Origin of the sequence: Microcoleus sp. S13_B4, from assembly GCF_036700885.1 — a bacterium.
GTDB lineage: Bacteria > Cyanobacteriota > Cyanobacteriia > Cyanobacteriales > Microcoleaceae > Microcoleus.
The window spans coordinates 1-57671 of sequence record NZ_JAUBPU010000031.1 but is presented as its reverse complement, the minus strand read 5'-3'; the positions used below and the strand labels follow the sequence as shown (position 1 = coordinate 57671).

General features: G+C 45.9%; 44 protein-coding genes and 1 pseudogene (1 of these 45 running past the window's edge). 25 read left to right on the top strand and 20 right to left on the bottom strand.

Translation table 11 applies throughout. The features are described from left to right. Positions 1–1949, top strand: partial view of a glycosyltransferase gene (locus QT994_RS17105; protein ID WP_333176380.1) — the 3' portion only. Its footprint begins 1270 nt before the window's first position; only the last 1949 of its 3219 coding nucleotides appear in the window; its start codon lies beyond the left edge, outside the window; its stop codon occupies positions 1947–1949. A gap of 73 nt (positions 1950–2022) precedes the next feature. On the opposite strand, the gene QT994_RS17100 is transcribed toward QT994_RS17105, so the two are convergent. The 4 genes from QT994_RS17100 to QT994_RS17085 are packed head-to-tail and all read right to left on the bottom strand — an operon-like array spanning position 2023 to position 14032. Continuing rightward, positions 2023–11808, bottom strand: a complete 9786-nt coding sequence (locus tag QT994_RS17100) for a tetratricopeptide repeat protein (RefSeq protein WP_333176378.1) — start codon at positions 11806–11808, stop codon at positions 2023–2025. 50 nt (positions 11809–11858) lie between these two features. Beyond that, the gene (locus QT994_RS17095) at positions 11859–11999 is read right to left on the bottom strand and encodes a hypothetical protein (protein WP_333176376.1); all 141 of its coding nucleotides are present in this window, start codon (positions 11997–11999) and stop codon (positions 11859–11861) included. Further along, entirely contained in the window at positions 11984–13042 is a 1059-nt protein-coding gene (locus QT994_RS17090; protein WP_333176374.1) for a homogentisate phytyltransferase, read from the bottom strand. Before QT994_RS17090 ends, QT994_RS17095 begins: the two co-directional genes overlap by 16 nt. A 36-nt stretch (positions 13043–13078) precedes the next feature. Continuing rightward, positions 13079–14032 carry a methyltransferase domain-containing protein gene (locus QT994_RS17085; protein WP_333045781.1) on the bottom strand — a complete coding sequence of 318 codons (954 nt, stop codon included), beginning with the start codon at positions 14030–14032 and terminating at the stop codon, positions 13079–13081. 298 nt (positions 14033–14330) lie between these two features. On the opposite strand from QT994_RS17085, the gene QT994_RS17080 reads away from it, so the two are divergent. Both QT994_RS17080 and QT994_RS17075 read left to right on the top strand, forming a co-directional pair. Beyond that, positions 14331–15665: a TrkH family potassium uptake protein gene (locus tag QT994_RS17080; protein ID WP_333176372.1), complete on the top strand. Its 1335-nt coding sequence runs from the start codon at positions 14331–14333 to the stop codon at positions 15663–15665. Positions 15666–15805: 140 nt separating this feature from the next. Beyond that, the gene (locus tag QT994_RS17075) at positions 15806–16501 is read left to right on the top strand and encodes a TrkA family potassium uptake protein (RefSeq protein ID WP_333047398.1); all 696 of its coding nucleotides are present in this window, start codon (positions 15806–15808) and stop codon (positions 16499–16501) included. Between the two features lie 337 nt (positions 16502–16838). Here the strand turns inward: QT994_RS17075 and QT994_RS17070 are convergent, their stop codons facing one another. Further along, on the bottom strand, positions 16839–17108 hold the full coding sequence (locus QT994_RS17070; RefSeq protein ID WP_333047396.1) for a hypothetical protein: 270 nt from the start codon (positions 17106–17108) through the stop codon (positions 16839–16841). Between the two features lie 402 nt (positions 17109–17510). On the opposite strand from QT994_RS17070, the gene QT994_RS17065 reads away from it, so the two are divergent. Together QT994_RS17065 and QT994_RS17060 are read left to right on the top strand one after the other, a co-directional pair. After that, entirely contained in the window at positions 17511–18110 is a 600-nt protein-coding gene (locus tag QT994_RS17065) for a sulfite oxidase-like oxidoreductase (protein WP_333176370.1), read from the top strand. Between the two features lie 624 nt (positions 18111–18734). Next, positions 18735–19433 (top strand): PEP-CTERM sorting domain-containing protein, encoded by a 699-nt coding sequence (locus QT994_RS17060; RefSeq protein WP_333047394.1) that lies wholly within the window; start codon positions 18735–18737, stop codon positions 19431–19433. A gap of 394 nt (positions 19434–19827) precedes the next feature. On the opposite strand, the gene QT994_RS17055 is transcribed toward QT994_RS17060, so the two are convergent. From QT994_RS17055 to QT994_RS17045, 3 genes are all read right to left on the bottom strand, one after another. Beyond that, complete coding sequence (locus QT994_RS17055) at positions 19828–20043, bottom strand: hypothetical protein (RefSeq protein ID WP_333176368.1); 216 nt, start codon at positions 20041–20043, stop codon at positions 19828–19830. A 135-nt stretch (positions 20044–20178) separates the two neighbouring features. Continuing rightward, the gene (locus QT994_RS17050) at positions 20179–20367 is read right to left on the bottom strand and encodes a mechanosensitive ion channel domain-containing protein (protein ID WP_333176393.1); all 189 of its coding nucleotides are present in this window, start codon (positions 20365–20367) and stop codon (positions 20179–20181) included. A gap of 155 nt (positions 20368–20522) precedes the next feature. Then, the gene (locus tag QT994_RS17045) at positions 20523–20807 is read right to left on the bottom strand and encodes a hypothetical protein (protein WP_333176366.1); all 285 of its coding nucleotides are present in this window, start codon (positions 20805–20807) and stop codon (positions 20523–20525) included. A 48-nt stretch (positions 20808–20855) separates the two neighbouring features. Between QT994_RS17045 and QT994_RS17040 the strand changes: the two genes are divergently transcribed. From QT994_RS17040 to QT994_RS17020, 5 genes are all read left to right on the top strand, one after another. Then, positions 20856–21467 (top strand): VTT domain-containing protein, encoded by a 612-nt coding sequence (locus tag QT994_RS17040; protein WP_333176364.1) that lies wholly within the window; start codon positions 20856–20858, stop codon positions 21465–21467. Between the two features lie 199 nt (positions 21468–21666). Continuing rightward, complete coding sequence (gene ahcY, locus QT994_RS17035; protein WP_333047387.1) at positions 21667–22944, top strand: adenosylhomocysteinase; 1278 nt, start codon at positions 21667–21669, stop codon at positions 22942–22944. 169 nt (positions 22945–23113) lie between these two features. Next, entirely contained in the window at positions 23114–23719 is a 606-nt protein-coding gene (locus QT994_RS17030) for a DedA family protein (protein WP_333176362.1), read from the top strand. Between the two features lie 166 nt (positions 23720–23885). Continuing rightward, a complete protein-coding gene (locus tag QT994_RS17025) occupies positions 23886–25310 on the top strand; it encodes an NADP-dependent isocitrate dehydrogenase (RefSeq protein ID WP_333047385.1) in 1425 nt (474 codons plus the stop codon). 246 nt (positions 25311–25556) lie between these two features. Beyond that, on the top strand, positions 25557–26891 hold the full coding sequence (locus tag QT994_RS17020) for a glycosyltransferase family 4 protein (protein ID WP_333176361.1): 1335 nt from the start codon (positions 25557–25559) through the stop codon (positions 26889–26891). Between the two features lie 20 nt (positions 26892–26911). Here QT994_RS17020 and QT994_RS17015 read toward each other — a convergent pair whose 3' ends face one another. Then, the gene (locus QT994_RS17015; RefSeq protein WP_333047382.1) at positions 26912–27526 is read right to left on the bottom strand and encodes a glutathione S-transferase N-terminal domain-containing protein; all 615 of its coding nucleotides are present in this window, start codon (positions 27524–27526) and stop codon (positions 26912–26914) included. 69 nt (positions 27527–27595) lie between these two features. On the opposite strand from QT994_RS17015, the gene QT994_RS17010 reads away from it, so the two are divergent. Together QT994_RS17010 and QT994_RS17005 are read left to right on the top strand one after the other, a co-directional pair. Further along, on the top strand, positions 27596–27988 hold the full coding sequence (locus QT994_RS17010) for a DUF2358 domain-containing protein (protein WP_333176359.1): 393 nt from the start codon (positions 27596–27598) through the stop codon (positions 27986–27988). Between the two features lie 289 nt (positions 27989–28277). Continuing rightward, positions 28278–29450 carry a TRC40/GET3/ArsA family transport-energizing ATPase gene (locus QT994_RS17005; protein WP_172188640.1) on the top strand — a complete coding sequence of 391 codons (1173 nt, stop codon included), beginning with the start codon at positions 28278–28280 and terminating at the stop codon, positions 29448–29450. A gap of 330 nt (positions 29451–29780) precedes the next feature. Here QT994_RS17005 and QT994_RS17000 read toward each other — a convergent pair whose 3' ends face one another. The 5 genes from QT994_RS17000 to QT994_RS16980 all read right to left on the bottom strand — a co-directional run bounded on the left by QT994_RS17000 (position 29781) and on the right by QT994_RS16980 (position 38379). Next, a complete protein-coding gene (locus tag QT994_RS17000; RefSeq protein ID WP_333176357.1) occupies positions 29781–31361 on the bottom strand; it encodes a sodium:solute symporter family transporter in 1581 nt (526 codons plus the stop codon). Then, positions 31358–31639, bottom strand: coding sequence for a DUF485 domain-containing protein (locus tag QT994_RS16995; RefSeq protein WP_333176355.1), 282 nt, complete (start codon positions 31637–31639; stop codon positions 31358–31360). The genes QT994_RS17000 and QT994_RS16995 overlap by 4 nt, the downstream gene beginning before the upstream one ends. 256 nt (positions 31640–31895) lie before the next feature. Further along, the gene (locus QT994_RS16990) at positions 31896–34202 is read right to left on the bottom strand and encodes a DNA phosphorothioation-associated putative methyltransferase (protein ID WP_333176353.1); all 2307 of its coding nucleotides are present in this window, start codon (positions 34200–34202) and stop codon (positions 31896–31898) included. Between the two features lie 207 nt (positions 34203–34409). After that, positions 34410–37823, bottom strand: coding sequence for a response regulator (locus QT994_RS16985; RefSeq protein WP_333176351.1), 3414 nt, complete (start codon positions 37821–37823; stop codon positions 34410–34412). A 124-nt stretch (positions 37824–37947) separates the two neighbouring features. After that, positions 37948–38379, bottom strand: a complete 432-nt coding sequence (locus QT994_RS16980) for a response regulator (protein ID WP_006631782.1) — start codon at positions 38377–38379, stop codon at positions 37948–37950. 257 nt (positions 38380–38636) lie between these two features. Between QT994_RS16980 and purC the strand changes: the two genes are divergently transcribed. The 10 genes from purC to QT994_RS16930 all read left to right on the top strand — a co-directional run bounded on the left by purC (position 38637) and on the right by QT994_RS16930 (position 49361). Then, on the top strand, positions 38637–39365 hold the full coding sequence (gene purC / locus QT994_RS16975) for a phosphoribosylaminoimidazolesuccinocarboxamide synthase (RefSeq protein ID WP_333047376.1): 729 nt from the start codon (positions 38637–38639) through the stop codon (positions 39363–39365). A 174-nt stretch (positions 39366–39539) separates the two neighbouring features. Then, on the top strand, positions 39540–41936 hold the full coding sequence (locus QT994_RS16970; protein ID WP_333176349.1) for a BamA/TamA family outer membrane protein: 2397 nt from the start codon (positions 39540–39542) through the stop codon (positions 41934–41936). A gap of 253 nt (positions 41937–42189) precedes the next feature. After that, entirely contained in the window at positions 42190–43044 is an 855-nt protein-coding gene (lpxC, locus tag QT994_RS16965) for a UDP-3-O-acyl-N-acetylglucosamine deacetylase (protein ID WP_333176347.1), read from the top strand. Positions 43045–43119: 75 nt separating this feature from the next. Then, complete coding sequence (gene fabZ / locus QT994_RS16960; protein ID WP_333176345.1) at positions 43120–43641, top strand: 3-hydroxyacyl-ACP dehydratase FabZ; 522 nt, start codon at positions 43120–43122, stop codon at positions 43639–43641. Between the two features lie 156 nt (positions 43642–43797). Beyond that, positions 43798–44592, top strand: a complete 795-nt coding sequence (lpxA, locus tag QT994_RS16955; protein ID WP_333176343.1) for an acyl-ACP--UDP-N-acetylglucosamine O-acyltransferase — start codon at positions 43798–43800, stop codon at positions 44590–44592. Positions 44593–44633: 41 nt separating this feature from the next. Further along, the gene (locus QT994_RS16950; RefSeq protein WP_333176341.1) at positions 44634–45236 is read left to right on the top strand and encodes a Uma2 family endonuclease; all 603 of its coding nucleotides are present in this window, start codon (positions 44634–44636) and stop codon (positions 45234–45236) included. 9 nt (positions 45237–45245) lie between these two features. Next, positions 45246–46418, top strand: coding sequence for a lipid-A-disaccharide synthase (gene lpxB, locus QT994_RS16945; RefSeq protein WP_333176340.1), 1173 nt, complete (start codon positions 45246–45248; stop codon positions 46416–46418). Positions 46419–46554: 136 nt separating this feature from the next. Continuing rightward, complete coding sequence (locus QT994_RS16940; protein ID WP_333176338.1) at positions 46555–47817, top strand: DNA cytosine methyltransferase; 1263 nt, start codon at positions 46555–46557, stop codon at positions 47815–47817. 585 nt (positions 47818–48402) lie between these two features. Beyond that, positions 48403–48747, top strand: a complete 345-nt coding sequence (locus QT994_RS16935) for a BON domain-containing protein (protein WP_333156610.1) — start codon at positions 48403–48405, stop codon at positions 48745–48747. 242 nt (positions 48748–48989) lie between these two features. Beyond that, complete coding sequence (locus QT994_RS16930; RefSeq protein ID WP_333176335.1) at positions 48990–49361, top strand: DUF4278 domain-containing protein; 372 nt, start codon at positions 48990–48992, stop codon at positions 49359–49361. Positions 49362–49481: 120 nt separating this feature from the next. On the opposite strand, the gene QT994_RS16925 is transcribed toward QT994_RS16930, so the two are convergent. From QT994_RS16925 to QT994_RS16915, 3 genes and pseudogenes are all read right to left on the bottom strand, one after another. After that, positions 49482–50579, bottom strand: a complete 1098-nt coding sequence (locus QT994_RS16925; protein ID WP_445243917.1) for an RtcB family protein — start codon at positions 50577–50579, stop codon at positions 49482–49484. Between the two features lie 571 nt (positions 50580–51150). Next, positions 51151–52041: pseudogene (locus QT994_RS16920) on the bottom strand (efflux RND transporter permease subunit); the annotation flags it as partial. A 148-nt stretch (positions 52042–52189) separates the two neighbouring features. Beyond that, a complete protein-coding gene (locus QT994_RS16915) occupies positions 52190–52792 on the bottom strand; it encodes a thioredoxin family protein (RefSeq protein ID WP_333047363.1) in 603 nt (200 codons plus the stop codon). 174 nt (positions 52793–52966) lie between these two features. Between QT994_RS16915 and QT994_RS16910 the strand changes: the two genes are divergently transcribed. Both QT994_RS16910 and QT994_RS16905 read left to right on the top strand, forming a co-directional pair. Next, complete coding sequence (locus tag QT994_RS16910) at positions 52967–53371, top strand: NIL domain-containing protein (protein WP_333123118.1); 405 nt, start codon at positions 52967–52969, stop codon at positions 53369–53371. A gap of 239 nt (positions 53372–53610) precedes the next feature. After that, on the top strand, positions 53611–53880 hold the full coding sequence (locus QT994_RS16905; RefSeq protein WP_333176331.1) for a hypothetical protein: 270 nt from the start codon (positions 53611–53613) through the stop codon (positions 53878–53880). Positions 53881–54852: 972 nt separating this feature from the next. On the opposite strand, the gene QT994_RS16900 is transcribed toward QT994_RS16905, so the two are convergent. From QT994_RS16900 to QT994_RS16890, 3 genes are all read right to left on the bottom strand, one after another. Continuing rightward, positions 54853–55404: a shikimate kinase gene (locus QT994_RS16900; protein ID WP_333047358.1), complete on the bottom strand. Its 552-nt coding sequence runs from the start codon at positions 55402–55404 to the stop codon at positions 54853–54855. 22 nt (positions 55405–55426) lie between these two features. Continuing rightward, a complete protein-coding gene (locus QT994_RS16895) occupies positions 55427–56311 on the bottom strand; it encodes a LapA family protein (protein ID WP_333176329.1) in 885 nt (294 codons plus the stop codon). 94 nt (positions 56312–56405) lie between these two features. Next, entirely contained in the window at positions 56406–57044 is a 639-nt protein-coding gene (locus QT994_RS16890) for a flavin prenyltransferase UbiX (protein WP_333176327.1), read from the bottom strand. A 98-nt stretch (positions 57045–57142) separates the two neighbouring features. On the opposite strand from QT994_RS16890, the gene QT994_RS16885 reads away from it, so the two are divergent. Beyond that, positions 57143–57671 (top strand): tetratricopeptide repeat protein (locus QT994_RS16885; protein ID WP_333176325.1); only part of this gene is annotated, 529 nt, incomplete at its 3' end.

Here is a 57671-nt window from a genome sequence, read left to right as displayed (position 1 = left end):
TAATCGATTCAATTCAAGGTGCTCTAAATGCGTCGGGCGTTCAAACATCAGTCGAGCTAATACCCGGCTATAGCCCCCAAAGAGTAGAAGAATTTTCCGCTCAATTCAACCGCAAATGGTCGTTAATTTTTATTGACGGAGAACACGGAGGTGATGGGCCGTTAAATGATGCCATTGCGTGTGAAAAATTGGCTGAGGAAGATGCAATAATTTTATTTCACGATTTAACCGCTCCCGATGTTGGTAAAGGTTTAGATTACTTGAAGCAAAGGGGATGGCAAACAGTAGTATATCAAACAATGCAAATTATGGGGGCTGCTTGGCGGGGCAATGTCGAGCCAGTAAAACATCAACCAGATCCCAAGATTTCCTGGCAGTTGCCAGCACATTTACACGGCTACAATATTAGCAGTTTAGAGGCAATTAATTCTCAAAAAGCCAGCCAAACCAATCAAAACCAACAGTCATCTTATACAAGAGATTTTTACCAATTAATCGGAGAAGGAACTCGCACTTCGGCTAGAGAAATTATTCCCCTGCTATTAGACTTGCTGCAACCCATTTTACCTAAAAGTGTGGTAGATGTGGGCTGCGGTACGGGAAGTTGGTTAGCTGCGTTTCACCAGTTGGGAATTGCTGATTGTTTGGGAATAGATGGCGATTATGTCGATCGCACTATTTTGCAAATTCCTTTAAATCAGTTCCAATCCGCCGATTTAAAGCAACCGCTGCAAATAAACAGAAAGTTTGACTTAGCAATTTCTCTAGAAGTTGCCGAACATTTGCCGACTACCTGTGCCGAAAACTTTGTTAATTCTCTCACTCAACTAGCACCGGTGATTCTTTTTTCTGCTGCGATACCATTTCAAGGAGGCGTCGAACACGTTAACGAACAGTGGCCACAATATTGGGTGTATTACTTTCAGAAAAACGGCTATGCAGTTATTGACTGCTTGAGAAAAAAAATATGGAACAATGACAAAGTAGAGCCTTGGTACGCTCAGAATATCGTGATTTTTGTTAAACAAGAATACTTGTCGAGATATCCGAGGTTAGTAAATGAATATCAAAATACCGATCTGAATCAATTAGCCATCGTCCATCCCAAAATTTATTTTTACAGCTTGCAAGCTGCTAGAAATTCGGCACATAATTTACAATCAGAAAGTGTCAAACAAGTTTCAGCCTCGCCACAATTGGCAGATCGACCTTTGGTATCTGTGATTATTCCCTGCTACAATCAATCTCATTTTTTGGTGGAAGCAGTAACTAGCGTCATTAACCAAACTTACAAAAATTGGGAAATTATCATTGTCAATGATGGCAGCTTAGATACTACTAGCACAGCAGCCAAAAATTTGATAGCAGCAAATCCCCAGCATCAAATTAGGCTAATAGAACAAGCTAATCAAGGGATATCAATGGCTAGAAATACTGGCATATCGGCAGCAAACGGCGAATACATAATGCCCTTAGATGCCGATGATATTTTAGCTCCAAATGCCTTGATTTGTCTTTTAGAAATATGTCTAAAATCCAAAGTACCTTGCATAGCATTTGGTTCTTATCAACTTTTTGGTGGCAATAAAAATCACACAATACCCAGTTATGATTTATATTCACCAAACAAGATCAAACAATCTAATATGATTTGCACGTCTTCATTGTATCACAAATCAGTTTGGAATTTGGTCAAGGGTTACAAAGCAGAGATGAAAGAAGGTTATGAGGATTGGGAATTTTGGGTTAATTGTCACAAACATAGCATTCCTTTTTTGGGAACGAGAGAAATAGTTCTTAATTATCGCCAGAATCATGGTTCTAGGAATGAAAATGCTCAAAGTTACTATGATAAATTGGTAGCACAAATTGTTTCTTACAATCCAGAACTATACGATATTGAAAGTGTAAACAGTGCTAACAAACTATTGAAATTAATCGCAAATTAATCTTTTTTATAATGACTAAAGTCTTTTCTAAGAACAATTTTCCAAAAGTTTGTAGTCAGCACTTTAGTGTTATCTACATATCGGCAATCACCTCCAAAAAACGCTTAACCTGTTTTTCCCAAGTCCAATCGAGCATAAATTTAGCCGCAGCTAAACCGCGACGTTTTGATTCTTCGCGATTAGTATAAACTTGTTCCAAAGCCTCAACAACTTCTGCAACCTCAGACTCTCCCCAACCTTCTACACCGGGAAAAAGAGCAGTAGGTTTAACTCGTCCTTGACTCCATAAAGGATAGCAAATGTGGCTGTAAATTAAGTCTAAATGACCAGTATTTGCTGATAAAATAGTTGGAATTCCGCAGGCCATACTTTCCATGGCGACTAAATTAGTACCGCCTTCGCAGCGGTTGGTAAAAACAGCGCAGTCGGCTTCTCGCAAAATTTGTCCGGCGAGGTGATTGGGAATTAAGCCGATATCTATAAAAGAGTCAATCGGCAAACCGTTAGCCACTAACCATTGGGAAATTGCTAAACTTCCGTCGCGGTTGATATTGGGAAGTCCCGCAACGTTTCCGGTTTGTTCGATTCCTAACATATACTGAGGCCAAAAATTGTGCCATGTTGTTAGTAACAAAGCCTCTGGATGTTTGGCGCGAAATCGTTTGAAAGCGGCAATTACAATATCTTGACCTTTGCGATATTCCAGTTTGCCGCCGGAGAAAATGACGAAGCGATCGCCAAATAGATTAGATTTGGGTGCCGGATGGAAAATTGTTGGGTCAATTCCTTGATTTACCATCGCCACATTAGTCAAGCCGTGGCTTCTCAAAACATCGGCATTCCAGTTGGAACCGGCGACAATCACGCTATATTTTTTGGCTGTTTCTAGTGCTTCTGCTGTGATTAGTGTGTCTTCAAAAAATATGACTCCTATTTGACAACCGCTGGTAATTTGATTGTCAACCCCAGACGATGCTAAATTATTCCCCAAAGCGTAAAGTACGGGAAAATTACAACTGATTTGTTTGTCGGAATTTGCTGCTACTAATTCCTGAAAACTTTTTTGCTTTTCTATTACAGGTAATAACAGCGATTTATGCAGCGGATTGAGCGATTCTGAGGTGATTGAGGGCGGTGCTAAAAGTGCAACTTCCCAGGCGGGATTTTGCAGCAGTTGTAGTGCTAAATTCATGCCGTAAATTCCCCAGCCACTGGTGATGCTGACCGGCCAACTAATGCCGATTCCTGTAATTTGGGGGGGTATTTGTGGGGGGGAGTTTCGAGGCGGATCATAAGAATCTGTGTTACCAGGCTGAGCCTGGGAACGAGTAGAGATTAAGTGTTCTAAGGCTGCTTTTATACGATCGCACACTCCATCCCAATCACCGGCTTTTTGCTGCCTAAACAACCGCGCAGTGGGATACCAAGGGCTATCTTCGCGATCGAGCATCCAGCGCCAATCGGGTACAAAGGACAGCAAAATCCAGACCGGTTTGCCTAAAGCACCCGCTAAATGCGCCACAGCAGTGTCTACGCAAATTACTAAATCGAGTTGCGAAATAATGGCTGCGGTGTCAGCAAAATCGACGCAATGTTCGCTCAAATCTTCAATTTGCTGTTGATTTAATAAAGTAATATCGCCCGCTGACAAATCTTTCTGAAGACTGTAAAAACTCACTCCCGGAACATCTACAAATTTCACAAAATCGCTCAATTTACACGATCGCCGATGATTGTGGCGGTGCAGCGCCCCGCCCGCCCACACAATACCTACTTTTAGTTTATTGTTCGGCTCTAGGGAATATTTAAAATCCTGTGGCGGAGCTAAATAAGGAATATTCGCTGGTATATTTTCCAAAGTTGTTCCCAGAATTCGCGGCAAACTTAGCAGCGGGGCTTGCACTTGAAAATCTACCAAATCGCTCGGTCTGACTCCTACTCGATCGACTCCTGCAATTCCTTCAAATAAACGCTTCAGCAAGACATGACAAGCAACAATAACTTTGCCACCTTTTTGCTTGACTAAAGGTGCGTAGCGGATAAATTGTATCGTATCGCCAAAACCTTGTTCAGGGTGCAATAAAATTGTTTTTCCCTGCAAATCAGAGCCGTCCCAAAGTGGTTGATCAAAAGAGCGCTGATCCAATTGTTGAGTTTCCCAGCGCGATTCGTACTCTGCAAAACCAGCATCAAAATTCCCAGTTAAGAGTAAAGCTAAGGCTAGTCTCAAGCGCCAATTTGGCGAGTTGGGACGTAGTTGAATTGCTTTATTGTAGAAGTCGATCGCCTCTACGACTTGTCCCTGCTCTTCGAGGGCAGAACCCAAATATAAGTTAGTTTCAGGCTGGTTGGGATTGATTTTTAGCGATTTTTGGTAGTGAGCAATAGCCTCGGCTATTTGCCCGTTTTCCTGTTTGATATCACCTAAACAACTGTGGGCTTCGGCGTGGCTGGGTGAGGCAGCAATTACTTGTTCGTAACGAGCGGCAGCGTCTGCTTTTTTACCTTGTTTTTGTAAAGCAGTGGCTATGTGAAATTGTACCTGTGCGGGCGATAAGGAAAATCGAGGCGAAGCCTGGGGATATCCGTTACCAGGGACAGCCTGGGAACGAGTAGAAATTAGGTGTTTTAACGCTGTTTTTACGCGAGAGAACACTCCCACCCAATCACCCGGTGTTTGCTGCCGAAACAGCCGCGCCGTCGGATACCAAGGGCTGTCCTCGCGTTCCAACATCCACCGCCAATCCGGCATAAAACACAGCAAAATCCATACGGGTTTACCCAAGGCACCGGCTAAGTGCGCGACAGCAGTATCAACAGAAATTACTAAATCTAGTTGCGATATCACCGCCGCAGTATCGGCAAAATCGTTCAAATTGTCGCTCAAATCTATCACGGGAATTTGAGTTAACAAACTACGATTGTCAGGCGACATTTCTTTCTGAAGACTGTAAAAAGTTACACCGCGAATATCTAACAATGTCAGGAAATAGCTTAAATCGCTCGATCGCTGAAAATCCTTCAAATGTTCCGCACTTCCCGCCCACGCAATTCCAATTTTGAAATTGCAATCGAAATTTAGGGAAAACTGCCAATTCGGCGGCGCATCTAAATAAGGAACATTTGCCGGTATATTTTCTAAATTTGTTCCCAGAATATACGGTAAACTCATCAGCGGTGCTTGCACTTGGAAATCGGGCAATTCATCCATCCTAACCGCCACTTGTTGGATGCCAGGAATCTGCTTAAATAAACGCTTCAGTTCTTGATAGCAAGAAATGATTACTTTGCCGCCTTTTTGCTGTACAATTGCCGCGTATCGCACAAATTGAATGGCATCGCCCAAACCTTGTTCGGATCGGAGTAAAATAGTTTGTCCGTTCAAATCGGAACCGTCCCAAACTGGTTGGTCAAAATTCAACCGTGGTATTTTTTTCGCCTGTTCTGTTTGCCAGCGCCACTCGTACTCTGCTAAACCGCGTGGCAATTCTCCAGTCAACAGCAAGACTAAGCTTAAATTGAAGTGAGCTTTAACACATTCTGCATCAATTTCGAGAACCTTATTGTAACAAAAAGTTGCTCTATTTACCTCTCCTAATTGTTCCTTTGCACTTCCTAAATTAGTGAGTGCTTCTATATAATTCGGATTCAAAGATATTGCTCGTTCCAAGCTACAAATTGCCTGTTCTATTTTGCCAGCCCCCAAGCATAACGTTCCGAGGTGATAGTGTCCTTTAGGATTGTTCGGTTCTGCTTCAATTGCACGCTCGTAAAGCCGTTCAGCCTCAGCTAGCTGACTTTTTGCTTGCATCGCCACACCCAAATTTACCAGCGCTGGCACGTAATTGGAATTGACAGAAAGTGCTTGATGAAAACACGCGATCGCAGTCGGCAACTCGCCCTGCTGCTGGAGTGCCGCGCCGAGATTATTGAGAGCTTTGACATAAATGGGATTCAGAGCGATCGCCTTTTGAAAACAAGATACAGCCGCCGCTATATTGCCTTGATATTGCAGCAAAATACCCAAGTTATTCTGCGCTTGAGCGCAGTTCGGATCGATTTCTATCGCGCGCTGATAATAGGTGGCAGCTTCGGCTAAATCCCCTGTTTGGTGCAGCGTCACTGCCAAATTAGTGGCGGCTTCTATCGAATTTGGCTGCAAAACTAAAGCATTTTTAAAATAAGCGATTGCCTCCGCCAATCTTCCTTGCGACTTGAGAATATTTCCCTGATTGAACTGTTTTTGATATAATTGAATATTGGTCTGAGTTTCTATTGGCGGTAGAGCTTCTTGATGCTGAAAAATTCTTTCTCTCAGCGCCAAAGCAGCTTCTTCTAAAACTCCTTCCCAATCTCCCGCTGTTGACTGGCGAAACAGGCGCGCCGTGGGATACCAAGGACTATCTTCGCGTTGCAACATCCACCGCCAATCCGGCACAAAACAGAGCAAAATCCACACGGGTTTACCCAAAGCACCAGCCAAGTGTGCCACACAAGTATCTACAGAAATTACTAAATCCAGAGCTGAGATTGCCGCCGCAGTATCGGCCAAGTCGTGCAAATTAGAGCTTAAATCGGTTACGGGCATTTGCTCTAACAAAGCGCGATCGTCTGCTGTCATTTCCTTTTGCAAACTGTAAAAATCTGCTCCGGGAATATCTAACAGTTTTGTCAACAAATTTAGGGGTAAAGATCGCACATTATTGTGGGAATTTTTAGGATTTCCTGACCAAACAATTCCCACTTTCAAATTAGGAGTTTGACTGAGAGTAAATTCCCAACCGGGCGGCGGAGCTAAATAAGGAACTTTGGCCGGTATAGTTTCTAAAGTTGTTCCCAGAAGGTGAGGCAAACTCATGAGTGGCGCACGCACTTGAAAATCCGGCGCATCCTCTGGATGAACTATTAACGCATCGATTCCCCAAACTTGTGCAAACAAGCGCTGCAATTGCGGCAAACACCAAACAATTACCCTACCGCCTTTTTGTTTGACTAAATCTGCGTAGCGGATAAACTGAATTCCATCGCCTAAACCCTGTTCCGGGCAAAGCAAAATAGTTTTTCCCTCCAAATCTTTACCATCCCAAAGTGGCTGAATAAAGTTGTGGTGCCGGAACTGTTTTTCTTTAACTAGGAGTCGCCATTCGTATTCGCAAAAACCGCGCTGGAAGTCTCCCGCCAGCAGCAACGCTAAACCTAAATTTAGGTGAGATTCGGGATTCCCGACATTGAATTTAACTGCTTGGCTGTAGCAGGTGACAGCATCTACAAATTGTCCGCGATCGTGCAAAGCACTTGCCAAACTGGTGAGGGGATTGATATAACTGGGTTTGAGTTCGATCGCCCGACGGTAACAATCGATCGCCTCTGCCATATTTCCCGCTTCCTCAAAAGCTTTGCCGAGATTGTTCAAAGCTTGTGGAAAGTCTGGTTTCAGGCTCAAAGCTTGCTGATAGCAGGCGATCGCATCTTCAATTTTGCCCTGTTTGTGCAGGACAATCCCCAGATTGCAGTGAGCCTGTGCACTGGCGGGCAATGCCTGAATCGCTTGCTGGCAAACAGCTAAAGCTAAATCCTCATCCAACTTATCTGGGCTAGACAGCGAAGTCCCGAAAGCGAGATCAGTTTCTGCCCAATCCGGTTGCAGCGCCAGAGCTCGATCGTAGTATGCGATCGCATCGGCAATTTTGCCCTGCCGCATCCAGGCGTATGCTAAATGGTGCAGGGCGTCCACATAATTTGGCTCGATTGCGATCGCCCGTTCGTAATTCGCGATCGCTTTCCCTTCCTCCCCTTGTTCCTCCAAAGCAATTCCCAAATTCAAATAAGCCACCGCGCAATTAGGATTGATTTGAATAGCTTGCTCGTAGCACCTTACAGCCTCCGCTACATCCCCTTGCTCTTCCCGCAACAGGCCCAAATTAATCAGCGCTTCCGCGCAATTCGGGTTCAAAGAAAGCGCCCGCTCATATTGTGCGATCGCCTCTTCAGTTTTCCCTGCTTCCGCCAGCGCGCTGCCCAAATTGCTCGCAGTTTCCGCCAAATTCCCGTCAATTGCTAGCGCTTGTCGGTAGTGCGCGATCGCCTCTGTTAGCTGGCCGGTTTGCTGTTTGACAACGCCTAAATTGCTGTGCGCGGCTGCGTAATTAGGATTGATCGCGATCGCTCGCTCATAACATTCGATCGCACCCCCAAAATCGACCTGCTGCTGCAAATCCACGCCCAACCGAAACTCTGCATCCGCCGCATCCGACGGCACAAATGCAGCAGCAACCGCGCCTAGAGCTCCCGCCACCCGATCGAAAACGTCCTCCCAGTCGCCCCGCTGATGCTGGCGAAACAGCCTTGCGCTTGGATACCAAGGACTATCTTCACGCTCCAGCAGCCACCGCCAATCCGGCGAAAACGCCAGCAAAATCCACACTGGTTTGCCCAAAGCGCCCGCCAAATGGGCGACAGCGGTATCGACACTAATGACTAAATCCAGTTTGGCGATCGCAGCAGCAGTATCGGCCAAATCGCCAAAATGCGGGCTCAAATCTACGATCGACGTTTGATTCAACAGCCCGCGATCGGGCTCGGAAACCTCTTTCTGCAAGCTATAAAAACTTACCCCCGAAACGTCCAAAAGTCGCAGAAACTGGCTTAAACTGCACGAACGCTGCTTGTTTTTGCGGTGTTTTGGATTCCCCGCCCAGACAAGGCCAACTTTCAAATTGCGATCGGGCAAAAGTGCAAATTCAGCACCCGCCGGCGGAGATAAATAAGCAGTATTTGCCGGTATTGTTTCCAGCTTTGTACCAAGAATATAGGGCAAACTCAACATCGGCGCTTGCACGTCAAATTCCGGCAGTGTCTCGCCTTTAACTATTAGCAAATCAATCCCGTCAACCGTTGCAAATAAACGGTGCAATTGCGGGTAACAGCCAACAATGACCCTACCGCCTTTATTTTTGACGATCGCAGCGTAGCGGATAAACTGAAGCGAATCGCCTAAACCTTGTTCGGCGTGCAGCAAAATAGTCTTTCCCTCCAAATCAGAACCGTCCCATAGCGGTCGATATTCTCTCGCCGGAACACTATTATCCGAACCCGCCAAAAAACAGGAATGACCAGTGTGAAATTTTTTAATTTGCCAGCGCCACTCGTATTCAGCGAGACCATTTTCCAAATCTCCCACCAACAGCAAAGCCAAGGATAAATTTAGGTGAGCGCTAGCGTGATTTGGACTTAAATGAATCGCTCGTCTGTAGCAGACGATCGCATCTTCTACTGCGCCTTTTTCCAGAAACGTCCTGCCTAAATTGTTGATAGCTTCCACAAAATCCGGCAGCAATTCTAGAGCTTTGTGATAATACTCCAGCGCCTCTTCTAAATTGTCCTGTTCTTGCAACACTGTTGCCAGATTGTTGTAAGCTTCCCAGCTATGCGGATGAATTTCCAGCGCTCGTCGGTACAGCTCGATCGCCCTTAAAAGTTCACCTTTTTCTTGCAGCGCCACCGCTAAATTAATCAGGGCGGGTACGAAATCTGGTTGAGCTACAAGAGCTTGCTCGTAATGTGCGATCGCCTCTTCCACTTGACCTTGTTCTTCAAAAATCTTTGCCAAGTTGTAAGCGGTTTGAGGAATATTTGGATCGATGGCTAAAGCTTCTCGGTAATGGGGGATAGCGGCTTCCAATTCTCCATTTTCTTGTTTGAGAAAACCAAAATTAATCCGCGCTTGAACGCAATTTGGCTCAAGAGATATAATCTGTTCGTAAAGGGAGATCGCCTCTTGCCGATCTCCTGTTTCCATTAAATGTTCTGCTTGCCGCAATAAATCCTCTAAAACAACTAAATTCTCGCCAGCCGTTCCGATAATCGCAATCGATGTCTCAATTCCCTGCGATTGCTTAGCTGCGGAGCGTTCTGCTAACCCTTCGTTCGCCATCACAAATATTTCTTTACTCTCTTTAACCACGCTTGCACCTGTCATTGTGAGAGCCACAAAATCGAGGTCAGGCTTATTATTACCAGTCATTGCAAGCGAAAGGGAGTCAAGCTGATCGTGGGCAGAATCCTCGGAATAACTAGCAGTATTAGCGATCGCAAATAAACTCAAAGCCGCCTGTACTTCCTCAAACAATTCTTGCCAACTTTCCGGCTGACTTTGGCGGAAAAGCCTCGCAGTTGGATACCAAGGATTATCTTGACGATCCAGCAGCCAGCGCCAGTCAGGAGCAAAAGAAAGCAGCACCCAAACCGGTTTTCCTAAAGCACCCGCTAAGTGCGCCACAGCCGTATCGACAGTAATGACTAAATCCAGTTGAGATATAGCCGAAGCGGTATCAGCAAAGTCGTTCAAATGCGGAGTTAAATCCGGCACTAAGTGTTGGTTCAACAAAGTGCGATCGCTCTCGGATAAGTTTTTTTGTAAACTATAAAAAGCGATTCCCGGAACATCCAAAAATCGAATAAAATCGCTCAAGCTGCAAGAACGCTGATTGTCTTTCCGGCGCTGCGGACTCCCCGCCCAAACAATCCCTACCTTCAATTTGGCATCAGAAGAGAGCGCAAATTTGCACTCAGCAGGCGGATATAAATAAGGAACATTTGCCGGTATTGTTTCCAGAGTTGTCCCCACAATTCGCGGCAAACTCATCAGAGGTGCGTGAACGTCAAATTCTGGCAAACCTTCCAGACTAACTGATAAATATTCAATACCAGGAACTGTCGCAAACAACCGCATCAGTTCTGGATAGCAAGCCACCATAACTTTAGCGCCTCGGCTGCGAAGAATCGGCGCGTAGCGAATAAACTGAATCGAATCGCCGAAGCCTTGCTCAACGTGCAGTAAAATAGTTTTCCCCTGCAAATCCGAACCATCCCAAACCGACTTTTTAAATTGTCTCGGTTGTACTTGCGGAGTGCGCCACCGCCACTCGTATTCAGCAAAACCGCGCTTAAAATCTCCGAACAATAGCAAACTTAAACCTAATTCCAGGTGGGCGGTGGCGTTCTCTGGCTGCAATTCCAAGGCTCGACTGTGACAAGAAAAAGCTTCTTGAAACTCTCCTAAATCGACCAAAGCGTGTCCGAGATTGTTAATAGCCTCCACGAAGTCTGGCTTTAAGTTTAATGCTTGTCGGTAGTGGGATATTGCTGCTTTTGCATTGCCTTGTTCGTGGAAAAATGCTCCTACATTGTTGTGAGCTTCGGGATTGTTGGGGTCGAGTTTTACCGCTTGCTGGTAGCAGTTAAAAGCTTCTGCTAATTTACCTTGCTGCTGCCAAACTGTTCCCAATCCCATCAAAGAATATGTTAAATTTGGATTGATTTTTAAAGCGTGCAGATAATAAACTATCGCCTCGTTTAATTGATTTTTATGTTTAAATAAATGTCCTAAATTGTGCGCTGTTTCGTGCAGATTGGGGTCGAGTCGTAGCGCTGTTTGATAATATAAAATTGCCGAGTCTATTTCGCCTAATTGCTGTTTTGCCCAGCCCAAATTATTGTAGGCGAGTGCGGAATTTGGCTGGATTTTGATGACTTGTTCGTAACTGGCGATCGCCCTTTGATACGCGCTTACATCCAGTAAAAGATTAGCCTTATTTAAATGTGCTTCAACAAAATCGCGGTTTTGGGCGATCGCCTGTTCATAAAAGTCGATCGCCTCTGCAATTTTTCCCTGCTGTCTCGCCGCTATTCCCAACAAACACAGCACGTTTGCTGATTCCGGCTGCACTTCTATTATTTGCCGATACAAATTCTCAGCTTCTAACAAACGGCCCGCTTGGTGATGTTCCCAAGCTAATTTCAAAGAGTCTTCGGCACCCAGTTTGCAGGCAGATTTCCGAATTTTTTTTTGAGAAGCCATAGTTGTCTTTGTTGTTTGGGAGTTCGCTAACGGGTAATTGCCAAATTGTTCTAATTTGTTAACTCTTCCTTCCTTCTTCCTTCTTCCTTCCCCCTTCCTTCTTCCTTCTTCCTGACATCCGTTACATCCGTTACATCCGTTACATAATCCGTTGCCGAACTTCCTTCTACCCCTTCTACCCCAACAAACAAGCTGCGGGAAAAATCAGATATTCTAAGAAAAACAACTTCCAGATAAACTGATAAAATGCAGCAATTTCTATTTTATCGTCCAAATCAACTTTCGCGCTCCAAAACCACATCAAACCCAAAGCCGCCAAATGAGAAACTGCCAGAAACACTAAATTAACATTAGACAATACTACTGCTCCCGCCAAAGTCGCGCCCAAATAACAAACCGTCAACACCCAGCGAGATAAATTAAAGACGGCAGGCTTGCCCAGCTCAATCGTAAACGTAGTAATATTGTATTGCTTGTCCCCTTCCATATCGGGGATATCTTTAAAAATGGCGATCGCAAACGTAAACACCACAACAAAAACCGTCAGCACCCAAACTTCCGCAGGAATGTCAAAAGACACACTATTCAAACTCCAGCCCGAAAAAGCGCTTTTCGCCCTTCCCAAACCCAACACCCAATTAAAGTGCCAAAATAACCCTAAATTTACGATCGCGCCCCGCACCGTAAAAATGCACAGCGCCGCCCAAAAAGGAAACCGTTTCAGCCGAATTGGAGGCAGAGAATAAGCAGTCCCGATCGCCAAACTAACGCCAACGGTAGCCAGCAAAAACGGGCCTTGTAAAACAGCAGTCAAAATTGCTATAATTCCCGTTGCAATTACAATTAATTCCCCGGTTTTCCGAGAAAAAGCTCCCGAGGCGATCGGCAAATAGGGCTTATTTATTTTATCAATTTCTACATCTTCTAACTGGTTCAATCCCACAATATAAATATTGCCGCAAATGCAAGCCAACCAGGCAAGAGCTAGGGGTCCAAATACAGGATTCACAAACAGCCTCGTACTTTGGGCGATCGCGTACAAAGCCATTACACTCAAGCTAGTACCCACAATTGTGTGCGGCCGAGAAAACTCCCAAAATGCCCTCACCCAGCTTTGCGGAGCCGAGCCATTTTTATCAATCCAAGACTTGCCAATCGAATCATTGCCCATAAATCTCACACCCACGCCAAACAAATAATATTCTGTAGGGTGCGTAATACGCACCTTACTCATCAACTCCAAACTCAAAACTTCTCTGATATATGCCTGTTATTTTACAGCACAAATCATTCCAAAACGAATCAACCCGCTCTGATATCCGCGACTCATCAATCCGAGAGCAAGTGCAGCTTGAATAGTCGTCCAACCGCTCGTTAGCAAACCCCAAATAGCGCTCGGAGTCAAAGCAGAATCGATCACCACATCCCAAAAAGGAGCAACAGCTTTTGACCAATCAGCGGTGCGAATACTTGTCAAAGGCAAACTGCGAACAATTTCCTCGTATTCCGGCAAAGAAATCACATAAGGCAAAGCATAAACCCGGTAAATTTCTGCCAATTGCCTTCTCTCTTCATCGGTTAATTCACCCGCCGTTTCTCCCACCGGGCGGTGGCACCAAGTTGCCAAAATCAAAGTTCCTCCCGGCTTGAGTACGCGGCAGCATTCCTGCAAAAACTTAATTTTGTCTGGCATATGTTCGCCACTTTCGAGCGACCAAACCAAGTCGAATGACTCGTCAGGAAAAGGCATATTCAAGGCATCGGCCACTAAAAAATTCACATTGCTTTGAGCATCGGCAATTTTAGCGCGTTCGGTCGCTCTGTTGGCCTGTACCGGACTCAGAGTAATCCCGGTCGCTGTAACGCTAGCGCCCGTTTTGTTTTGTTCGGGCGATTGGCTACGCTGTCGATCGACCATGCCATCCAACTTTAAATTATTTTGAGCGATCGAACTAAACTTTTCGGTCAAATAAAGCGTGCTGCCGCCGATCCCGCAACCGACATCAAGAATGCGGTAAGGTTGACACAGTGCCTTCTCTGACGGCACTCCAGCCCAAGCCAGCAGTTCTTCTATCAAATCTATCTGAGCCTGTCGGCGCTCTTTTTTCAAATTGCCATCCGGGCCGTAGTAACCGTGGTGCATATGTTCGCCCCACACCTGCTCCCACAAACCGCTAGAAGCGTCGTAAAGTTGCTGAATTTGCTGGTAAAGTGTTGATGTCATCGCCGGATTGCAAGTTATTAAAGGAATTCTACCGTTATTTTCCCGCTGTTGTCATAGAATTTGGCGATTGAGTTCGATCGGTCTCCGGTATTTGCCAGACAGAGATGTCCTGATTTCAAGCCCGACGATCGATTGGTGGCTTCCGTCTCAAACCTCAAATCTAAAATCGATTGGTGGCTTCCGTCTCAAACCTCAAATCTAAAATCGATTGGTGGCTTCCCTGTCAAACCTCAAATCTAAAATCGATTGGTGGCTTCCCTCTCAAATCTAAAATCTAAAATCTAAAATCTAAAATCGAATGACTGTCTCGCGAACCATTGCTTTGGGCTTTCTCGCTGTCATCCTCGTAGGTGCTCTATTACTGATGATGCCCTTTTCCACAATTGATGGAACTTGGAGCGATCCAATAACAGCACTGTTTACCTCTACTTCCTCTGTCTGCGTCACGGGCTTGTCGGTTGTGGATGTCGGAAAATATTACTCTTTTTGGGGGCAACTGTGCCTAGTTTTACTGGTGCAAATAGGAGGATTGGGCTATATGACAGCCACGACTTTCTTGCTGCTGTTATTGGGTCGCCGCTTTGGCTTGAAAGACAAAATTGCCCTGCAACAATCTCTCGACAAATCCGGGCTAGCCGGCGTAGTACAACTCGTGCAGTCAATTCTAGCAACAACGCTTTTGTTTGAATTAACAGGAGTGTTTTTGCTGATGACGGTTTTCGTCCCCCAATACGGATTTAAACAGGGTGTGTGGTCTGCTATATTTCACAGCGTTAATTCCTTTAACAACGCGGGTTTTAGCATCTATTCAGACAATTTGATCGGCTACATCAGTTCGCCTATGGTTAACTTCACAGTCACGGGTTTAATCATATTTGGGGGAATCGGCTATCAAGTAATTATGGAAATGTACCTGTGGCTGCGCGATCGTTTCAACAAAAGCCCTATCTGCACAGTTTTTTCCCTAAACTTCAAAGTTGTTACCACTACAACCGCTGTCCTTTTAATTTTAGGAACGCTAGCCTTTTTGGTGCTGGAATACGACAACCCAAACACTTTCGGCTCTCTAAATTTTCCTCAAAAGGTGATGGCAGCTTGGTTTCAATCTGTTACTCCCCGCACGGCCGGGTTCAATACAATTAGCATTGGCCAAATGACCGAAGCCTCGCTATTTCTGACTATCGCGCTGATGTTTATCGGCGCCAGTCCTGGCAGCACCGGAGGCGGAATCAAAACCACAACTTTTAGGATATTGTTTTGCTGTACCACAGCAGTTATCGAAGGCCAGGAAGATGTGGAGTGCTATCAGCGTCAAATCCCGCCAGCAATGATTCTGAAAACCATTAGCGTAGTCTTCGGTTCCCTGTTGGTCGCGTTCACATCTGCAATTTTAATCGAGCTGACGAATCCCCAAGTAGAATTTATTGCAGCGCTGTATGAAGCCGTTTCAGCTTTTGCCACGGTCGGTCTTTCCACAGGGATTACACCCACGCTTTCAGCGATCGGTAAGTTGATTTTGATTGCTACAATGTACATAGGTCGGGTGGGGATACTGCTGTTGGTGAGTGCTGCATTCGGCGACCCAAAACCCAGGTCTTTTAAGTATGCTGAGGAAAGTTTGTTAGTGGGATAAAAAAATCCTGCCTCGTTGCTGATAATCTAAACAATGGGTGACAACCCAAATCAACTTTTACTACTTACCCAAAAATCAAAAGGAGGCGGCGCTGTCTCTGCTAAAATTTAAACAGCAAGACGCTCAGCGCTGGATATTGAGTGAACCTGTCATCTTTGAATTTTTTTCGGACTTTGCGCGCCGAAAACAAGCAGTTTGCAGTTATTGGTTTGGGACGCTTTGGCAAAGCTGTGTGTTCTACTCTGCACGGCTTGGGTTACGAAGTCTTGGGAGTTGACACCGATGAAAAAAAAGTAGCTCAAGCTTTGAACGATCGCATTGCTGCTCACGTTGTGCAGTTAGATTCTACTGAGCCTAGCGCTCTTGCGGAAGCGGGTATATTTGAATTTGAAACAGTGATTGTGGCGATCGGCAATTACCTAGCAGAAAGCATTACCACCACCCTAAATCTTAAGGAAGGCGGGGTAAGTCACGTAATTGCCAAAGCTTCTTCGGAAACTCACTTAAAACTGTTGAAAAAAGTCGGGGCAGATCATGTAGTTTTTCCCGAACGAGAAATGGGCTGCTCTTTGGCCCGGGTTCTTACACAACCCAGCATTTTAGAACGCTTTGACCTCGACCCAGATCACAGCATCGTTGAGGTGCTCGTTCCTGAAAAATTTGACGGTAAAACCATCTCGGAATTGGAACTCCGGCGCAAGTATGGTTTGAACTTGCTAGCAGTGGGTCGCGCCGACAAGTTCGAGATTAATCCGCAGCCAAACGAACGCTTGAGAAAGGGCGACGCGATGGTAGTAGTTGGTTCTAATAAAGATATCAATCGCTTGCCAATTTAACAGCTCGCCATTTTATGCACATATAGCAACACTCCTGGACTCAGAAACCAGATTTCTTGTGTTCCGAGTGTCTAAGTCCTAAGCAATTCTTGCGGGATGTGTGAAAATTTCAGACCTGCACAAACCCGGTTTATCTTAGATAAACCGGGTTTCTCTGTCAATCTGTATGTTCTAATTTTTAACTGAAATATGTAAATTGAATTTCACCAGTTCTGGGGTTGGTTCCGTCTTTGCGACCCCTTCTAAGAACATAGCCAGACAAATAGCGAAAAATTTTAACAAAGTAGCAGCACTCGATCGCGCTCCCGCAAATCATAGGAGCGCTAGCCCTGAAAATTCAGCCGACTTTCAAGATATCTTGCAAATAAGCTTTGCCCAAAACCAGCACCGCCAAGACTAGAGCGAGTTCAACAGGCCAAGGACACACTGCCAGCAACCAAATTAACGAACACACTCCAATAATTGCAGCTATGGGAGCCGGAATTCCGTCTAGCGTTCTATTGTCAGTCCCGGCAGTTACCCACCCAGCAATCAAGCACACCGTCAACGGAATCAAGCAACTTGTGATCATGATTTTTACCCCATCAATTTGGTTTACATATGGCATCTGAGCATATTGTAACAATACATCCAAAATTGGGAAATGCACCATGAATTGCGATAAAATGTAAGATTGCATACTTAATAAGTAGGTAAGCGAAATTAAACTCAGCTATGTCACAGTATGTAAACAGGGCTGACTTAGCCACGCTTAGGGCCTTTGGATATTTTACAATCGTTTACATAATTGCGTTTGACAGCGCCTACTTACTTACGCTGGGATCATAATAGTTGGTAATTTTTAGCTTTGGCTATGTCTGAAGGCAGAATTAGGTTGGCATCAGGTAGAAGTTAGGGATTTTTCTTTCTACAGAAGTGCTTTTGCTTTCTACCTTGAGATGAATTGCGATGCGCCCATCTCTGCAAGTTATACTCAGGATTGCAGTCAGTTACTGTAGAGTGTGAATCAATGCTGGGCAAATTTTTTCGCAAACCAGAATTAGAAAACAGCGATCGCGTCCCTCCGGGTCAATACCTCGCCAACGGCTTTCCCGTGTTGACCTACGGGGATACACCCTCGGTTAGCATAGAGAGTTGGGAATTTAAAGTCTGGGGATTGGCAAAACCCCAAACTTTCACTTGGTCGGACTTCGAGGCAATGCCCCAAAGTAACTTTACTGCGGATTTTCACTGCGTCACTCGGTGGTCAAAACTCGACGTGCAGTGGACGGGAGTCAAAGTCACAGATTTTATGAACTACATAGCAGTCGATCCAAAAGCTCTCCACCTTCTAGAACACTGCTACGGTGGCTACACTACTAACATTGCGATCGCCGACTTCCTCCGAGAAGAAAACTTTTTCGCCCACACCGTCTTCGGCGAACCTCTATCCGCAGAGCACGGTGGCCCAATGCGGCTCGTAGTTCCCCACTTGTACGCTTGGAAAAGCGCTAAATGGATTAACGGCTTGGAGTTTACAGAAACTGAAGAACTCGGTTTTTGGGAACGCAACGGCTACCACCAGCGGGGCGAACCTTGGGCCGAGGAACGCTACAGCGGTCTGTTTTGATGCGGTCGATCGGCAGGAAAGACTGGCCCCGAGCTTCTATCTAGGGTATTTGTTGAGGGTCAATGCGCTCTTTTACCGCTTCAATCTGCAGAAATCGCATCTCGTCGATCGCATCTTTGGGATATCTCACCCCACGGGATCTATTTAATTCAACCAAAATACGTAGACCCAACGATCGCACTTTGTACGTAATTTACCCGATAGATAAACTACTTTAACTCTCCTACGCAAGCCCCAACAAACAAATATTCCCAGTTTCTGGTTAATATAAAACTCCTGTAACTGTCAGGAACACAGATGTTACCGTATTTATACTTAAGTGTTTGCTGTTGAGGATTTAGACTTGAGAATCTAATAAAAAATTAGCATAGGCCAGCTCCAAATCTGTGTGGCTGCTCTGCGCTCCTATGCCCGCTACTGCAAGGTTTCACTCCACAGTTCTTATAATTATTTAGTGGGTATTATTAGGAGCGATCGCCCGCCAGCAGATGTGATCGAGAGCATTTATGAAGGATATGTAAAGGCTTGATAAAGAATATGTCAAACTTTACCTAAAGTGCCCCAAATACAAACAAAGTATCGCATAATGAAATTATTAAGACCCTCGCACAAAAGGAACAGGTTATGAATACCAAACTCTTATCCGCCCTAACAGCTACCGCAGCCGCCACAGCTCTGTTTGGTGCAAGTGCTCCAGCCCACGCCTTCTCCTTCGGCACCAGCGGCATCTCCTTCAGCCAAGATCAAGATGTCAAGTTTAACTTCACAGAGTCTCACGGCGCGTACATTTCATCTTTGGGAATTTACACCGTGAAGGACTCGGTAGCCTCTATAGCTAAGACCTTGTTTTCGGAAACTAAATCCTCAGACAACGGCAGGGCGAACGAATGGAAAGGAACTCTGGGCAATACTGTCAAGGATTCTGGCCCGGTAGTATTCAAATTCCTGGCAAATCAAATCTACACTTTGGGACTCTCCAGCACTTTCGGGCAGTGGTCGGGCACTGTCTACTCGACCTCAACTTTGAACAGCGGCGCCAGCCAGCAAGCCGTGTTTGGCGGGGCGTTGCTGGGGAACGCACTTGACACAAAAACAACGAAGGCCTTCAAATCTGCCGGAGACTACACAAACGGAGTAGGTTCTCTGTTTAGCGGCACGGTGATCTCCTTCGACGATGCTGGTAACGGCAAGGACGCAGACTTCCAAGACTTCACAGTGAGTGCAGAAGCAGTTCCCGAGCCGATTACGATGACTGGTTTGGCTCTCGGTTTCGGCGGCTTGGTTGCAGCACGCCGCCGCCGCGCTAGCAAGACGGCTTCATGATTTTTTTCAACCGGAACCCTCTCTTCAATTCCGTTTGACAACAAAATAAAATTCAATTAGGAGGCGCGCTAATGAGAAATAGGCTCGCCTTTTGCTTGATTTGAAAATTCAGAAGGGAGAAGTCATCTCAACTCTGGTTGCACTCCTCATGATTGTTGACTGCTGACTGTTGACTCGGGGTCGCCAAACTGAATAATGGTTGAGTGTTGGATATTGACTCGATTTTACGCCCGACGATGAAGCGCGGATTTGATATCAGGGTGAAGTTCGGGAACGCGCAGTGTACGGGATTTAACGGGTTTAACCGAGGGGTGTTGAGGGAAGAAGTCAAGCGTGAAGCCAGAGGATTTTTTCCACTCTTCCACTCTCCCTCTCCCAACTCCCAACTCAAAACTTACTCACGGTATATTGTTTGATCGTACAAAGTCACCACTATCGGTTGAGGAATTTTAATGTCGGCCCGGATGCACGCTACTTTAATCGCCACCACAGCCCTGGTGTTTGTCCGTCGCACCTGTGCTTGTTCGCGCAGCGTCCAATAGCGGACAATAAGATAATAACCATCGTTAAAGCCTGAAGTATCAACATCATAGGCTAAATTTAAAGGCAAGTTAGTTCACCTGTGGGGCCGGCCTATTAGTAAGCTGTTGTGCATTTAAATTGTATATTGAGGGCGTGATCTCCTGCCCAACCCCTAATCCCCACACAAGTAAAGATTTATTTGACTATGCAATTTAAATGCGGATTAGCTTACCCGCACTGAATTGGTAAATACGATCGCCTTCGGCACGATAACTCGCTCTCCCCGATCACTAATAATTTGAGTTGAAGGCAGCAAAATCTTTTCAACAGTACCTTCAAAGCCTTCTACAATTATCCGATCGCCCAATTGCAACGCTTCGTGCAACAGCAAAATATTTCCGCTAAAAAGTATTTGAAGATGTCTTGGAACGCGAAACTAATAGCTACTGAATCCAGTCCTAACAAACCGATGATATTTCCCGGACGCAAAGCCGAGAACGCAATCACGCAGGCGATCGAACGGCCCGCAGCCCAAGTCAGGGCAAAGGCTATCTGCACCAAGAGCGATCACAAGGACAAACTTTTGACAGTCTGTTGAGTAGCTGCCGAGATTGTTCGGCGAACAAACTTCGCTGCGGTGTTCATCAGCACCAGAACTACCACAGCCGCTGCTATTGACGGCGCCTCGATCGCTTGACCCAACAGGTTTAACAAGCTAGTTGGGATTTGTTGAATTATCACACCCATTGTTAAATTTGAACTAAAAAATTTTAGACCAATAATCGATCGCTGGCTAATTTCTGATTTTTCCAGACCCTCGTTTATGCTATATTCAACAGACAATGATATCATATATGTCATTTATATACTGCTTAGCTCATTCCTCGGAAAAATAGAAAGATGAATTTTGATTTGCAGCAACTGATTAAAACCTTTGGCTATTTGGGGATTTGGGCTATTGTGTTCGCAGAATCCGGATTGCTGTTCGGTTTTTTTCTGCCGGGAGACAGCTTGCTGTTTACTGCTGGAATTGTCGCTGCTGCGCCCGACTCTCTGAATATTTGGACGCTAATTTTTGGGGCTTTTGTCTGCGCGGTGGCTGGTGATAATGTTGGCTATGCAACGGGACACCGTTGGGGCCGTCGCTTATTTCAGAAGGAAGATTCGTGGCTGTTTAAGAAAGAATATTTAGAAAAAACCGAAAACTTCTACGAAAAACACGGTCAAAAAGCAGTTGTACTGGCGAGATTTATGCCAATTGTCCGCACTTTTGCGCCGATAGTGGCGGGAGTGGCGGCAATGAAATACAAAACTTTTATGTTTTATAACCTCGTCGGCGGGTTTGTGTGGACGGTGGGGATAACTCTGCTGGGTTATTATTTGGGAAAAATGATTCCTCCCGATCAAGTTGACAAATATTTACTGCCGATTGTTTGTGGAATAATTGTACTTTCTTTTGTGCCTTCTATTATTCATATAATTCAAGAACGCCAGGCTAACAAAAAAGATTGAGATCGCGGCCCGACAGGAAGTTTTGACTCTCGCGGTGCGGGTGACTCCCCTGTGCAGATCGAAAATTGGTTGATCGAACACAATCAAAATTTAAGATTAACCTCGCCCAGCCCGATCAACTAAAATCACAGCACTTGCCCGCCGAGGGGTTAATCTGCTAGAACTAACAAAGTTTGATGATTCCTCAGAAATAACATACATGGTTGCTACATCCGTCAAGATTAAACACGAAGTCAAAGACTTGTCCCTCGCCCCCTTGGGAAAGCAACGCATTGAGTGGGCCGGCCGGGAAATGCCGGTTTTGCGACAAATTCAAGAACGCTTCGCTAAAGAAAAGCCTTTCGCTGGCATTCGCTTGGCTGCTTGCTGCCACGTAACCACAGAAACCGCTCATTTGGCGATCGCCATCAAACTCGGCGGTGGCGACGCCGTACTGATCGCCAGCAACCCCTTGAGCACTCAAGATGACGTAGCAGCTTGCTTAGTTGAAGACTACGGCATTTCCGTCTTCGCCCTCAAAGGAGAAGACGCAGCTACCTACGAACGTCACGTCTACACAGCCCTAGATCACCGCCCCAATATTATCATCGACGACGGCAGCGACGTGGTAGCCGCACTAATTCAGCACCGCCCGAACCAAATTTCCGACTTAATCGGAACTACCGAAGAAACTACCACAGGCATCGTGCGCCTGCGGGCAATGTTGAAAGACGGCGTGCTGACTTTCCCCGCAATGAACGTCAACGACGCCGACACCAAGCACTTCTTTGACAACCGTTACGGCACCGGTCAATCTACCCTAGACGGCATTATCCGCGCTACCAATATTTTGTTAGCCGGTAAAAATATTGTGGTTGCAGGTTACGGTTGGTGCGGCAAAGGCACGGCACTGCGCGCCCGTGGTATGGGTGCTAACGTAATTGTCACCGAAATCGATCCGATTCGGGCGATCGAAGCAGTGATGGACGGTTTCCGCGTCATGCCGATGGACGAAGCAGCAACAGTCGGAGATATATTCATTACCGTTACCGGCAACAAACACGTCATTCGTGCCGAACATTTCGAGACAATGAAAGACGGCGCAATTGTTTGCAATTCCGGTCACTTCGACATTGAAATTGACCTCAAATCCCTTGGCGCAAAAAGTACCGACGTGAAAACAGTCCGGTCTTTCACTCAAGAATATCACCTCAATAATGGCAAGTCGATTATTGTGTTGGGCGAAGGCCGTTTGATCAACTTGGCAGCAGCCGAAGGACACCCCAGCGCCGTGATGGATATGAGCTTTGCTAACCAAGCTTTAGCCTGCGAATATCTGGTTACGAACAAAGGCAAACTAGAGCCGGGTATTCACTCAATCCCCGTAGAAGTTGACAAAGAAATTGCCCGTCTCAAATTGGAAGCAATGGGTATTCACATTGATACCTTGACTGCCGAACAAATTGAGTACACAAACTCTTGGACTTCGGGCACTTAATCATCGATCTATCCCCACAGTAGGGACACGGCATTGCCGTGTCCCTACTTCTTCATGAACTTCCTTCTTCCAACTTCGGCATTCGGTCTTCCTGACATCCGTTACATCCCTTAGATAATCCGTTGCCGAACTTCCTTCTGCTATACCTATTACCAATTATTAAATCAAAATGGTTGAATGGATAACTAACACTATGCAGTCGATGGGCTATCTCGGAATTGGCCTGTTGATGTTTTTAGAAAATCTTTTCCCGCCCATCCCCTCAGAATTGATTATGCCACTGGCAGGATTCACGGCATCAAAGGGTAATGATATGCAGTTAGCACCGGCGATCGCAGCCGGAGTAATCGGTACAATTCTGGGCGCGCTTCCCTGGTACTATGCGGGTAAATTATTGAGCGAAGAACGCTTGAGGAATTTAGCAGACAAATACGGCAAGTGGATCACAGTATCGGGCGCCGATATTGACAAAGCAAATAGATGGTTTAACAGACACGGCAACAAAGCCGTGTTTTTGTGTCGCCTCGTACCGGGAGTTCGTACCCTGATTTCCCTGCCTGCTGGCATCAATAATATGTCTTTGATCCCTTTTTTGCTCTACTCAACAGGCGGCACAATTTTGTGGGTGAGTTTCCTCACTTTTGCCGGATATAAACTAGGGGAAAATTATACACTTGTAGATAAGTATCTCGATCCGGTTTCCAAAATAGTTGCGGTGATTATTGTCATCTGGTTTATTTTGTGGATTGTGAAGAAGAATATGCAAAAAGAATAAAATCTTAGATAAATGCAGACATCCTCACAAACATCTGCGTTTATCTGCTGTTATCTGCGGTTAAAAATCAATTTATCAAAAATTCATACAAATATTTAGGATTGATTGAGGTTTAGGGAGATAATCGTGCCAAAATAGGGAACATTGCTATCCGCGCTGTTAAGATATGTACCAAAAGATTGTAGCCCCGACAACTGGTTCTAAAATTACTTTCAAAGATGGTTCGCCGATCGTCCCCGATGACCCGATTATTCCCTTCATTCGCGGTGACGGTACGGGAGTGGACTTGTGGCCAGCATCCCAGAAAGTCATGGATGCTGCGGTAGAAACAGCTTACGGCGGCAAGCGGAAAATTAACTGGTTTAAGATTTATGTAGGCGACGAAGCTTGCGATGTCTACGGTACTTACCAATATTTGCCGCAGGATTCCTTAGACGCCATCAAAGAATACGGAGTCGCCATCAAAGGGCCGCTGACAACCCCAATCGGGGGTGGCATTCGATCGCTCAACGTAGCTTTGCGGCAAATCTTTGACCTTTACGCCTGCGTGCGACCCTGCAAATATTATGCTGGAACACCATCGCTTCACAAAACTCCTGAACTCCTAGATGTAATTATTTACCGAGAAAATACAGAAGATATTTACCTCGGAATTGAATGGGCGAAAGGCAGCGAAATCGGCAAAAAATTGATTGAATTCCTCAATAATGAGTTAATTCCAGCAACACCAGAACATGGCAAAAAACAAATTCGCCTCGATTCTGGAATCGGAATTAAACCCATTAGCAAAACAGGTTCTCAGCGTTTAGTACGGCGCGCCATTACCCACGCTTTGCGGTTGCCAAAAGATAAGCAGCAAGTGACTTTGGTACACAAAGGCAACATCATGAAATATACGGAAGGGGCGTTCCGAGATTGGGGTTACGAATTAGCAACAACCGAATTTCGAGAACAGTGCGTAACTGAAAGAGAGTCTTGGATTCTGGGCCACAAAGAAAAAAATTCAGCCATTAGCTTAGAAGATAATGCTCGCCAAATAGACCCGGGATACGATGCTTTGACCCCAGAAAAACAAGCCAAAATTCGTCAAGAAGTAGCCGATGTTCTGTTTGCAATTTGGGGGAGTCACGGCAGCGGCCAGTGGAAAGAAAAAATCATGGTCAACGACCGAATTGCTGACAGTATTTTCCAACAAATTCAAACCCGACCGGCCGAGTATTCGATTTTGGCGACCATGAATCTAAACGGGGATTATTTATCCGATGCGGCCGCCGCCATTGTGGGTGGATTGGGTATGGGCCCTGGTGCGAATATTGGTGATGAATGTGCAGTTTTTGAGGCGACTCACGGCACTGCACCGAAACACGCTGGTTTGGATAAAGTCAATCCCGGTTCCCTGATTTTGTCCGGAGTGATGATGTTAGAATACATGGGATGGCAGGAAGCAGCAGACTTGATTAAGAAGGGTTTGGGAGCGGCAATTTCTAACGGTGAAGTTACTTACGATTTGGCGAGGTTGATGGAGCCCCCGGTGCCTGAGTTGAAGTGTTCGGAGTTTGCGGAGGCAATTATTAAGCATTTCGCCGATTAAGTTCCTCGGTGGGCCAACAATTGCGTGCTGGAAGCCGGTCAGAAAATCATTCCAATCCTGAATCAGCAGTAGCTTTAAAACAACACCGCGATCTTCTATGTATTGGTACACTTGCCAAAATAGGGATAGCGGTGTTATAAAGTTCTTGAGTCCCATAGCAATTATCACTCTTCGCGAACAATTAGTTAGGGTAGGCAAGCCAGGGGGCAACCGCAGGGAACTTCTGCTAAACCAATCTCGCGAATTATGACAAATTATACAGATACTAGAATTTTTATGAAAAACCCAGAGAAAACTGATACGATGCGAGTTTTGATTCTGGCGGATGTTTGCAATCCTGAGTGGCCTTCTTTACCGGTGGTTGGATATAAATTTGCGCGTGCGATAAGCCATTATGTTAATGCTACGGTTGTTACTCAAATTAGGAATAAACCAAATATCGATCGAGCCGGAATGGGTAACGCTAAAGTAGTTTATATAGATACAGAAAAAGTTGCTGCTCCCATTCAAAAGCTAACGACTTTACTAAGTGGCTCAAACAAAGCCTGGACTATTAACGCAGCGCTGGGTTATTTCAGCTATCTCGCCTTTGAGTGGGAAGTCTGGCAGCGCTACAAGCAGGAGTTGCAAAGCGGGTATTTCGATGTCGTTCACCGGATTACCCCGATGTCGCCCACGCAGCCGAGTCCGATGGCAACTTGGAGTCCTATTCCTTTTTTGTTAGGACCTCTCAACGGCGGGCTGCCTTGGCCGAAAGCTTTCACAATTGAGTTGAAGCGGGAACGCGAGTGGTTGAGCTATGTGCGAAATGCTTACAGGTTAATGCCTTTTTACCGCTCTACTTATGAACGTTCAGCAGGAATTCTGGCGGCATTCGAGCACACGATCGCAGATTTGCCAGCCTCAGCGAGATCGAAGACCATTAATTATGCCGAAGTTGGCATAGATCCCGAACTGTTTAAGCTGCCCGAACGCTCTAGCAGCGAACAAGTGACGGTACTGTTTGCCGGGAGGCTAGTTCCCTATAAATTGCCAGAAGTTGTCATTCGCGCTTTCGCTAATAGTTCGATTTTGCAGCAGCATAAATTAGCGATCGTTGGCGACGGACCCGAACGTCCTAGACTAGAACAATTAATCGCAGAACACAATTTAGGCAACTGCGTTAAACTTTTAGGTCAAAAAACCCAAGCTGAAGTGGGAGAATTGATGCGCCAAGCTGAGATTTTTGCTTTTCCCTCGATTCGCGAACTGGGGGCGGGCGTTGTGGTTGAGGCAATGGCGTGCGGTATGGCTTGTGTTGTAGTTGACTACGGCGGACCAGGTGCGCTGGTAGAGCCCGATCGCGGGATTAAAGTTCCTCTCGGTAATTTTGACACACTGGTAAAATATTTTACCGCAGAACTCGAACAGCTTGTCGCCGATCGCGCTCGTGTTGCGCGCATGGGCATTGCAGCCCACAATTACGCCATGAATCACTATTCCTGGGATGTTAAAGCTCAGCAGATCCTGCAAGTTTATCAATGGTTAGCAAGTCATGGCAGTGTCAAACCGGATTTTGAGCTACAGTCAAATAGCTTGTGACCGCTCGTCAAGTTTAATTCTCAGTTAGGACTTGCGCCCACTGCCATGCCGCGTTCAACGGCGGGACGCTTCTGCAAGGTTTCTACCCAACGCTTGAGGTGGGGGTGGTTGTCGAGGGTTAATCCTTGAAATTCGTAAATAGCAACCCAGGGATAGGTAGCAATGTCGGCTATAGAATAGTCGCCGCAGATGTATTCGTATTTTGCTAGTTGAGTGTCTAATACTCCGTAGAGGCGCAAGGTTTCTTTTTCGTAGCGCCCAATCGCATAGGGAATTTGTTCGGGTGCAAAGCGTTTGAAGTGGTTTAGCTGACCAAACATGGGGCCGATGCTGGCCATTTGAAACATCAGCCACTCTATAACTTGAAAGTATTTTTGTTTGTCTGTGGGCAGAAATCTGCCGCTTTTTTCGGCAAGATAGATTAGAATAGCGCCAGACTCGAAGACGGTGATGCCGTTATCTCGATCGACTATGGCCGGAATTTTGCTGTTGGGGTTGATTGCGATGAATTCTGGGCTAAATTGGTCGTTTTTTTTGATGTCGATGACGTGCACGCTGTAGGGTAAACCTATTTCTTCGAGCATGATCGAGACTTTGCGACCGTTCGGTGTGGTAAAAGTGTACAGGTCGATCATAAGTTGTCCGCCTTTTCTCAAGCAAGTATAAACTATATTATAATAATTTAAGGCAAATAGCTAATGATAATGGATATTATTGAAATTCTCAAAGACGATTATCAAAGATTCCCCGACAATCAGACTTACAACATTTACGCAAAAGAGGTTTATTTTGAAGACCCAGTGAATCGATTTACAGGAGTCGATCGCTACCGCAAAATGATCGGGTTTATGGGGACTTTTTTTAAAGAGATTAAACTCGACTTGCACAACATTTCCCAGTCGGGAGATACTATAGAAACTCGCTGGACTCTGAGCTGGATCGCACCGCTACCTTGGAAACCGAAAATGGCGATCGCCGGTAGGAGCGAACTTAAAGTCAACACTGATGATTTAATTGTTTCTCACATCGATTACTGGAACTGTTCGCGGTTGGATGTGCTCAAGCAGCTTGTATTTCCCGTGAAAACTAATGTTTGAGAATTGTTCTTAGGTTTGTTAGCAACAAAAAATGGTGTTTCAAGAGCGAGAGCCCTTTTTAACCGCAGATAAACACAGATGAACGGTGATGGATTTTTATGTGTCGCAATTGATATCTGAAATAAATAACTTTAACTGATCTTGACATGGCAGCAATTTCGTGAATGACCGAAAATGTGCTGTGTCCGGCGGCTGCTTGTCGCCAAAATTAATTCCCCCACTAAATTAATCTTTGTTACAGAACGTTACAATAAAGAAGTAAAGAATTTTCAGGCGAGCTAAACAATCAATGCGCTTAATATTAATGACCGGAAAAGGCGGCGTCGGCAAAACCTCCGTAGCCGCTGCGACTGGGCTGCGGTGTGCCGAATTGGGATACAAAACCCTAGTGCTGAGCACTGATCCCGCTCACTCGTTAGCCGACAGCTTCGACATGGAACTCGGACACGATTCGCGGCTGGTGAAACCGAATTTGTGGGGAGCAGAATTAGACGCTCTCAGGGAATTAGAAGGCAATTGGGGAGCCGTTAAGCGCTACATTACTCAAGTCTTGCGAGCGCAGGGGCTCGAAGGGGTGCAAGCTGAAGAATTAGCCATCTTGCCAGGAATGGATGAAATCTTCGGTTTAGTGCGAATGAAGCGGCATTATGACGAAGGCGAATTTGATGTTTTAATTATCGATTCTGCTCCGACTGGCACAGCATTGAGACTGCTAAGTTTGCCGGAAGTTGGCGGCTGGTACATGAGAAAGTTTTACAAGCCGCTGCAAGGCATATCAGCCGCCCTTCGGCCTTTAGTTGAACCTATTTTTAGACCAATTGCGGGTTTTTCTTTACCAGACAAAGAGGTGATGGATGCACCTTACGAATTTTACGAACAAATCGAAGCTTTGGAAAAGGTTTTAACTGACAATACTGTCACTTCGGTAAGGTTAGTTACTAATCCAGAAAAAATGGTAATTAAAGAGTCTCTGCGCGCTCATGCTTATTTGAGTTTGTACAATGTAGCCACAGATTTAGTAGTAGCTAACCGGATTATTCCCGCAGAAGTAACTGACCCATTTTTTAAACGGTGGAAAGAAAGCCAGGAACAGTACCGTCAGGAAATTCACTCAGATTTCATGCCGCTGCCAGTTAAGGAAGTGCCACTTTATTCAGAAGAAATGTGCGGTTTGGCAGCTTTGGAACGGTTGAAAGAAACGCTTTACAAAGACGAAGATCCAAGTCAAGTTTATTACAAAGAAAATACGATTAAGATCGTGCAGGAAAACAATCAATATAGTCTTGAGCTGTATTTGCCGGGAATTGCTAAGGATCAGATCCAGTTGAGCAAAACTGGAGATGAGTTGAATGTTCGGATTGGGAATCACCGCCGTAATTTGGTGTTGCCGCAAGCTTTAGCGGCGCTGCAACCTTCGGGGGCGAAAATGGAGGATGATTATTTGAAGATTAAGTTTGCTTAAGCTACAAATATAGGACACGGTAATGCCGTTTCCCTACAAATATAGGACGCGGCAATGCCCATTAATAACTCAGATAAGGGAAGAAGAGCCTCGCTTCCGAAAATGGAGGCTCTTCCTCACCCCAGAACCTTTACTTTCGCTATCAGCCTGGTAACCAGTAAAAATGGAGGCTCTTCCTCCGGATCTGCCTTAGTTGCGCTATCAGGCTGGTAACCAGTAAATAGTTTTTTTCTCAGGAGTTATGCACAGCAACCAAAGAAACCGGATTTCTCACGGTTTTCTCTTGGCTGCAATTAATGATTTTTTATTAAGAAATCCCCTTTCTCGATATTAGGGTAATTCACCATCTAATTCATCGGGCGGTAAAGTCGCGACAAATTGTGCATTTCCTAAGTGAATAAGTTGCTCTACTTCGGAGAATTTTTCAGAGGCTTGCCGATCGCTTTTCCATAAAGAGACCCCAATTCCGACAATAAATGATAAAGGAATTGTGACCAAACCCGGATTTTTCAGAGGAAAAATTGCCTCCGCATTTTTGAGTAAATCTATTTGAATTGTCGGAGACAAATAGATTAATAATAAAGATGAAAAAGTCCCTGTTATCATACTCGCGACCGCCCCATTTGTGGTAAACTTTTGCCACAAAATTGACATCAATAAAGCCGGAAAATTACCACTCGCGGCTATAGCGAAAGCCAAACCCACCATATAGGCAACATTTTGACCTTTAAAAACAATTCCCAAAATAATTGCCAAAACACCTAAGAAGCCAGTAGCACCGCGGGCGACTTTTAATTGTTCGGATTCATTAGCAGAGCCTCCTCTCACCACATTCACCCATAAATCGTGAGAAAGCGCGGCAGCACCCGAAAGCGTTAATCCCGCGACTACTGCTAAAATTGTGGCAAAAGAAACCGCGGCAATAAAGCCTAATAAAACATTACCGCCCAAATGTTCTGCTAACATCGGCGCGGCCATATTACCCCCTTTATCAATGGCCTTAATACTGTCTTGGCCTAATAAAGTCATAGCGCCAAAACCGAGGATAAAAGTCAACAGATAAAAGAAGCCGATAAACCATGTCGCATACATGACTGACTTACGAGCAGCCTGGGCATCTGGTACTGTATAAAAACGCATTAAAATATGCGGTAATCCGGCTGTACCAAACATTAAAGACATCCCTAAAGAAATAGCGTCTAAAGGATTAGCTACCTGTTTACCTGGGGCTAATACTTCCGGTCCATATTTCTCAGAGGCGGCGGCAAATAATTTAAGGGGATTAAAATCAAATTGAGATAATACTAAAATCGCTAATAATATCGCACCCCCTAATAACAAAAATGCCTTGATAATTTGTACCCAAGTGGTTGCCATCATGCCGCCGAAAATAACATAGGCTAACATCACACAACCGACAATCACTACGGCTAATTCGTACTCCATACCAAAGAGCAATTTAATTAAATTGCCAGCCCCTACCATTTGGGCAATTAAGTAAAAACTAACAACGGCTAAAGTACCGATCGCGGAGGCAATTCTCACGGGAGTTTGACGCATCCGATAGGCAACAACATCGGCAAAAGTATAGGTTCCTAAATTGCGTAAAGGTTCGGCAATTAAAAACATAACAATTGGCCAACCCACTAAGAAACCAATGGAATAAATTAAGCCATCAAAACCATTAAGCGCGACTAAACCAGCAATGCCTAAAAAACTGGCCGCGCTCATAAAATCTCCTGCGAGGGCTAAACCATTTTGAAAACCATTAATTTGACCGCCTGCGGTGTAAAATTCCGCGGTACTTTTTGTCTTTTTCGCGGCCCAATAAGTAATTCCTAAAGAGGCCACCACAAACAATAGGAAAAAGGAAACAGCAGTGAGGTTAAATTGTCCAAGGGTTGTGTTCATTTTGAACTCTTAATATATTCTTCAATTTGGCGATCGTAGTAGTTATTCATCCAACTGACGTAAATGTAAATTAATACCCACGCGGCAAGAATGACAAGGGCACCTAAGAAGATTCCCCAACTTAATCCGGGTACAATTACTGAACCCATTAATGACTTATTAAAAGCCACTAATAAGATAAATCCAAAGTAGATAAACATCATGGCTAATGTTAGTTTCAAGGACACTTCCCATCGTTCTTCTGCTAGTTTTGTGAAGACTTTATCTCTATCGTTCATGTTTTTCTTCATTAACATGAGGCGTATTATATACTACTGATCGTTCACTTCTCTCAACTTTTATTATTAATAATTGTAAACAACAAGTATTTTTACTTATGATGTTAAGAAAATGGGTTTCTCGTTTTTAGCATCAAGCGAAAATGAGGCAATGAGGTTTAGCTTGCAAGCTGGAGCCTGGTAACGAGTAAATAGGACAGGGCTATACCGTTTCCCTACAAAGATAATGGAGACAATTAACCGGATTTGATGTAAATTATTCTCCTTCTTCTTTCTCCTCCTCTGCGCCCTCTGCGCCCTCTCCTGTTTCTTCAATCTTTCCTGGCTTCAACTCAATCTTTTTCTGCTGGCGTTCCGACGCTGCTTTTTGCAGCATTTTCAACCTTTCTGGGTCAGCGTTCGATCGCCAAAACAACTTATGACCCTTAATTTTTACACAATTTTCCTCCAAACACTTCACCCATTCCCGATATTTTTTAACTGCACCACCATCGAGAATCCCTAATTTTTCTTCTTGGCGGGTGAGTTTCGCAAACTTTTCGTAATGGGGATAATTAGGACTAACAAAAGCTTCTTTTCTCACTAAAACTGGCGGATTGTACACATCGGAATAGTCTTGATAGCTGACAGAAAGATCGCGCAAATGTATGTGCATAGCCGTGTGGAGGGCTGGATGCGGGTTAGTCTCAAAATCTGGATAAAATAAATAGGAAATCTGAGGTTTGCGAGCGTGAAATTTGATGATTGTAGCGCCGTCAAGCCTGCCAATTGTGCGGTTAGCGCAGCCTTCGTAGAGCCGCAGCAAAGGGTCTAGTTCTTCTAAAACGGATACGTGAACTGAAAGGGAACCGGGCTGTTTGTAGCCGATCGCACTATCTTCACAGCAATCCGCAACAATATCAGCTTTGCCCAAACTGTATAGCATTAAATCAGCCAAAGTGCAAGCTTTTTGATAATTGTCAAACAAACCTTTGATGTCGTTGCGGATTTGAGCCGGGAGTCGGCGCATCGAAGGTCGATCGCCCAAACCGTTGAGAGCGAGATATACTAGCAAATCCTGGCGGCGCTTATCGGCTATTGTCTCCCAATCATCCGCATCAGTTGCTTGCAAAATCACCCTCCAAGCGCGATTAAAACTGTGGAATTCCCCCTTAATTACCGATTCTTCAGCTAATTCGCCTTTAACAGGAAGGCGGCCCCGATCGCTCACAAAAGCCATCAAAGGAGCCAGCATTTCCGCATAATCCTCAAACCGCTTAACTTGCGATCGCACTCTGGGAGTCGATAAGTGCGATCGAAACCGAGAAGCACGAAAACTTTCACCCTCCGCTGCATCCCGAAACACAAAATAAATTCCCAAAGCCACAGGAATTGCATCAACATTCAAAACTTGGTCAATATAAACCTTCAACTCTTCCTGTTCGTAATACTTCTGAAAAGTATTCCGAGAAGTAATCACCCCATCCCCGTAAGCAATTTGACCTCTGTCGGTATCATCAATCAAAACTTGAGCCGCTACAACTAATAAACTCTTAGTTAATTCCCAAGCATTCAGTAAAGCCTCTCGGCGTTCCCCCAAAGATTCAATTACATTAATCACATAACCAATATTCACAATATCCGCACCAATTCGCGGAGTATCCGGCTGATAGTACGGGTCCCAACCCGAAGCAGCATAACCCTCTTCATTAATACATTTAACATCCCAGCCGTAGCCGCAACCGTAATCAAAAAAAGTCGCCCCATCCCAAAATAAATCAGCTTCCAAAACTAGACGCACAGGTTTAGAAAGCGAGTTACGTACCATCGCAGCTTTGTGACGCTCAATCTTGGGAACTGAGAGCTCACTATTCTCCTGTTTCAAACGCTCGACAACAGCATGATCTTGAATTTCGACACCGCAATATCCCAAATATTTGAGCCAACCCTCGCGAGTGCCGATAACGCTAGTATTGTCAAGCAACCCCCACTTTTCCTCGCAGCGAGTCAGTCGAGAAAACTTTTCGTAATTGGGATAATCCGCAGCTACAAAAGTTTCCTTGCGGTGCAAAACAGGGGGATTTTCGCTGTTGCTGTAATCGAAATATTTAACTTCCCCTGTTGCTAAATTAATTTGGATGCTGGCTTGCAAAGCAGGGTGAGCATCTGTATCGAAATCAGGGTAAAAAAGATAAGATATTTTAGGTTGATGGAGTGAAAATTTAACTAAAGTTGCTTCATCAATATTTTCGAGATGGCGTCTGGCACAATTTTCGTAGATTCCGAGGATAGGGTTGAGTGTCTGCAAAGCCGAAACATGAACGTAAAAAGCCGTAGGTAATTTTTTTCCAACCTGGCTTTTGCGACAGCAGCGAGCCACTTTTCCTAGGAGATTGTCAACACATAAATTAGTGATTTCATCGAGCTGGTACGGCACAGCCTTTACAGAATCTTGCTCAGAAATAGCCTGGTTTTCATACAATAAAACTTCCCGAGCAAAAATCATCAAAGGCGTTAGCAGTTTTTCATCATTTTCTAATGAATCGCTGTCTAAAATAGTGTTTGTACTGGTATCGTAATTCATAGCTAAATTAATTATTTTTTTAATTAACCGCAGAGAACGCAGAGGACACGGAGAGAAGAAACAAACAAAATTTTCCTAGAATTTCTCTATGTAGGATGCACACTCCGTACCGTACCGCTTTATTTTTTAGTCTCAAGCGAGAGAGACTTCGTTTGTGTAAGGGCGAATTTAATCGCCGACTACGATCAAGTATGATCGAGTAAGATATTAACCAAACATTCGAGTTTCCACAAATTCTTGAACCCGGGCTAAATGACTGGACAAACTCACTAATAGGTTCTCAACCCTCTCAATATTTAACAATTTTACCCCTGGTGGGTCAGCTTGAAAGCCTCGCGCTTGATGCTCTAATTGTGCGGCTAAATCTGACATCAGAGCAACTCCCACATTAGCAGAAGTTCCCTTAAGACGGTGGGCTTGATATTCCACAGCTTGCCAATCTTTAGCTTCTACGGCTATTTTGGCAGCAGCCATATCAGCTTGGGCGTCTGCCACAAAAGCTTGCAAAAGTCGCTCTGGCAATTTAATATTAACTCGTCCGAGTTGCTCCAATCTGCTCTTGTCGAACAGTCCGTCGTAGTCTCTATGTGCCCAAGTCTGAAGTGCGATCGCCCTTGGTGTCGGCCCACCCACCGCCTGCGCTTTTTCCCCAACTTCTGTATAATTTGTTGCTAATTGAGATTTATTTTCGGGATTAATACTTTTAACTCCATACTTATTTTCACCCTGAACATTTAGGGCTTCATACTTTTTCAGGGCCGCCGCCAAAGCATCTAAATCTACAGGTTTGCTGAGATAATCATCCATCCCCGCCGCCAGACACTTTTCTCGTTCCCCCGGCATAGCATGAGCAGTTAAAGCCATCACAAAAGTATGCCGATCGCTTCCTTCGATTTGCCTTAACTTTTGTGCCGTTTTATAACCGTCAAGTACGGGCATTTGACAGTCCATAAGCACTAAATCATAGCTTTTTTTTGCCAGCAAATCCAGCGCTTCTTGACCGTTGACTACGCAGTCAGCGTGATAGCCTAAAACCGCTAACTGTTCGACAAGAACTTGTTGATTAATGGGGTGGTCTTCCGCCACCAAAATTCTCAGCGATGACGGCGAATTGGGAGTAATATATTGAGAATTAACTGGTGGCAACTTGCAAGTATTAGCAGCCTCCACTCTCCCAAAAACTCCCGTTCCCTTCGCCGGTGCAAGCATTGCCTCAAGCAGGTGGCTTGGCCGCACTGGCTCGATCAAATATCCGTTAAAACCCTGATGACAAAGCGCTTCAGCCTTCGGCTGTTCCCGCAAAGCAGTCATGGCGATTAACGAGCCAAAAGTCGAGGTCGATCGCACTTTCCTAGCAAATTCCTCCGCATCCAACTCTGGCATTTGCAAGTCCACAAGCACCACATCCCAGCTTTTTTCCCTCTCCCCCGAATCCTGAGAAATCCCGCCCTGGGCCCTGTTCAACCCACTCAAAGCCTCAGCAGCAGTTTCTGCCTCATCGCAGCGGGCCCCCCAACTTTGAGCGAGCGATCGCACCGCAGCCCTTCTCACAGCGCTTCCAGAGACTACTAATAGCTTCTTGCCCGCAAGTTCGGGATCATGAGGCTCAACTTGCAACTGTTTTTCCAAAGGTACAGCAAACCAAAAAGTCGCACCGCTGCCTAGCACACTGCGAACTCCAATCTCCCCTCCCATCATCTCCACTAACTGCTTGCAAATAGCCAAACCCAAACCCGTCCCGCCGTAAGGCCTAGTAGGAGAATCGTCTACCTGAGTAAAAGATTGGAACAGCTTTGTTTGCCCTTCGGGCGAAATTCCAATGCCAGTATCCCGCACCGAAAATAGCAATCTTGCCCCTTGTCTACCCTCTGCCAGTCGGTTGCCCTGTTTCACCGTTACGTGAACTAGAACTTGACCGCGATCGGTAAATTTTATGGCATTACCCGTCAAATTCAGCAAAACTTGCTTCAATCTGCCCGCGTCGCCCACCAACTTTCTCGGCACTGAGCTGTCAACTAAAATATTCAATTCAATGCCTTTTTCTTCGGCCAAATGCGCTATGATTTCTATCACCGACTCAACGCAACTATCCAAATCAAAATTAGCCTTGTCCAGCCGCATTTCTCCCGCTTCAATCTTAGAAAAATCGAGGATATCATTAATAACATTCAGCAAATGTTCAGCACTGCGGTAAATAGTCTGAGCGCAGTCCCGCTGTTTCGGTTCCAGAGGAGCGCGCAGCAGCAATTGAGCCATTGCCAAAACCCCATTCATCGGAGTGCGAATTTCGTGACTCATGTTCGCCAAGAATTGCGACTTCACTCGGCTCGCTTCTAAGGCAGTTTCCCGCCCTTCCACCAACTCATTAATCTTGTCGGCAACCATCACAATTCCCCCCACTTTCTCGTCTGGATCGTACCAAGGGTGAGCAGCCCACCGCAGGTACACAACAGATCCGTCTGCTCGCTCCCAGGCCTCTTCGCTCACAGAAACTACCTTGCCTTGGAGCACTTCTTGGTACATTACTTTCCAGCGATTTGGCGTATCTGGAAACAATTCGTAATGGCTGAGATTATTCAGGGACGGCAACTCCAAATTAAATTGACTAACCCATTTTTTAGAGTTAGCCATATAGCGCATTTGTGTATCGAACATCGCCATTGCTACAGGCACGCAAGTAATAATTTGTCTCAGTTGCTGCCGTTCCCTTTCCAGAGCATATTCCGCCTGTTTCCGCTCAGTAATATCGCTAATCATGCCGGCCATTCGTAGCGGTTTTCCTTTGGAATTGCGCTGAGCTTTTCCCTGAGAAGTGCAGTAGCGGTAAACACCGTTCGAGTGCAGCAGGCGGAATTCTACATTATAGTCTATTTCTTGTTCCAAGTGAGCCACGATCGCCCTGACGATTCCCTCCTTGTCATCGGGGTGCAGGCGGTTGTATAGAGCGTCCATAGTCCTGCCAAATTGCTTTCGCGACAAACCGATAATTTCCAAAAGGCGATCGTTCCAATAAACCTCATTTTTACTTAAATCCCAATCCCAAATTCCATCGTTCACTCCCTCTAAAACTAACCTGTATCGTTCCTCACTTTCCTTAAGTTTTTGACTGGTATGAAACGCCTGAGATTCGGCGCGGTAAACGCGCATCGCATTGTACAAACTGCGAGATAAACTCTCTGGAGAAAGCTTATTTTTAGCGATATAATCAGAAGCTCCTGCCTTCATCAATTCCACAGCAATTTGTTCGTCGCCTTGACCTGTGAGCACAATTAAGGGAACTTTCAGCCCAGCTTCTCGTAGATTTTTTACCAAACTGAGTCCGTCTCCGTCGGGCAATCCGTAGTCGAGCAATACGCAGTCAAATTTGCACTCAAATATTTGATTTAATAGCCCATTTTCTAGCTCTTCAACCTCGCTTAAAGGGGGAGATTTATTTTCTTTGGAGAGTTTCGAGGTAGCCTGCATAGAATTTTTGCTGACCGAGAGTTGGGCCAGCGCCTCCGCGCAGTCTTCTGTTTCAGTAACTTCTGCCGAAACACCAGCGGACTTGAGCGAACGTTTGATCGCCATTCGATCGACTGCATCGTCATCAACTATCAGAATTGTGAGAATTTTGTCCATAACAACCGAATTGTGGATTACTCCGAAAAAGCTGCAGTCTGGAAAAAGGAATTAAAACAACTGCATCGCTGAAAAATCACCAAGCCACATTAAAAAATAAATTTTTTATTAAATTTCCCCTATTTTAGGGAATTTCGCTCAGCATCCAGTATCTGTTTAGGGTAGCCATCACTTCCACAAAGTTAGAAAAAGTAACAGGTTTAAGAATATAGCCAGCTACATTCAAATTATAAGCTTTTACTTTATCTCTATCTTCATTAGATGTTGTGAGGACGATTACCGGAATCGACCTCAAACATTCATCCAGTCGCAATTCTTGCAAAAACTCGATCCCGCTCATTCTCGGCATATTCAAGTCCAGCAAAATCAACCGGCGGGCTTGAGGCATTGGAGGCTCTATTTTCCCTTCTCCACGCAATATAGCCAAAGCTTCTAATCCATTGGCAGCAATGTAGAGGGGGTTGACGATGTTATTTTTTTTGAATGCTCGCCGGACGTTCATCACATCAACCTCATCATCTTCTACCAAGAGAATATGAATTTTTTTGTCTTCCATAAATCAGCCATTTTATAGATGTTTTTTAAGCGCCCGTCTCGTTGGCTAGGTTGAGTCAGCACGGATCGCGAACCCAGCAGGTTTAATATCTATTGTCCTTTGTCAAGAATCATTTATGCCCGGGCAAATGATGGTATCTACCTACAGGTGTACTCGCCCCTCATGCTCTCAGGGGCGCAGCCGACATCCAAAAACTCGCCAATAACGCCCGATCGAGCTACGGTAAAATCTAAAACTCATCTACATTATTAATCGCCATGTCAGCCGATCGCAAACTCTACGAAGGCAAAGCCAAAATCCTCTACTCCACCGAAGACAGCGAAATTTTGCTGACCCACTTCAAAGACGACGCCACAGCCTTTAACGCCCAGAAACGCGGCAGCATCGTCGGCAAAGGCGAAATCAACTGCGCCGTATCCGCCCACCTGTTTCGGATGCTAGAAGCCAAAGGCATTCCCACCCACTTCATCGACACGCCGGCCCCCAACCAAATGCGAGTCTGTCGCGTCCAAATCTTGCCATTGGAAGTCGTAGTCAGAAACATTGCCGCCGGCAGTCTTTGCAAGCAAACCGGACTCGCCCTCGGCACAATTGTCAATCCGCCGCTGGTGGAGTTTTATTACAAAAACGACGATTTGGGAGACCCGCTGCTGACCCGCAGCCGACTCCAGTTAATGCAGTTAGCCACCCCCGAACAAGTAGACCAACTAGAAATCGCCGCCCGCGAAATTAACGAAATACTCAAAGAATTTTTCACCGAGTGCGGCATCACCCTAGTAGACTTCAAACTAGAATTCGGTATCGACCAACATCAAAATCTGATCCTCGCCGACGAAATCAGTCCCGACACTTGCCGCCTCTGGGACAACGCAGAAGCCGACCCCGACGCCCGTGTGATGGACAAAGACCGATTCCGGCGCGACTTAGGATCGGTAGAAACCGCTTACCAGCAAGTTCTCCAACGGGTTCTCGCTCAGAAACTCTAGAGGCTTTGGTAATGCGCTACAATTGCACAGTTTGTCACGGACATTCAGCACTCAGCAGTCAACAGTTAGCAGTCAGCGGCAAATTCAACCGACTCAATAACTAATGACTAATGACTAATGACTGATGACTGATGGCTAATGTGGTGTGTGGATTGCCTAAAAAAGTGAACAAAAATGCGTTTATCTGCTGTATTGGTGGCAGTTTTTACTGCCTCAGCAACATTCGGGTTATCAAATTCTGCAAGCGGCCAAACATCGTACTCTGAATCAGCAGAGGAAGCTTTGGCTGCCGTTCCCGCCGCCCCGTCGATCGAATTACCCGATCGCCCCATTGCAGAATTAACCCCAAACCCTCCTCAAAACCGCAAAGCCGCTAAAACCGGCAAAGGGGAAGCCCTAACAATAGCAGTGGCCCCTACCAGAGGAGGGGACGACCGCGAACCCCCAAACCGAGTCACAGACAGCCCCTCCCCGGTTTCCCCTGCCAGCTTTCAACTCAAAACCGAGCTAGCATCCAACCCCTCCCCTGCCTCTAGCAGCCAAAACGCTCTGCCAGACGCGCAACAGGACAGCTCGCTCCCCCCATCGGAAGCGGCTGTAACACCCGCCTGGATCGCAGCAGAGCTAGGGAAACCAGAGGAATCCGGGGCGATCGCTCAAAACGCCCAAGTTCCCCCCAGACCGGTCCCAACCAGACCGGCCCCGACCAGACCGCCGACTAACACCGTTCCCCCATTGCCCCCTGGCCCAGCACCGCTGCCCAGACAAACGCCCGCACCCGCCGGGGCGGCAGAACCGCAAGTGCTAGTTGCAGAAGTTACAGTCACCGGCGCGACGGGAGACTTGGAAAGCGAAATTTACCGAGTCATCAGCACCCAACCAGGACGCACGACCAACCGCAGCCAACTGCAACAAGACATCAACGCCATTTTTGCCACGGGCTTTTTCAGAAACGTGCGGGCAGTACCCGAAGACACCCCGTTGGGCGTCCGGGTAACTTTTATTGTGCAGGCAAATCCGGTGCTGCGGGGAGTGACGATCACCGGTCAGCAAGTGCTGCCCCAAAGCGTAATTGACGAAAGCTTCCGCGATCAATACGGCAAAATTCTCAACCTCCGCCGCTTTGAGGAGGGAGTGAAAAAAATTAATGCGTGGTATCAAGAGAACGGCTATGTTTTGGGCCAAATCACTGATGCCCCGCAAGTAGGAGACGACGGCACTGTCACTCTGGTAGTGGCAGAAGGCCAGATCGAATCCGTTGATGTCCGCTTCCTGAACAAGGAGGGAGAGGCAACAGATGCCACGGGTCAGCCGATCGGAGGCAACACCCGTCAGTTTGTCATCACCCGCGAAGTAGAACTCAAGCCCGGAGACATCTTTAACCGCACCAAGGCGGAAAGAGATTTGAGGCGGGTGTTTGGTTTGGGAATTTTTGAAGACGTGCGACTTGCCTTGGAACCGGGAACGACTGACCCCCGCAAGGCAAGAGTAATTGTCAACGTCATTGAGAAAAATACCGGTTCTCTGGCGGCTGGTGCGGGTTTGAGTTCCGCGACGGGTTTGTTCGGTACGCTGAGTTACCAGCAGCAAAACTTGAGAGGTAGGAACCAGAAGTTGGGGGCTGAAGTACAAATCGGGGAACGCCAAACCCTGTTTGACTTGAGTTTTACTGACCCCTGGATTGCGGGCGATCCTTACCGGACTTCTTATACGATTAATGCGTTTAGAAGACGATCGATCAGCGTGATTTTTGACGGTGGCGAACGGGAAGTCAGATTGCCCAACGACGATCGACCCCGCATCGTCCGCACCGGTGCCGGTATCAATTTCACCCGTCCCCTGTCGCGCAATCCTTTTGCCGATTCTGAGTGGACAGCTTCAGTCGGCTTGCAGTACCAGCGAGTCTCAATTACCGATCGTAAAGGCAGGCGCGAATCCAAGGACGAACTCGGCAACCTGTTGAGTTTTAGCGATTCGGGCTCGGACGACTTGACAACACTGCAAGCAGGTGTTGTGCGCGATCGGCGCAACGACCCCCTCCGCCCCACTAGCGGTTCCCTGCTCAGGTTTGGGATAGAACAATCGATTCCTGTCGGTTCCGGCAGCATCCTGTTAAACCGCCTGCGGGCCAGCTACAGCTTTTACCTACCAGTCAAGTACACTAAGTTTGCCCCCGGCCCTCAAACCCTGGCATTCAGTTTTAGAGGCGGCACCGTATTCGGAGATTTGCCGCCCTACGAAGCCTTTGCCTTGGGCGGCGCCAACTCGGTGCGCGGATACGACGAAGGCGACATGGGAGCCGGCCGCAGCTTCCTAGAAGCCAGCGTTGAGTACCGTTTCCCGATTATTTCGTTTCTCGGCGGAGCCCTGTTTTTGGATGCTGGCACCGACTTGGGCACGGGCAAAGATGTCCCGGGCGACCCGGCCGGCATCCGCGGAAAGCCCGGTAGCGGTTACGGTTACGGCCTCGGCGTGCGGATTCAATCTCCTTTAGGGCCGATCCGCATCGATTACGGTATCAACGACACTGGCAACAATCAAATTCACTTTGGGATTGGTGAGCGATTCTAATTGGGAATTGGGCATTGGGCATGGGGCATTGGGCATTGGACATGGGAAATTGGGCATTGGACACTCGTACTGAGCGTAGTCGAAATATTGGGCATTGGACATTTAGAATTGGTAATTGGTAGCAATTAACTAATAGCTAATAACCAATAACCAATAACCCATTACCGATGCCCAATAACCAATTACCAATTACCAATTACCGATACCCAATTCCCTGTTTGGCCCATGCCCCATTCCCAATTCCCAATAACTCATGACTCAACGTACCTTAAAATCTGAATTTGAACTGTCGGGAATCGGTTTGCACAGCGGCGAACAAACTCGCGTCCGAGTTTTGCCTGCTGCGATTGGGGAAGGCCGCTATTTTGTCAGAATTGACTTGCCTGGTAGTCCGATAATTCCTGCCAAAATTGAGGTGGTTTGCCAGACTGCACTTTCAACTGAACTGGCAGGTATCGATGCTCAAATTCGCACTGTAGAGCATCTATTAGGCGCTTTGGCGGGGATGGGAGCGGATAATGCTCGAATTGAGGTTGATGGGCCGGAAGTGCCTCTGCTGGACGGTTCGGCTCAGGTTTGGGTAGAAGCGATCGCCCATACCGGCTTAGTTCCTCAACAATCGAAGCAAGACCAGACTTCCTGCTTCGTCCTAGAACAGCCAATTTGGGTGCGTCACGGGGATGCTTTTGCAGCGGCTTTACCCTCAGCCGAAACTCGATTTAGTTACGGAATTGATTTTGAAGAACAGGCGATCGGCAATCAATGGTACAGTTGGTCGCCAGAGGCAGAAAGTTTTGCGACGGCGATCGCCCCAGCCCGCACTTTTGGACTTGCTCGCCAAGTTGACCAATTGCGACAAGCAGGTTTGATCAAAGGTGGTACCCTAGAAAACGCCCTAGTTTGCGATCGATCCGGCTGGCTCAACCCGCCTTTGAGATTTGCCAACGAACCCGTGCGCCATAAAATCCTAGACTTAGTAGGCGACCTCAGTCTGCTCGGAACTTGGCCAAAAGCTCACTACTTGGCTTACAAAGCCAGTCACAACCTGCACGTCCAACTCGCCCAAGCCCTGAAATCGGAAGCTCTAGCTACCCTAGATAAAAGTTAGGAAAAAACAGGTGATCTGTTAAGATTGCATCTTCCTTCTACCTTCTGCCATACCACACTCAAACGTCTTCAAGCAATGTCTACGCTGACTGAAGTTAACACCCTCAATACTGCTAATTCTGAATCCGTCCCCACCCAAAACGGTGAGGATTCTCCAGCGGTTAAATCTACTTTTACTCTCGAAGAAGTTCAGAAATTATTGCCTCATCGCTATCCTTTTGCACTGGTTGACAAGATTGTTGATTACGTGCCGTCTGAGAAGGCTGTAGGAATTAAAAATGTGACTTTCAACGAACCGCATTTTCAAGGGCATTTTCCCGGAAGGCCGATTATGCCTGGAGTATTAATTGTCGAAGCGATGGCTCAAGTTGGCGGTATTGTTCTGGCTCAGTTGCCCGACATCAAGCAAGGATTGTGGATGTTTACCGGAATTGATCAAGTCAAGTTCCGTCGTCAGGTTGTACCGGGCGATCAGTTGCTGATGACTGTAGAATTGCTGTGGGTAAAACGCCGCCGCTTCGCAAAAATGCAGGCTCTGGCTGAAGTAGACGGACAAAAAGTTTGTGAAGGAGAATTGACGTTTTCGATGGTAGATTAAATTTGTTATTGGGCCTTGGGCATTGGGCCTTGGGCCTTGACCAAACAGGGCATTGCAACAGTCAACAGACAACAGTTAACAGACAACAGTTAACAGACAACAGCCAACAGTCAACAGACAACGGACAACAGCCAACTGACAACAGACAACTGAAAAATGCTTACTTTGATTCACCCAACTGCTGTGATTCATCCCGGTGCTGAACTTCACCCGACTGTAGAAGTGGGAGCTTATGCTGTAATTGGGGAAAGAGTGAAAATCGGGCCGGATACTAAGATTGGCGCCCATGCAATTATCGACGGGCTAACAGAAATAGGCGCTCGCAATCAAATTTTCCCCGGTGCAGCGATAGGTTTGGAACCTCAAGATTTGAAATACGAGGGTTCTCCGACTAGGGTGAAAATTGGCGACAGCAATCAGATTCGGGAATATGTGACAATTAACCGCGCTACTGGAGCGGGGGAAAGCACGACTATTGGCAATCATAATCTATTGATGGCTTATGTTCATGTGGGACACAATTGCGCGATCGCCGATCGAGTAATTATCGCGAATGCTGTAGCCTTAGCCGGACACGTTAAAATCGAGTCTCAAGCCCGCTTGAGCGGTGTTTTAGGCGTTCACCAGTTTGTCCACATCGGCCGCTTGTCTATGGTGGGCGGCTTGAGCAGGATCGATCGAGATGTGCCTCCTTATATGTTAGTCGAGGGGAATCCTTCGAGAGTGCGAGCCATCAACAAAGTCGGTCTCCAACGGGCTGGTTTGACAGAAGAAGATTTGCTAGTTTTGAAAAAAACTTTTCGTATTCTATACCATTCTGGCTACACTCTAAATCAAGCTTTGGAACAGTTGGATTTGTTGCCAGAGAACCCCCATTTGCAGCACCTGCAAAGATTTGTGCAGCAATCTATAACTAAAGGGCGGCGCGGTTTGATTCCTGGCAAAAAGTAAATGAGGTAGAATAAACCTATGAATTAAGCGACTGTTGCCCTATGAATGTATATACTTCAGTCAAATCTACATCCCCTGAAACAGAACAAGATGGCTGCATTAGGTTCTCAGATATTAGTTGGGAGCAATTTGAAGCGATAGAAGCAGCTTTTAAAGATGTCAGAGGTGTGAAATTTTTCTATCTCGATCAAATACTGCAAATTATGACTGTCTCGCCCGAACACGAAATAATCAAGAAAACTCTCTGTATGCTCCTAGAGGCATATATGAGAGCAAATGGGATTCGATTTTACGGTAAGGGCGGGCCGACTTTGGGTGACAGAGAATTAGGCGGTAGAAAAGAGCCGGATGATTCCTATGATATAGGAACTCAAAAAATAGTCCCAGATATTGCTATTGAAGTCGTAATTACCAGTGGTGGCATAAATACTCTAGAGTTCTACAAAAAATTGGGCGTTCGGGAAGTCTGGTTTTGGCAAAATAGTCAGTTATCTCTCTATTACTTAACAGGTGAAAATTATGAGCAGGTGGCCCGTAGTACATTCCTTCCAGCTCTAGACTTAGAATTACTCCTACGCTGTGCTAATATGCCCGATCAATATGATGCTGTTACCGAGTTATTAGCAAACATCTCACCTGTTTAAAGTTAGAATATGAAAATTTTTATTAGCACTGGTGAAGTTTCTGGGGATTTGCAAGGATCTTTGTTAGTTGCAGCCTTAAAACGTCACGCTGTCGCGGCTGGTTTTGAGCTAGAAATAACTGGATTGGGCGGTCCTCGTATGGCGGAAGCTGGGGCTACTATTTTAGGCGATACTGTGGGCATTGGTTCTATGGGTCTGATAGAATCAGTGCCGTATATTTGGCCAACGATCAAAGTTCAGGAAAAAGCTAAACAATATCTCAAAAAATTCCGCCCCGATGCTGTTGTATTGATTGATTATTTGACTCCAAATCTCGGCATTGGCAGCTATATCCGCCGCTGTTTGCCTGATTTGCCGGTGATTTGGTACATCGCACCTCAAGAATGGGTTTGGTGTATTTCTCCTCGCAATACTGATCTGATTGTCAATATTTGCGATCAACTTTTGGCAATTTTCCCTGAAGAAGCTTGTTATTATCAAAAAAAAGGAGCTCAAGTGAGTTGGGTTGGTCATCCTTTGGTGGATAGAATGCAATCTGCGCCCAGCCGGGAAGTTGCCCGCAAAACTTTGGGAATTTTGCCGGAACAGGTGTCGATCGCGCTAATTCCCGCTTCCAGGCACCAAGAACTCAAGTACCTGATGCCGGTTATATTTGAGGCCGCTCAAATTATTCAAGCTAAATTGCCGGAAGTTCATTTTTGGATTCCGCTTGCTAATCAAGCTTTTCGCAGCAAAATCGAAAAAGCGATCGAGAATTACGGTTTGCGGGCTACTTTGTTAGAAAATCAAACTCTGGAAATCTTGGCTGCTGCCGATTTGGCGATCGCTAAATCTGGTACTGTTAATCTGGAGCTAGCTTTGCTCGACGTTCCGCAAGTTGTCGCCTACCGCGTCAGTCCGATTACGGCGATTATTGCTCGCCACGTGCTGAAATTTTCGATTCCTTTTATGTCTCCGCCCAATTTGGTGCAAATGAAGCCGATCGTCCCGGAGTTGCTGCAAGACGAGGCGACTGCGGAAAATATAGTGAACCACGCACTGGAATTGCTGCAAAATGCCGATCGACGCCAGCAAACTTTGGCAGGTTATCGGGAAATGCGGCAAAGTCTCGGAGATGTGGGTGTGTGCGATCGGGCCGCTGCGGAAATAATGAAAAATGTCAAATTAAATACAGCTTCTTAAAGCAATTTTGGTATTGAAAGGTTATGTATAAACCCGGTTTCTTTGTGGATGGCTCCTTGACAAACCCAAGATTTATTACCAAAAACCCGGTTAATTTTTTAAATTTCTATTAAAGCAACTTTGTTATTGAAATGTTATGCCAAGCAATCGGAAAAAGCGACCGATCGCTGTTGATTTATTTGCAGGTGCGGGCGGCATGACCCTGGGCTTTGAACAAGCAGGTTTTGATGTACTTGCATCAGTCGAAATTGACCCTATTCACTGCGCCACACACGAGTTTAATTTCCCGCTGTGTTCTATTCTGTGCAAAGATGTCACAGCGCTTACGGGCTCGGAAATTCGGAAAAAATCGGCGATCGGGCGGCGCGAGATAGACGTAGTAATCAGCGGTTCGCCCTGTCAAGGATTCTCCATGATGGGCAAGCGCGATGTGGACGACCCACGAAATTCTCTAATTTTTCACTTTCAGCGCTTAGTTTTGGAGCTAAAACCGAAGTTTTTTGTAATGGAAAATGTGCCGGGAATTGCATCAGGAGAACACAAAGAACTCCTGAATGTTTTAATTAGCTCTTTTCAGAAACGGGGCTATAAAGTAGAAGAAAATTATCAAGTTCTCAACGCTGTTCACTATGGAGTGCCGCAAGCTCGCAAACGATTGTTTTTGATTGGGTGCAAAGCAGGTTATGAGCTACCCAAGTACCCTCAGCAAACTACGATACTGCCGAAAATAAAAATTCCTAAACGCTATAAAAAAATTAATTTACCTGCTGTCCCGACAGTTTGGGATGCGATTGGAGATTTGCCGGAAGTGGAAAAGTACAGCGAGTTGCTGCACCGAGATTGGGTAATGGCGGAGTACGGAAAGTGCAGCACTTATGCGAGTATAATGCGCGGAATTGATGGTTTGGATGATGATTATTCCTACGATCGCGAGTACGATCGACAAATCCTCTCTTGTAGTTTGCGAACTAAACATTCTCTGGAATGTATGGAAAGGTTTCATGCTGCCAAACACGGCGAAAAAGAGCCGATCAGCCGTTTTTACAAGCTTCACCCCGACGGAGTTTGCAACACTCTCAGGGCGGGAACCGACAGGGCTAGGGGTGCTTATACTTCGCCGAGACCGATTCACCCGATCGCGCCTCGGTGCATTACAGTCAGAGAAGCTGCGCGACTGCATTCCTATCCTGACTGGTTTAGATTTCACGTTACAAAATGGCACGGTTTTCGCCAAGTCGGAAATTCTGTACCACCGCTACTGGCCAAAGCTGTAGCAGCCCAGATCATTAACGCTTTGGGCGTGCAAGCAATTAAGCCGAGTCTCAAACTGACATGGGGAGATGATTCGTTGCTTAAACTGAATTGGTCGGAAGCAGAACAATATTATCTAAAAAGTTAAGAGTTAGATTTAATTATCTGTAATTGGGAATGGGAAATTGGTAATTGCTAATTGGTAAATAAGTAGTGATTTTTGCCTTTCATCTCCTTCTACAGGCCGGGTTAGATCCAATCGCATAACTACTTATAGCAATCCTAAATCATTTGTGAATTTCTTACTCCCTCCCCTTGGGTTCGGGGAGGGTTGGGGTGGGGTAAAAAATTTACGACTCATGCAAGGATTGCTATATGCAGGACTACCCGGAATTAAGCGCGGGTTAGCGTCCCCTGCATCAGTGAACACAGTTCGATGATCCGCACGAGATGTCCCCGGTAGTTAAAGAAACCGGGAATGTATTCCAGCCCGTTGTGCAGTTTTTTTAAGATGACAGTGGGAACTACTTCGACTAGGGGCCTGCAATCCAAGGCGTAGTGTCCTATACATCAAATAGGAACATCAACATCTGGATACCATTGGAGATTTTAGATGGTGAAAGGCTGCCGGAAAAAATTTTGAGAAATTTCACTGAGTTTTGCAACAATTACAAGTCTTTTGGAATTCTAGAGCTATTGTGTAAAAAGTGTATTTTCAGGAGACTCAACTACTATGGGTTGGTTTAAAAGACTGTTCGGACTCGAAAAGCCTGAAGCCCCGGCTGAACCGATGGCACAAGTAGTACAGCAAGCAGCCCAAGCGCAATCCATCGCTCCTGCTAAAGTCGGCCCCGACGGAAATTTTGACGAAAGCGGCCTGGCGAAGCGGGTGGCTTTAGCTTTTGACGGCGATCCAGAAGTTGCTGATATCGAGACTGTTTATGTAGCTCAGCTCAGCAGCACGGTTGTTCTCAAAGGTCAAGTTCCCAGTCAGGAAATTCTCGACAAGTTGGTGGCGATCGCCTCTGCGGAAGAAGGTGCCACAAACGTGCAAACCGATCAGGTGACAGTCGGGTAGTTCTTCCCAAGCGAAGCTGTTTCGCTCCGGGTGCGGCTCGAATTAGTCAAAAGCTCGATTAAACCCGCTGCGGCGGGTTTTTTCCTGCCCTCTCCCCCGAAAAATATTAATTTTTGTAAAATTAACGGATTTATGTTAAAAAACAGTATAATTGAATACAGAAACTAAAAAAGTTTTAGCTAAGAAAACCCACCCTGACCTGACTGCCCTTTTTATCTCCATACATATAAGGATCAAAAAATATGAAACTTACTTATCGCGGCGCAAACTACGAGTATGATATTCCGACTGTCGATATGATCGAAGGGGAAGTCGCGGGCAAATATCGGGGCCAAAACTGGAACTATCGCTATCCGAGACACATTCCCGCCCCAAATAAATACGGTGGCACAAACTATACTACAAAGCGAGATTCTCAAGCTGGCGATCGGGATGTCGCAGCAGCTCGCGCCTCAGCGACGCCGGAATATTATCCAACAGTTGTGGAAGTGGCGCAAGTGCACCAGGCGAATATTTGCAATATTCTCGATCGCAGAAAGCAAGCAGCCAAAGCCAATGGCGATGAAAGACTGCTGCGCTTGCTAGAAATTGAGTCGAGACAGATGGTGTGTTAGAGAAAAGCTTCAGAAAACAAAGCGTTTGTCAAGAGGGGAGAAATCAAAAGTGGCTTGATTTCCCCCCTCTTCCCATAAAGCAATTTTCAGGTAAGTAAAGTACAAATAAACCAGTTTCTGTCACCCCTTGACACAAACCACCTGCTTCAGAGTCGCCACCACTTCCACCAAATCCGACTGCTGACTCATCACCTCATCAATTGGCTTATAAGCCCCCGGAATTTCATCTAAAAATTGCTCATCTTTCCGGCACTCAACCCCCTCAGTCTGCCGCACAAAATCATCGAGAGTAAATACATTCTTCGCTTGATTTCGAGACATCAATCGCCCCGCGCCGTGACTGCAACTACAGTAACTTTCAGCATTTCCCTTCCCTTTAACAATGAAAGACTTCGCCCCCATCGAACCCGGAATAATCCCGTAATCCTCTACTTGTGCGCGCACAGCACCCTTGCGAGTCACATACACATCTTCGCCAAAATGCACCTCTTTTTCCGCGTAATTGTGGTGGCAATTCACCTCTAATAACGGCTTAACAGATTTGCCGCCCGCGACGTGCTTTTCCACAAGTCGCTTAAACCGATTCATCATCACATCGCGATTAAAACGAGCATAATCTTGCGCCCACTGCAAATCGTGCCAATAAGCCGCAAACTCCCGCGTACCCGCTACAAAATAAGCCAAATCTTTGTCAGCCAAACTAATTTCTGCCAGTTTAGCTAAATCTTTAGCAGTCTCGATATGCTGCTGTGCGAGCAAATTTCCAATGCCGCGAGAACCGGAATGCAGCATTAGCCAAACAAAGTTTTCAGTATCAACGCACACCTCAATAAAATGATTACCGCCGCCGAGGGAACCCATTTGTTTTAAGGCTTTATTGTTTTGGTGCTGCACACCTTGATGAAGTTCCTTAAACTCGCCCCATCCCTGCCAGTTGGTGACAGTTTTTTCTACTTCCTTGTTTTCCGCAAATCCCACGGGAATTGCGGCTTCGATATCGAGGCGAATTTGTTTGAGTTTACCTTCTAATTTTTCAGCCGTGAATGGCATTTTAATCGCAGCCATCCCGCAACCAATATCCACACCCACGGCAGCCGGAATAATCGCTTCTTTTGTGGCAATTACTGAACCGACTAAAGCACCTTTTCCTAAATGTACATCGGGCATTAGTGCGACGTGTTTGAATACAAAGGGTAAAGATGCTACGTTTGCGGTCATCTTGGTTTCTTTTTCGCCTAGGGCGTGATTGGCCCAAGATAATACTGGTTTTGGGGTTGATATGTCTAATTTTTCGTAGGGCATTTTTGTTTAAGTTTGTTTTGCCAGGTTGTTATGTAGTATTATTGTAATACAAAGAGTTTCGGATGTCAAACACACTAATTCTCGTAGGGTGCGTCAGTCTGGAATTTCTTTTGGGAGTCATAGAATGTTTACTGACGCACCTTACCCACTAATTCTTGCCGCGTCAACTGAACATCAAATGCAGTAGCGGTATTGTTGGTAAATCCGACAGTCCGACAGGGAATGAATTCCCTGTCTCATAGCTAAATTCCTCTAAAAGAGGACTAAAATCGATCGCACTTCCGGTCACAATCTACAGTCGGTTAAAACCGACAGTCCGACAGGGAATGAATTCCCTGTCTCATAGCTAAATTCCTCTGAAAGAGGACTAAAATCCATCGCACTTCCCGTCAAAATCTACAGTCAGTTTTAACCTACTTTCGCTTTGAGACAGGGGTTTAAACCCCTGCCGGATTGCGGGAAAGTGCGTATTTGCGGACGCTACATTTTACAAATTCGGAGTCTTTCCCGCCGTCTTCTGCAGGGGAATAGCAACTGTCTGCGGTTTCTTCTTCCCTGCCAACATCCCAAAGAAGTCGTGCAGCCAAATATAGAAACAGGGAATAATAAACAGCGTCAGCAAAGTTGCCAGCGACAAACCGGAAAACACCACCACACCCAAAGGTTGCAGAAACTCCGAACCCTCTCCAATTCCCAAAGCTAGGGGAAATAAACCCAAAACTGTGGTAATAGTTGTCATCAAAATCGGCCGCAAGCGCTGAGGTGCCGCCCTGAGAATTGCCGTGGTGCGATCGACCTTTTCATCTTCCAGAATTTGGTTCGCCAACTCCACCATAATAATCGCATTATTCACAACAATTCCCACCAGCAAAATCGCCCCCACAATCACCGTTGCGCCGATCGCAGTTTTAGTCGCATACAGCCCGAAAATCCCCCCAGCCAAAGCCAGCGGCACCGTTAACATAATCACCAGCGGATCGACAAGCGAATTGTACTGCACCGCCATCACCACAAATACCAAAAACGCCGCCAAAGATCCCAAAACAATCAGCGAACTTTGCAATTCCCGGTTAGTTTCCGCCGCAGAACTGGGTATAACTCGTACTCCCGGCGGCAATTTGATTTCCGACAAAACTGCATCCACTTGTTTCAAAGCATCCCCCAAACTCGCGCCCTTATTCACATTCCCAGCAATCATGAAAACTTGGCGCTGGTTAAGCCTTTGAATTTCCCCAGGCGCTTTTCCCAGTTCAATATTCGCCACATCGCTCAAGCGGATAATGCTGTTATCCCTAGCAGTTAAAGGAATAAATTTTAGTGCAGAAATCGATTGAACAGCAGCGCGATCGAACTGTACCCGCACATCAACCAAACGGTTAAAGGTAGTCGATCGCCTAAAACGCAGATTGACATAAGTTGCGAGGGGCTTTGGAATCTCTGTAAGTTATCGCAATCAAGAACAGGCATCTTGCCTGTTCCTAAAGTCTTCTTCCCTTTTCCCTCTTCTTTCTTCCTTCTTCCTTCATTTACTGTACTTGACTGCCGTGGGCGCGGGGATCGGAGCTACTTGTTTTCACAGCCCCTGTGGGAGGAGTAAAATTAGAAACTTGACCAGAAGATTTCGCGTGTGGCAGGGGTTTTCCTGCAATTAAAGCTTCTAAGTTAGCTTCCATAATACTGCGCGGCATTTCGCCCATCGTTTCAGCAACGGCGCTACCTTTATCGGTCAAATAAACAAAGTGCGGAATGCCATCTACTCGATATTTTGTGATTTCTGGCAGCCATTTGTCATTGTCTACATTCAGCATTACAAAATTTAGAGGTTCGGCATACTTCTCTTTGATTTCTCTGAGATCGTTAGCCATTGCCTGACAGCTACCGCACCAATTAGCATAAAATTCCATGAGTGTGGGTTTGCCGTTTACCAAAGCTGTTTCTAATGGCGTCGAAGCTGTTGCCATTTCGGTGAGACTGCTTGAGGGCGTTTGGGTTTGCAGCCCGAAGAAGATGGATATTGAAAGGGCGATCGCGGCTAACACGATCAATAAGTTTCTGAGGCGCGTGGCGACTTTTGTTTCGGGATTCTTGGCAGCGGGGGGGACAGTTGAGTTGGGCGAATTCTGCGTCATAAAATAAATTGCGGTTTTATTTCTATGTTTGTATTTTAAATAGATTCAGATTATACCACCTTTTGAGATAATCAGACCAATCTCATAAAAATTTTTGAAGAGGCCAGAATTAGACCAAGTGCGCTAAAACATAAGATAACTAAGATTGTTTGTAAATTATCGAGGACTTGCAGGGTGAAAAAACGGGTAACACTGACGTTTCCCCAACGATCGATCCAAATGCCTGTCACCTATCGACTAGCAAAGGATTTTAATGTTGCCGCCAACATTATCCGCGCTCAGGTGGCTCCAAATCAAGTGGGCAAACTGGTGCTAGAGTTATCAGGGGACATTGACCAACTAGAAGCGGCGATCGACTGGATGCGATCGCAAAACATCGGCGTTTCCTTAGCCAGCCGGGAAATACTCATAGACGAAGATATCTGCGTTAACTGCGGTTTGTGTACCGGGGTTTGCCCGACAGAAGCCTTGACCCTTGACCCAGAAAGCTTTAAACTAAGTTTTGCTCGATCGCGGTGTATCGTTTGCGAGCAGTGCATCCCTACCTGTCCCGTGCAAGCTATTTCTACTAACCTCTAGCCCCTGTACAAAGTTTTCTGGATCATCATCTTTTTTTTGCCGGGTTCTCCTAATTGTGCCATTGGATGAAAAAAAACTCTTGGGTTTCCCTAACTCTACTTTTTGTTACTTATTTCACTTTTGGCTGGAAATTATCTGAGTTTGATGTTCCCCCGCACCTGACTTGGTTTCTAGCCATAGCTTCAATTTTAGTGTTGGCTGTCGCCTTGTCGTTCCCTCTGAGAGACATAAAAGCCTTCATGGTGCGCTGGTTTTCGAGTGATTTCGGTGCTTTTCTTTCTATTATTCTAGGAGCTTTTGTGGCAGTGGTAGTTTTTACCTGGATGCACCTTTTTGCTACTTGTTTAGTCTTGATTTCAGCCGGAGCTTTGGCAAGACTCGATATTCAAATATCTGGTTGGAAAAATTGGCGGGCTTTTGCGGTATTAGCTAGTATTTGTTTAACAGGTGTGGGGCTGGGTGGAGGGATCGAGTTTTTATTAAAAACAGGCAGGCTCGTATTATCTTAATTAGAAACGGGAAATTCACCCAACCCAATTCTACAAGTCGCAACGCAGATTTAGCCCAAAACTATCAGAGCGCCCATCAATAAATACAGCTTATTTTTTTTCTATCCCCCACCCCCGGATTAATGCCCGGTTCTGCGGCGTAATCATAGCAGTTTTCAAGCCTGGTGAGGTACAGCATCTCAATTGCCGATTCCTCGTTGGTTGTTACTAATGCCCCATTCCCAACCACCCATTCCCCATTACCAATTACCAATTACCGACGAACCTGAAGTGGAACTGAAAACCGCTATGGCAATATTGAGGTGTAGCGACTTTTGCTCAAAATGTTATTCCCAAGAGTCCGCAAGTCGGGCAGCCAAAAACTCGATCGCAATAAAAAAGCAGCTTTAGGGAGCTGCTCGTCAGAATGCATGAGGTATTGTTTTTAGAATAGGACAGGTTGAATTCGATCGGTGCTGGGTTACATTTTTTGATACGGGAGAGTTGATGAGTGAATGGACGATCGTAAAATCGTCACATAGCACGATAGCATTGATGCTAAATTTCCCGACAATCAAGTTAGCGTTTAACTGTCCTTGCGCCCTACAGCCCTTCAGCGGTGGGGCCATTTTATTTTTAGGGAGAACTCAATAGCCGACTTTAACGCATCAGACGAGTCTGCCATTAGTTCTTGTATAAAATTTCCGCATCGCCCCATCCTCATACTTATAAAAGTTACGCATCACATCCACTCAAACCCGGTGGATTCCCAAACATTGGAAGGTTAAACGGAGACACTCAGGCAAAAACCAGTATTTTTACCGAAGTCATACCATTTTAGATTTTAGATTTTAGATTTTAGATTTTAGATGTTGGGAATGACTGATGAATCTGGTTGTTTGGAGCTTGTGTAGGGTTGCATTATTTTTGGGAACTAATACCAAAAGTCCTGAGCAACCTGTTATTGTGTCAGCAACTCAGTTTCTGAATGTATCAATTGAGATCAGGCCCGGTTTCTGATTTGATAACTTTTTGGATTTCCTCGATCGCCCTAGTCGCCACTGCTTCAGGCCTTTCGCCCACACCAGCATAGACTCGGACATCTGCTTGAGTGTAGAAACGCTCTCGCTCTTTAAAAAGGCTTTGCAGCTTAGATTTGATCTCGCCCTCCTGCAGTAGGGGTCGAGCGGTGTCCGAACGCAGTCGATCGTACAGTTGATCTACAGGCACATCCAGCCAAACCACTACACCGTAGTGCAAGTAACCCCAATTCATCGATCGGGCCACAATGCCACCGCCCGTAGCCACAACCGAATTTTGATACGCAGACAATTCGCCGAGCACTTTAGTTTCTAGTTCCCGAAAAGCCTCTTCCCCTTCTCGCTCGAAAATCTCAGCAATTGACTGATTAGCAACTCGAACAATTAGCTCATCAGTATCAAAAAAACGGTATTTTAATTTTCTTGCCAGAATCCGCCCTACCGTTGTTTTCCCCGCACCCATCATCCCGACAAGATAGATATTTACTCCCCTCAACCCATCCACTGCCAAATCCTCCGATATTTTTCTATTTTTTCAGGTTAATCGATCCGCCACTGGGGCGATCGTCGTCCTCAAACTCATCACCCTCATCCAATCCCCAATCATCCTCTGCTTCTGCAAGAGGATTTATTGGTGCTTCCTCAGCGGGTTTAGGAATCTCCCCTCCCGGAGGAACCAGCACTCGATACTCCGCATCGTATACAGCCTCAGTTTGCCCCACCCCAGACTGGTTTGGATCTCGATAGCCGTAAGAGTATACTGAGCCAGCCCAAGATTTGCTTTTCGGTTCCTGCTGAGCTTCGTAAGCCCTCGGATTTGCCCCTGGAACATCATTTACCTGCGGTCTATCGGGAAAATCGCGATCGTCCCCCCAATCGTCATCACCCCCTTGAGAGCCAGATTTTGAGCCATCTGAGACCCAATCATCCTCATCGTCTGCCGCTGCATAAGTCCCCGGTTGAGCGTAATCCGTCGCCCCATCCGGGTTCGGAGTTTCTTGCAGAAAAGTCCGGGAACTGTAACCGGCCGGCGTACCGTACTCAGTTCGGTAGGAACCAGCAGCCTGAGTTTGGCTATTTTCCCTATTCATATCCGGGTCAATTCCCTCTTTTCTAGGAGGGGGAGGTGGCGTGTAAGGCGTTCTCCTTTCCTCTGGGAAAGTATCGGGCCGGCTGCGACTGGATCGGCCGGTGCGGTCTCTCGTTAGAGATAGGTAATTTGAAAAAGCCAGCAAACCAGAAATCAATAAAGATGTGAGAGCTCCCACCACCATGCTGAGAAGAATCCAGATAGATAAGGGCAAAGCAGGCGATCGAACTCCCAAAAACACCAGCGATAATGCTGGCTCCACATTTTGCAGGGCAAAAATAGTCAGCCCCACCACAATTACTAGCAAAAATACAGGTCGCATATTAAAAATATTGGTAATTGGTAATTGCTAATTGCTAATTGGTAATTTAAACTAACAAATCATCAATAACAAATAACAAACTGTCAACTGTCAACTAACTCCCTTCTTCTTCCTTCCAGCGTTTGATAGGAACGCAATCAATCCCCAACTGGTCTAAAGCGCGAGCCACCACAAAGTCTACCAAATCTTCAATAGTTTGCGGATTGTGATACCAAGCAGGAATCGCTGGTACAATTCTAGCTCCAGCTTCTGCCAAGGTAGTCAAATTCCGCAGGTGAATCAAGCTAAAAGGCGTTTCGCGAGGCACGAGTACCAATTTTCGCCCCTCCTTGAGCTGAACGTCGGCCGCTCTTTCGAGCAAATCCGAACTCAAGCCAGCCGCCAATTTGCCCAGCGTACTCATGCTACAGGGAATAATCATCATCCCTTGGGTACGAAAGGAGCCACTAGCAATATTAGCACCGACATCTTGCCAGGGATGGCACCGAAGTTTACCCATTGTGGCTACTCCTGCTTGTTCCCGCCAGAATTCCTCTTGAAGCGTCGGTTCTGCGGGCATTCGGATGTTCTGTTCGCTTTGCCAAACCATGTAAGTAGATTTCGATGCTACCAGTTCCACGGCGCGATCGGCTTCCAACAGATATTTCAGAGTTCGCACCGCATAAATCAGTCCCGATGCACCGGTAACTCCTACAATTAGAGGTTGGGCGGGGACTGAAACAGAATTAGTCATGAGCAATTATCCTTTAATTATTGTAGTAGTAACGTGGGTATTGCACACTTACGAGTAGTTTGGTATAAAATTAATGCCACCTAAAATTATGCCCGTTTATGAAAAAAAATGCTGCTCATTCTCTTGCTGTTTCTGGTAAAACTACTGTACTTAACCTCGATGATTACAAATGTTACCACACTTTAGCCTCAGCCCTAGTTAAAGAAGATAAATTAGATGAAGCCGCTGTCGTCTACCTGCGCGCTATTGAGCTTTACGTGAACTGTTCGTGGCTGCACCACTATTTAGGAAATGTCCTGCAAAAACAAGGTAAATTAGCTGAAGCCGTCTGTGCTTACCAGCAGGCTATTGAGCTTTATCCCAATTTTTCTTGGTCGCACAACAATTTAGGCAATGCTTTAGAAAAACAGGGCAAGCTAGAGGAAGGTATCGCAGCCTACCGCCGTGCTATTGAGCTTTATCCAAATTTTTATTTATTTCGTACCAACTTAGATAAAGCTTTGCAAAAAATAAGTCATCTCAGCGTCTTTACACCTAAATCTTATTCTAACCCACATTCCGCACCCCGACTGTCACATGGGGTGCGGGTGGGCTGCGGTTCGCGAGTCGTGTTCAGGGCGACCAAAA

Excerpts from the sequence above, each read along its gene's own strand:
- QT994_RS17100 (WP_333176378.1), bottom strand. The coding sequence starts at position 11,808 with ATGGCTTCTCAAAAAAAAATTCGGAAATCTGCCTGCAAACTGGGTGCC.
- QT994_RS17090 (WP_333176374.1), bottom strand. The coding sequence starts at position 13,042 with ATGAGTAAGGTGCGTATTACGCACCCTACAGAATATTATTTGTTTGGC.
- QT994_RS17085 (WP_333045781.1), bottom strand. The coding sequence starts at position 14,032 with ATGACATCAACACTTTACCAGCAAATTCAGCAACTTTACGACGCTTCT.
- QT994_RS17080 (WP_333176372.1), top strand. The coding sequence starts at position 14,331 with ATGACTGTCTCGCGAACCATTGCTTTGGGCTTTCTCGCTGTCATCCTC.
- QT994_RS17070 (WP_333047396.1), bottom strand. The coding sequence starts at position 17,108 with ATGCCATATGTAAACCAAATTGATGGGGTAAAAATCATGATCACAAGT.
- QT994_RS17065 (WP_333176370.1), top strand. The coding sequence starts at position 17,511 with ATGCTGGGCAAATTTTTTCGCAAACCAGAATTAGAAAACAGCGATCGC.
- QT994_RS17060 (WP_333047394.1), top strand. The coding sequence starts at position 18,735 with ATGAATACCAAACTCTTATCCGCCCTAACAGCTACCGCAGCCGCCACA.
- QT994_RS17045 (WP_333176366.1), bottom strand. The coding sequence starts at position 20,807 with ATGATATCATTGTCTGTTGAATATAGCATAAACGAGGGTCTGGAAAAA.
- QT994_RS17040 (WP_333176364.1), top strand. The coding sequence starts at position 20,856 with ATGAATTTTGATTTGCAGCAACTGATTAAAACCTTTGGCTATTTGGGG.
- ahcY (WP_333047387.1), top strand. The coding sequence starts at position 21,667 with ATGGTTGCTACATCCGTCAAGATTAAACACGAAGTCAAAGACTTGTCC.
- QT994_RS17030 (WP_333176362.1), top strand. The coding sequence starts at position 23,114 with ATGGTTGAATGGATAACTAACACTATGCAGTCGATGGGCTATCTCGGA.
- QT994_RS17025 (WP_333047385.1), top strand. The coding sequence starts at position 23,886 with ATGTACCAAAAGATTGTAGCCCCGACAACTGGTTCTAAAATTACTTTC.
- QT994_RS17020 (WP_333176361.1), top strand. The coding sequence starts at position 25,557 with ATGACAAATTATACAGATACTAGAATTTTTATGAAAAACCCAGAGAAA.
- QT994_RS17015 (WP_333047382.1), bottom strand. The coding sequence starts at position 27,526 with ATGATCGACCTGTACACTTTTACCACACCGAACGGTCGCAAAGTCTCG.
- QT994_RS17010 (WP_333176359.1), top strand. The coding sequence starts at position 27,596 with ATGGATATTATTGAAATTCTCAAAGACGATTATCAAAGATTCCCCGAC.
- QT994_RS17005 (WP_172188640.1), top strand. The coding sequence starts at position 28,278 with ATGCGCTTAATATTAATGACCGGAAAAGGCGGCGTCGGCAAAACCTCC.
- QT994_RS17000 (WP_333176357.1), bottom strand. The coding sequence starts at position 31,361 with ATGAACACAACCCTTGGACAATTTAACCTCACTGCTGTTTCCTTTTTC.
- QT994_RS16995 (WP_333176355.1), bottom strand. The coding sequence starts at position 31,639 with ATGAACGATAGAGATAAAGTCTTCACAAAACTAGCAGAAGAACGATGG.
- QT994_RS16990 (WP_333176353.1), bottom strand. The coding sequence starts at position 34,202 with ATGAATTACGATACCAGTACAAACACTATTTTAGACAGCGATTCATTA.
- QT994_RS16985 (WP_333176351.1), bottom strand. The coding sequence starts at position 37,823 with ATGGACAAAATTCTCACAATTCTGATAGTTGATGACGATGCAGTCGAT.
- QT994_RS16980 (WP_006631782.1), bottom strand. The coding sequence starts at position 38,379 with ATGGAAGACAAAAAAATTCATATTCTCTTGGTAGAAGATGATGAGGTT.
- purC (WP_333047376.1), top strand. The coding sequence starts at position 38,637 with ATGTCAGCCGATCGCAAACTCTACGAAGGCAAAGCCAAAATCCTCTAC.
- QT994_RS16970 (WP_333176349.1), top strand. The coding sequence starts at position 39,540 with ATGCGTTTATCTGCTGTATTGGTGGCAGTTTTTACTGCCTCAGCAACA.
- lpxC (WP_333176347.1), top strand. The coding sequence starts at position 42,190 with ATGACTCAACGTACCTTAAAATCTGAATTTGAACTGTCGGGAATCGGT.
- fabZ (WP_333176345.1), top strand. The coding sequence starts at position 43,120 with ATGTCTACGCTGACTGAAGTTAACACCCTCAATACTGCTAATTCTGAA.
- lpxA (WP_333176343.1), top strand. The coding sequence starts at position 43,798 with ATGCTTACTTTGATTCACCCAACTGCTGTGATTCATCCCGGTGCTGAA.
- QT994_RS16950 (WP_333176341.1), top strand. The coding sequence starts at position 44,634 with ATGAATGTATATACTTCAGTCAAATCTACATCCCCTGAAACAGAACAA.
- lpxB (WP_333176340.1), top strand. The coding sequence starts at position 45,246 with ATGAAAATTTTTATTAGCACTGGTGAAGTTTCTGGGGATTTGCAAGGA.
- QT994_RS16940 (WP_333176338.1), top strand. The coding sequence starts at position 46,555 with ATGCCAAGCAATCGGAAAAAGCGACCGATCGCTGTTGATTTATTTGCA.
- QT994_RS16935 (WP_333156610.1), top strand. The coding sequence starts at position 48,403 with ATGGGTTGGTTTAAAAGACTGTTCGGACTCGAAAAGCCTGAAGCCCCG.
- QT994_RS16930 (WP_333176335.1), top strand. The coding sequence starts at position 48,990 with ATGAAACTTACTTATCGCGGCGCAAACTACGAGTATGATATTCCGACT.
- QT994_RS16925 (WP_445243917.1), bottom strand. The coding sequence starts at position 50,579 with ATGACCGCAAACGTAGCATCTTTACCCTTTGTATTCAAACACGTCGCA.
- QT994_RS16915 (WP_333047363.1), bottom strand. The coding sequence starts at position 52,792 with ATGACGCAGAATTCGCCCAACTCAACTGTCCCCCCCGCTGCCAAGAAT.
- QT994_RS16905 (WP_333176331.1), top strand. The coding sequence starts at position 53,611 with ATGGTGCGCTGGTTTTCGAGTGATTTCGGTGCTTTTCTTTCTATTATT.
- QT994_RS16895 (WP_333176329.1), bottom strand. The coding sequence starts at position 56,311 with ATGCGACCTGTATTTTTGCTAGTAATTGTGGTGGGGCTGACTATTTTT.
- QT994_RS16890 (WP_333176327.1), bottom strand. The coding sequence starts at position 57,044 with ATGACTAATTCTGTTTCAGTCCCCGCCCAACCTCTAATTGTAGGAGTT.